Origin of the sequence: Streptomyces pseudovenezuelae (assembly GCF_001513955.1) — a bacterium.
In the GTDB taxonomy this organism is placed as follows: Bacteria; Actinomycetota; Actinomycetes; order Streptomycetales; family Streptomycetaceae; genus Streptomyces; species Streptomyces pseudovenezuelae.
Genome location: NZ_KQ948145.1, coordinates 543670 through 600071, shown reverse-complemented (window position 1 = coordinate 600071; position 56402 = coordinate 543670). Strand labels below are relative to the sequence as shown.

Here is a 56402-nt window from a genome sequence, read left to right as displayed (position 1 = left end):
AGCGCGGCGGCGGATTTCCTCAGGAGTGCCATGGAGCCAGTTTGCAACTGAGGCACCACAAGTCGCAGTTTTCGCAGCGCAGTTGGCCGGATGAGAGCACACTCGGTGTCCCGATCATGTCCTCGATGTGGCTGCATCTCCGCATTCGAACCCTGGGAGCAGTGATGGGCACCGCATCCGACCCGATTTCCCCAAGGGACGATGCGTCCCTGTCGTGTACGTCTGCGAACTCGACCTGGCCATGGAGTCCTGCAGCCGCACCGGAATCCTGCGCGAGCGCCTCAAGGTCATGGAGGGGCGTCCGAGGAGACAGCCGGGGACTGACTCAGTCGGTTGCTGTTCAGTCCATGTCACCGATCCAGTCCTGAAGTCATACTGCTGAGTGTGCAGTGACGCATGTGGCAGGTGAGCAAGTCGGGCCTGAGCGACGAGGAGCGGCTTTGTGCGGCGGGTGTTGATGGTGCACTTCGTGCCGTGTGTGCTGTTCGGCTCCTGTGCATATGCGCTGATCCGCAGCGGCAGCTTCTCGGGTCGCGGGAATTGGAGTGCGGCCTTGCCGTCCGACTGGAGTGCTGTCGTCGGCTCCGCTCTGATCGTCGGGTCCGGTTCGGTCGTACTCGCGATGCTGCTGTACCCGTTTCAGGTGCGCGCGGTGCGTGTCCTGGAAGGGTACTGGGACAGATGGTCGGTAACCGCTCGTTTGTCCGGTGTGCTGATCGAAGTGCAGCGCCGGCGCAGGCATGCTCTCGGCAGTCGGATCGCCGTCGGGTCGGATGCAAGCACTCAGGCCACTCGGGTCGCAGCGGACGCGGCCAGGCGCCTGGCCGCTGTCCCGCCCGAGGAGGTGCTGCTCCCGACGGCACTCGGCAACGCGCTCAGGCTGGGGGAGCTCAGCGCTGGTGAGCGGTACGGTCTGGCGACTCTCGCCTCGTGGCCTCGGATTCACATGCAGGTTTCCGATCGACTTGCCCGCGCGTTGCACTCTGCCAGGACGGCCCTCGACACCGCAGTCAACCTCTGCTGGAGCTTTCTGGCCTCCGCTGTGCTGGCGTCGACTGCGCTGTACGACGAACCGGTCATGCTCTGGCTGCCTCTGATGGCGCTCTTGTTGGCCGCGCTCGCGTACAAGGGAGCGGTAACGGCGGCACAGGCGTACGCGGGTCTCATGCACATCGTCTATGACCTGCATCGATTCGATCTGTTGGATGCGCTGCACCACCCGCTGCCCGATCGGGCCGACGAGGTAGACACCTTCTGGCAGGTCTCGCAGTCGCTCGCAGGCCATCCGACTGTCGATCTGCCCTACGATCACGGACGACGGCCTGGTTCGTTCCGGCGCGGTTTGTCAGACCCGCGCGATGCTCACGGCTCCGCAGACACCTAGGACATGAATCGTGAACTCCTTTTCGGAGTGCGGCTGCTGACCGGCCTCGGCGGAGGGCGGCGGCACTCGGGTGAGAAGGGCTCCCTGTGCGTTGACCCGCACAGCACTCTTGCGGGGAACAGTGAGGCGCACATGGCCGGCAATTGCCGTGACGTTCACTTCGACCTGGCCCTGTACCTCGCGAAGGTCCGCCCGTAGCTCACCGAGCACTGCGCGCAGGGTGAACAGGCGACTCGCAGAGGGGGAAACCACGACATCGCCGGTAGTCAGCAGCCTTGTCCAGCTCGTCCGGTAGCTAGAGCGGGCCGGCGACAGAACCAGTGCCGCCCCGATCGCCATCAGGAGGGCCGGAGTCAGCTGATCGTGCACGAGGTGTCTGTCTGCTCCGTGGATGGCCACCAGACCGATGACGGCGATGGTGGTGAGAGCCAGAGGACCGATGAGTGAACCCGCCGGGAGAGCCGATCTCAACAAGTTCAGACACGCGAGAGCCAGGAGGGCCCAGGGCCACCACCTGCCCGCCAACTCAACCGCTGCTCGGCCACGTTGGGCAGGATCCCCGACCAGCAGGGCCCCGGTCGCTACGGCGAACAGGCCGGCCCATATCCGAACCCGCGAGGCACGGCCACCCCTCTCACCCTGTTCCATCGCTGTGCGCCGCCTCCCGGTTTCGCGGAACCCCGGGTTGCCGCGGCGCTATGTTAGCCGCGAAGATCGCACTAGGGGCCGATGGCGCCAGGGCCCACGCTCGCCGGGTCGATACTGAGGTCAGTGAGCAGCGAGTACACCTCGTCCTTGCTCCTGCACGCCAGCAACAGCGTCGGGTGAAGACACTGGAACGGGCAACGTGACAGGTGGTTCGCGCGTTCGCCGAGCTGAACTGGCTGGATCGCCCCGCTTTGAACGTCGCTCCTGACCTGTTTGTCCTTGAGCGAGTGTGGCATGAGCAGGCCGGAGCATCCGCGCGGAACGTCCTTTCCGCAACCAGGACAGGGATGCGCCGGGATCGCAAATCCAGGCAGTACGACTTCTTGGTACACGTGTCCTCCCCATGTGAGTCAGCCTCTGCGGCGGACTATTTCCTGAGCAAGATCCACACCCAGACGGCATCGAAGATGGTGCACACCAGGACGAGAATGGCCGAGGCGATGCGCCACGCTGCCTGGTCGTGTCCGCCGCAGGGCGGCGGTACCAACGCTGCCGCGATACCGAGTCCGAGCATCAAAGTTCCACAATTGAAAACCACGCCCGCGTACCTGAGATTGTCTTCGTACGCTATCTGGGACTCGCGCAGAATCGTCTTCAGCTCATCCTCGGTGGGCTCAGCCCAATCGCGTACCTTCTGTCGCGCCTTACGCTCTTCTTCGGTGAACTTGAACTGCAATGCGTAATACGACACCTGGATACTGGCGATAAGTGTCATCGACGTCGCTACCAGTAGTAGCAGCGTGATACCAGGCCACCTGAACTCGTCGTCAGCGCCTGCGACCACGCCGGCCAGCGAGAGTGCGGCCGCTGTCAGCAGCGGCGCCGCGATGAAATGCGCTTCCTTTGCAGCGGCGCCGAACCCGTGGCGTTCTGAGCCTTCCCGCACTGCTCCCCCTCCCCCGCTGGAGTCGCGCCCTTCGGAAGTGTGAGGGGGAATCAGTTCGTCGGGAAGCCTGCAGGCAGAAAAAAAGCGAAAGGCTCCATCTCCGGTAACACCGGAAACAGAGCCCTCAGCTGTTACACGCCAATGGCGAAGAAGGGGTCAGAACCGCCGAGTGATCAGCGCCCTCTTCACTTCCTGGATCGCCTTCGTGACCTCGATGCCGCGCGGGCACGCGTCCGTGCAGTTGAAGGTCGTGCGGCAGCGCCACACGCCGTCGCGGTCGTTGAGGATCTCCAGGCGCTGCTCGCCCGCCTCGTCACGCGAGTCGAAGATGAAGCGGTGGGCGTTGACGATGGCCGCCGGGCCGAAGTACTGGCCGTCGTTCCAGAAGACCGGGCACGAGGAGGTGCAGGCGGCGCAGAGGATGCACTTCGTGGTGTCGTCGAAGCGCTCGCGGTCCTCGGCCGTCTGGAGACGCTCACGCGTCGGCTCGTTCGTGTCCTTCGTGATCAGGAAGGGCATCACGTCGCGGTACGCCTGGAAGAACGGCTCCATGTCGACCACGAGGTCCTTGAGGACCGTCAGGCCCTTGATGGGCTCGACCGTGATCGGCTTCGACGGGTTGATGTCCTTGATCAGCGTCTTGCACGCAAGGCGGTTCTTGCCGTTGATCCGCATCGCGTCCGAGCCGCAGATGCCGTGCGCGCAGGAACGGCGGAAGGTCAGCGTGCCGTCCTGCTCCCACTTGATCTTGTGCAGGGCGTCGAGGACACGTTCCTTCGGGTCGATCTCCAGCTGGAAGTCTTCCCAGGTCGCCTCCGCCGAGACCTCTGAGTTGAAGCGGCGGATCCGGAACGTGGCCGTGATGTACGGGGAGTCGGCGAAGCCGGGCTCGGGCGTGCCGGCCGCGTCCGCCTTGTCCAGGGTCGGGGTTGCCATCAGTACTTACGCTCCATCGGCTGGTAGCGGGTCTGGACGACCGGCTTGTAGTCGAGACGGATGGACTCGGTGCCGTCGTCGCCCACCTCGCGGTACGCCATGGTGTGGCGCATGAAGTTGACGTCGTCGCGGTTCGGGTAGTCCTCGCGGTAGTGACCGCCGCGGGACTCCTTGCGGGCCAGGGCCGACACCGCCATGACCTCGGCGAGGTCGAGGAGGTTGCCGAGCTCGATGGCCTCCAGGAGGTCGGTGTTGAACCGCTTGCCCTTGTCCTGGATCGAGACGTTCAGGTAGCGCTCGCGCAGTTCCGCGATCTTCTCGACCGCCGTCTTGATGGTCTGCTCGGTGCGGAACACCATGACGTTCGCGTCCATGGTCTCCTGCAGCTCGCGCCGCAGCACCGACACACGCTCCGTGCCGGTCGCGTTCCGCAGCCGCTCGACCTGCGCGACGACGAGCTCCGCCGGGTTCTCCGGCAGCTCGACGAAGTCGGCCTTCTGGGAGTACTCGGCGGCGGCGATGCCCGCCCGCTTGCCGAACACGTTGATGTCCAGCAGCGAGTTCGTGCCGAGGCGGTTGGCGCCGTGGACGGACACACAGGCGACCTCGCCGGCCGCGTACAGGCCCGGGACGACGGTGGTGTTGTCCGCCAGGACCTCACCCTCGACGTTCGTCGGGATGCCGCCCATCGCGTAGTGCGCGGTGGGCTGGATCGGGATCGGGTCCGTGTACGGCTCGATACCGAGGTACGTCCGCGCGAACTCCGTGATGTCCGGGAGCTTCGCGTCCAGCTGCTCCGGCGGCAGGTGCGTGAGGTCGAGGTAGACGTGGTCGCCCTCGGGACCGCAGCCGCGGCCCTCACGGATCTCGGTGTAGATGGAGCGGGACACGACGTCACGGGACGCGAGGTCCTTCATGACCGGCGCGTACTTCTCCATGAAGCGCTCGCCGTCCTTGTTGCGGAGGATGCCGCCCTCACCGCGGGCGCCCTCCGTCAGCAGGATGCCCATGCGCCAGATGCCGGTCGGGTGGAACTGGAAGAACTCCATGTCCTCCAGCGGCAGTCCCCGGCGGTACACGGCCGCCTGGCCGTCGCCGGTCAGGGTGTGCGCGTTCGAGGTCACCTTGAAGAACTTGCCGCAGCCGCCGGACGCGTAGATCACGGCCTTCGCCTGGAAGACGTGGATCTCGCCGGTGGCGAGTTCGTACGCGATCACGCCCGCCGACCGCTTCACGCCGTCGACCTCGGTGATCAGCTGGTCCAGGACGTAGAACTCGTTGAAGAACTCCACGCCCTCCTTGACGCAGTTCTGGTACAGCGTCTGGAGGATCATGTGGCCGGTGCGGTCCGCCGCGTAGCAGGACCGGCGGACCGGGGCCTCGCCGTGGTTGCGGCTGTGACCGCCGAAGCGGCGCTGGTCGATCGTGCCGTTCGGGGTGCGGTTGAACGGCAGGCCCATCTTCTCCAGGTCGAGGACCGAGTCGATGGCCTCCTTCGCCAGGATCTCGGCGGCGTCCTGGTCGACCAGGTAGTCACCGCCCTTGACCGTGTCGAAGGTGTGCCACTCCCAGTTGTCCTCCTCCACGTTGGCGAGCGCGGCGGCCATGCCGCCCTGCGCGGCGCCCGTGTGGGAGCGGGTGGGGTAGAGCTTGGTCAGCACGGCGGTGCGGCTGCGCTTCGTCGACTCGATGGCCGCGCGCATGCCCGCGCCACCGGCGCCGACGATGACGGTGTCGTACTTGTGGATCTTCATGATTCTCGCAGCCCCGTGCCTAGCGGATGTTCGGGTCGAAGGTGAAGATCACCAGCGTGCCCAGCAGGATGGTGAACACCGTGGCGGTGTAGAGCAGGCCCTTGAGCCACAGCCGGGTGTTCGGGCGCTCCGCGTAGTCGTTGATGATCGTGCGCAGGCCGTTGGCGCCGTGCAGCATCGCGAGCCACAGCATCATCAGGTCCCAGACCTGCCAGAACGGGGACGCCCAGCGGCCGGCCACGAAGGCGAAGCCGATCTTCGAGACGCCGCCGTCCAGCACCAGCTGGATCAGCAGGTGCCCGATGACCAGGACGACCAGCACGACACCCGACAGGCGCATGAACAGCCACGCGGCCATCTCGAAGTTGCCGCGGGTCGAGCGGGGGGTCTTCTTGGTGCGCTTGCGCGGGGCCTCGATCAGGGGCGCCGGGTTGTCGACGCCGTAGCCCGGGTCGCCCTCTACGGGGCCGATGCCGGAAGCGGTGGTTTCAGTGGTCGCCATCGGTATCAGCTCCCGAACAGTTCACGAGCGGCGTGGCCGAGGACGGGGTAGATCGCCCCGATCATGAGCACGACCCACAGGCCGACCACGGACCAGAGCATCTGCTTCTGGTAGCGCGGGCCCTTCGACCAGAAGTCGACGGCGATGACGCGCAGGCCGTTGAGCGCGTGGAAGAGGATGGCGGCCACGAGGCCGTACTCCAGACACGCGACGAGCGGGGTCTTGTACGTGGCCACGACCTTGTCGTAGTCCTCGGGTGAGACACGGACGAGAGCGGTGTCCAGCACGTGAACGAACAGGAAGAAGAAGATGAGGACGCCGGTGACTCGATGAGCCACCCAGGACCACATTCCTTCCCGGCCGCGGTACAGCGTTCCAGCCGGCACGGAAGTCCCTCCGGGAGCGGGGTATCGGGGCCAGCCGGCTTGTGCTGTCGGTCGGGCCCGGCCGGGTACGGTCCACCGGCCCCCAGCATCGTAGCGATGCGCTGCCGCTGGGCTTAGCCGGGGCCTACCTGTGTGATCAAAGTGGCACGCAGATGGCGGAACTCGGCGGCTAATGGGGTGGTCTCGGTTGGTATGTGCCGGGTGCGGCGCCGTGTGCGCTGGTCGCGGGCGTGCGGCGGCGGGCGTACGGCGGCGGGCGTACGGCGGCTACGAACCCGCGCCCCTGAGGTGGGCCACCAGACGGCCTCGCGCCATGCGGCGGAGTTCCTCCGCCGCCACCACCCGTTCTTCCTCCGGATCGTTTGTCAATCGTGACCGGATGCCCGCCAGGACGTGGTTCAGGACCTCGTGCGGGGGCAACCCGTCCAGGCAGATGACGAAGGCGTGGCCGAAGCGGGACTCGTAGGCCGCGTGGGCCGCGTCCATGGCCATGTGGGCCGCCGAGTAGATCCCGTCCGGCAGCGCCGGCAGGGTCTCGGCGGCCAGGGCCTCGGAGAGGTCCGCCACGGTCAGGTCGTACGCCGCCTCGTCCGCGGCCGCGAGCAGTGCGTCCGCGGTCGGGTAGGGGCGGTGGGCCACGACCCGCTCCGCCCAGCGCAGGCTGCGCAGACACTCCAGGAGCAGGGGCCGCGCCTCGTCGGCGGGAGCGCTGTTGAAGGCGTCCAGGACGGTGGGCAGGGACGGTATGGCCAGTCGGCCGGGAGAATGTGTGGGCGTCACGTGTGTTTCGGCAGAGGAAGCTGTGAGCGATGTGATCTCACGTTATCGAGTGTGGACATGACCTGTCCGACGGATGCCCGAATTTCACCCGCACGGGAGAGTTTCGGAACGTGTGGTGGACACGTCCCTCGCTCTCAAGGCCCTAGGTTGACGATGTGAGCCAGCACAGGAAGCGACCGGAGAAGCAGACACGGGGGCTGATCGCGGGGGCGGTCGCCGTCACCGTGGCGGCCGGAGTGGGCCTCGGGCTGTGGGCGGGCGGCGACAGCGACCCGGCGGGATCGGCCCAGTCCCAGGCCCGGTCACCCGCGGGCGGCAGAGCGGAAGGCTCCCGGGTCCCGTCGAAGGCCCCGAGCCCGGCCCCCAGCCCCACCCGGTCCTACCCCCTGTCCACCACTCCCCGCACGATCCCCGCCGTCCGCGCCCACACCCCGGCGCGCGGCCCCGGCTGGCGTCCCGCCTCCGGCCGGCGCGTGGTCGTGAACGACGCCGACCTCGCCGACGAGGGGCGCCTTCTCGCCGGTGAGCTGGGGCTGACGTACGCCGGGCAGAAGGACGACGTACGCGCCGGGGACGTGCGCCTCACCCTCAACGACGACGAGGGCGCGAACCCGGAGTCGTACCGCATGACCGTGCGCGGCGGGCGGGTCGCCATCAGCGCGGCGGACGACGCGGGCGTGTTCTACGGCACCCGCACCCTCAAGCAGGAGGTCCGCGGCGGCGGTACGGCGGCGGAGGGCGTCGTGCGCGACGAGCCCGCCAAGCCGGTGCGCGGGTTCTCGCTGGACATCGCGCGCAAGACCTTCACGGCCGGCTGGATCGAGGACCGGGTCCGGGAGTTGGGCGACCTGAAGTTCAACCAGCTCCAGCTGCACTTCTCCGACGACCAGGCGTTCCGGATCGAGTCCGACTCGCACCCGGAGATCGTGTCCGCGCAGCACCTGAGCAAGGCGCAGGTCAGGAGGATCGTCGCGCTCGCGGCCCAGCGGCACATCACCGTCGTACCGGAGATCGACTCGCCAGGGCATCTGGGCGCGGTCATCGCCGCGCACCCCGACCTGCAGTTGCGCAGCGCGGCGGGGAGCACCCCGCAGGGCACCGTCGACATCTCCAACCCCGCCTCCGCCAAGATCGTCGACGACCTGCTGAACGAGTACGCCGGCCTCTTCCCCGGCGCCTGGTGGCACCTCGGCGGCGACGAGTACCGCGCGCTGATGGTCTCCGACCCGGCGGCGACCTACCCGCAGCTCGCCGCCGCGGCCAGGAAGGCCTACGGGGCCGGGGCCACCGTCGAGGACCTGACCACCGGCTGGCTCAACGACCGCGCCGCCACCGTCCGCAAGCACGGCAGGACCCCGCGCGCGTGGAACGACGGCTTCTTCCGCGGTACGTCCGTCCAGCCGGACAAGGACATCCAGGTCGGGTACTGGACGGGCAAGGAGATCGGCGCCCGGCAGCCGGTGGCGTACCTGAGCACGGGACGCAAGCTCATCAACTACAACGACGAGTTCCTCTACTACGTCCTCGGGCAGCCCAACCAGTTCTTCTATCCGACCGGACAGCGGATCTACGAGCAGTGGACCCCGAGGGTCGTCCGCGGCACGACGGCCGTCCCCGCCAAGTACGACGGCCAGATCCTCGGCGCCTACTTCGCGGTGTGGTGCGACTTCCCGAACGCGCAGACCCAGGACCAGGTCGCCGCGGGCATCCGGATGCCGCTGCGGGCGACCGTGCAGAAGCTGTGGGACCCGGGGAAGCCCGCGCTGACCTGGACGCGGTTCAAGGCGCTGGCGGACCGGCTGGGCTGAGGAACCGGGGATTCACGGTGGACGCGCGGGGCCGGCGAACCGTATGTTCCGCATGCCGCGCGTGAGGCTCTGGGGAGAACCGGCGCGGTCTGCTGATCATCCGCACCTCGGGGGGACCTCCACCATGCTCTGCACGCGCTGCCACCACTTCGAAGCGGCACCGGACGGCGTCCTGTGCACCCAGTGCACCGCCCTGCCCGGGTTCCAGGCCCCGCCGGCCGGCACCCCGAAGGCCTGGCTGCGCTCTCCCGTCGGGCTCGGCCGGGCCACCGCGGTGCTGCTGGGCGTGGCCGCGGCCGTCGACGTCTTCGCCCTCGGTGCGGACGCGTACACGTACGACGTCACGGGCGACCTCGCCGGGAACACCTCCTGGGACTCCGCACTGGACCGGGCCGACCTGGCGGACACGCTCACCGCCGTGGCCGCCTCCGCGCAGGCCGCCGTACTGCTGGTCTGTGCCGTCGTCTTCGTGATCTGGCTCTGGCGGGTACGGGTCAACGCCGAGGTGTTCGCCCCGGACGGGCACGCCAAGGCGCGCGGCTGGGTGATCGCCGGCTGGGTCGTGCCGTTCGTGAGTCTCTGGTACCCGCGCAGGGTCGTGCTGGACGTCTGGAACGCGAGCAGCCCGGAGGCAGAGCCCCGGGGGCATGCGCTGGTCAACGTCTGGTGGGCCTCGTGGCTCCTGACGAACGTCGCCGGGCGGTTCCTGGCCGGTATGGCCGGGGAGGCCGACACCCCCCAGGAGCTCCACGACACGACGGGCCAGATGCTGTTCGCGGACGGCGTCGACCTCGTCGCAGCCCTGCTCGCCGCCGCCGTCGTGCTGCGACTGACGCGGATGCAGGACGAGAAGGCCCACCGCGGCCCCGTGGTACCCGTCGCCGCGTGACGGATTTGGTCCGTCCTGCTGCGAACTGCCGTACGAATGTGGTGTATTCGGGCCCGAACCGTACCGAGCAGCCGGGGGGAACCGGGGATGGGCTACTGGGGTTACTTCGTCGTGGGCCGCGGGGAGCGGCCGCTCGCCGAGACGGACGCGCTGGCCGGCGCCGAGGGCATGGTCCTGCGCGAGTCGGCGCCCGGCGGCTGGCAGGTCTGGGAGTACGCCAACGGCGAGGGCGATGTCGGGAACATGAACGCCCTCGCGCTGGAGACCGGTTCGCCCGCGCTCTTCGGATACGTCATGGACAGCGCCTCGGTGGTCCTGGAGGCGGCGGGACCGGAGAGCGGGGCCTGGACGACCTGTCTGGCCCGCACCGCCATGGCCGGGTACCTCGGGGGCGGCGAGGAGGGTCTGACCCTGGAGGACTACTTCCTCGAACCCCGCGACGCGGCGGCGCGGGCCGTCGCCTGGGCCGCGGAGGCGGGACACGAGGTGGCGGAGGAGCCGCTGCTCGACGTACTGAACGCCGAGCCCGACCTGTTGGCCGAAAACCTCTTCTTCCGTATGCTCGACCGGCTCGGTGTGGTGCCCCTGTGACACTCCCGAGCCATCGCGCGCAGTAAGGGGAAGTGCGGGTTCCGTTAGGGAATGCCGCTCGGCGAGGGAGGCGTGGATGAGTCTGGTGGAGCTGATCGGCCAGGCCGACGAACGCGGCCTGGCCGCCAGCGGGTTGGCTTGTTTGGATCGCTGCGTACCGCTGCTCGGCGGCGACGACGAGATTCTCCGGCCCCTGTGGGCGGGGCTCGCGGACGACGCCGGGGCCGAGGAGTGGGGCGAACGGCTGGAGCAGGTGCGGGGGAAGCTGGGCGGGGACGGGGAGTTCGAGGCGGCCGACGGGGAGCCGGGCCAGGGCTCCGACTCCGGTTCGGGCTCCGGTGAGGACGAGGCCGTGCTGCTGGCCCGCCGGATGCTCGCCGCCGCGCCGGCCGAACGATCCGCCGCCGGGGTACGGGCGTGGGCCGACGCCTGCTCGGTCGCCGCGCTGCAGATCCACCGGCTGCTCGACCCCCTGAAGGACGCCGGCGACTCGGTCGACGCCCGCCGCGAGGGCCGTACGGAGGGCATGTCCCCGCTCGTCGCCGCCGAACTGCGCCGCCAGATCACCGTCCTGGAGCTTCTCGCCGGTCATGGCCCGGCAGGTCTGCGCCCGGCTCTGGAGGTCTCGACGGAGGGCCGCCGGGTACTGCGCGCGGTGGTGTCCCGCAGGAGCCGGCGCCGGGGGTGAGAGCCGCGGCTCAGTGGAGGAGTGGCTCGGTGGAGCAGTGGCTCACTGGATGAGCCACTTGACCACCGCGTCCCCGTACTGCGCCGTCTGTCCGTAGAACGCCGTCAGATCCCGGTGCGCCGCCGCGAACACCCCCCGCGCCTCCCGTTCCGCGGCCGCTCCGCCGTGTCTCGGAAGGACGTCCTCGCGGGCGACCCGCCACAGGGCCTCGAAGTCGGCCGCACCCAGGTACGCCGAGACGCGGTTCGCCCGGGCCGCGGTCAGCAGCAGGAACGGGGGTTTGTCGTGGTCGCCCGGGTAGACCGGGAGGCCGCCGAGGACCACCTCGGCGCCCGCGTACAGGAGTTCGTGGTCCAGGTAGGACTTGTCCAGCACCTCCTCCCGGTGTCGTCCGATGCGTTCGCGTACGGCGTCCCAGTCGTCCTCGAACAGCCGTTGCATCCAGTTCGCGCTGTTGCGCAGGGCCGAGGGCGGCACCGCGCGGAGATGGAAGTAGTCGCTCATCAGAGAGAGGAGCGCAGGGGAGGGGCGAATCGTCACACCGGCGTCAACCTCGCTACCGAGAGGGTCCTGTGACCGTCCGGGGAGGGATACGGCGAAGGTGCGTCGGTCCTGCGCCGGTCCCGCCAAGAGGCCCCGATCCGGGTGACGAAACACCTCTCCCGAACGCTTTCACCCTTGTGATGACTGATGTGACGGCTCAGGCAACTGCCCCTACGACGGCCGATGTGACCACCCGCCGGACCAGCCGCCCCGCCGCCGCGGCCAAACCCGTGCGCTGGGCCGCCGACGCCGTGTCGGCCCTGCGCGAGGGCGCCCGTGTCCGCCTCGACTACTCGGCGCAGAGCCTGTGGCGCGTCGACCGGCTGATCGAGGAGATTCGGCGGGAGGGGGCGCCGTACGCCGCCGTGGAGACCGTGCTGCGCGGGCTCGGTGCCTACGCCGGTGAGGTCGTCGTCCACCAGACCGGTGCCGAGTGGTGGACGAGCGGCGGCGAGCACTGGGTCCGTACGCCCGACGGACGGCTGTGGGACCCGGTGGACGAGGCCCGCCGCTGCTTCGCCGGGGACGGCTCGCTGCGGCTGCTGTGCCGCGACGCGACCGGTGGCGGGCGGCACTGACCGCGGAGGCAAAAACACCGTAATAAGAGACGCTACCGTTCCCAAAGGGCCGATGGCAGGCGCACGATGGGGTCATGGCCGACAACCGTCGTTGGTGGGCGCTGGTCGTCATCGCGCTTGCCCAGTTGATGGTCGTGCTGGACATGACCATCGTGAACATCGCCCTGCCGTCCGCCCAGGCCGACCTGAACATGTCGGACGGGAACCGGCAGTGGGTCATCACCGCCTACACCCTCGCCTTCGGTGGGCTCCTGCTGCTCGGCGGCCGGATCGCCGACCTCGCCGGACGCCGGACCACCTTCATGATCGGGCTCGTCGGTTTCGCCGCCGCCTCCGCACTCGGCGGGGCCGCGACCGGCCAGGGCATGCTGTTCGGGGCCCGCGCCCTGCAGGGTGTGTTCGCCGCGCTGCTCGCGCCGTCCGCGCTGTCCCTGCTCTCGACGACCTTCACCGAACCGAAGGAACGCGCCAAGGCCTTCGGGGTGTTCGGCGCGATCGTCGGGGCCGGCGCCGCGATCGGGCTGCTCGCGGGCGGTCTGCTCACCCAGTATCTGGACTGGCGCTGGTGCCTGTACGTCAACGTCCCCATCGCGCTGGTCGCGTTCGCGGGCGCGTGGGCGATCCTCTCGCCCGGCGGACGGCACCCCGACGCCCATCTCGACGTGCCGGGCGCGCTGCTCGGCTCGGCCGGGATGCTGTCACTGGTGTACGGCTTCTCCGAGGCGGAGTCCCGGGGTTGGGGCGACGCCCTCGTGGTGACCCTGCTGGTCGCCGGGGTCGTCCTGCTCGCCGCGTTCGCGGTGTGGCAGACCCGGGCGCGGGTGCCGCTGCTGCCGATGTCGGTGATCAGGGACCGGCAGCGCGTCGGCGCCTTCCTGACCGTCCTGTTCGTCACCGTCGGGATGTTCGGCGTCTTCCTGTTCCTGACCTACTACCTCCAGGGCGTCCTCGGATGGTCGCCGCTGAAGACCGGGCTCGCGTATCTGCCCATGACCGCCGCGATGATCGTCGGCTCGACGCAGATCGCCGCACGCCTGCTGGGAAAGGTCCCGCCGCGGGTCCTGATCGTGCCCGGACTGCTGCTCGCCGCGGGCGGGTTGTCGGTCATCGCCCAGGTCGGCGTGGAACCGGCGTACGTCTCGCACGTCCTGCCCGGGATGCTGATGCTGGGTCTCGGCATGAGCACGGCGATGATGACCTCCATCTCGCTGGCCACCGGAAGCGTCGCGCCGCGCGACTCGGGGGCGGCCTCGGCGACCTTCAACACCGCCCAGCAGGTGGGCGGTTCGATCGGTACGGCCCTGCTGAACACGATCGCCGCGAGCGTGACCGCGACCTACCTCACCGCGCACGCGGGCCCCGGCGTCGACCGGCGGCAGCTCCAGGCGGAGGCCACCGTGCACGGCTTCAACGTGGCCACCTGGTGGGCGTTCGGCGCGCTGCTGCTCGCCGCGCTGATCGCGGGAGTCGTCGTGAACGCGGAACGGGCGCCCACCCCCCAGGGAGTGGGGGAGCGGACGCCCGAGCCGGTGGACACACTGGGCTGAGGCTGAGGCCCTACTTGATGTAGACCAGGCCGTCCGTCGTGACCGTCGGACGGCCGCTGGTGCCGACCACCACGATCTTCACGGTGTGCTTGGCACTGCTGGACCAGGACTTGGTCCAGATCGCGTCGCGGTACTTCGTGGTCGAGGACTTCAGGTCCACGGTCGCGACCTTGGTGCCGTCCACGTACACGTAGGCCTGCCCGGAGGTGGACGCCCGCGAGACCACCCAGGAGGCGGACCGGCCGGTGAACGTCCAGCTCAGGCTCGCGCCCTTGGAACCGCTGGAGTACGACTTCCCGCCGAGGTAGCTGGTGGACGAACGCGCGGTCCAGCTCCCGGACTTCGTCGCCGAGGTCTCCTGGAGGATCATCGGCGTGTAGGAGGGCGACGAGGTGCGGGTGTTGCCCGCGACGTCGTACGCCTTCATCGACCAGATGCTCGCGGTACCGGACTTGGCGGTACGGCTGGAGCTGGTGGTGGTCGGGCCGAAGGTGGCCGTCGTCGGGGACAGCAGGCTCACCGACTTCAGCGCCTGGGAGTCGGCGGCCTTCCAGCCGAGGGTGACCGGGACGGCGGTGGTGCTGACCGTGCCGGTGCGCAGGGTGAGCTGGGGCGTGGTGGAGAAGGCCGGCGCGGTGGTGTCGGTGGCGACGGTCAGCGCGGTGGTCGCGGGAGTGGTCCTGCCGGACTGGTGCACCGCGCGTACGGCGACCTTGTGGGTGCCCGCGGTCAGCGTGGTGCTCGCCGAGGTGGCCGTACCGGCGGCGGAGGCGACGACCTTGCCGTCGACCAGGAGCTCGAACCGGGAGATCAGCGAACTCGGCGTGGTGGCCGACCACTTCGCCGTGATCGCGCCCTTCGTCCAGTACGTCGAGCCGGACAGGGTCGCGCCGGTCAGCGAGGTGAGCTTCAGGCCCTGCACCGGGCCGGCGGCCCAGGCGCGGATGGTGGGCAGCTGGTCGTAGAGGGAGTTGCCCGGGCACTCGGTGGCGTAGCCGTCGCGGTGACCGGAGATCCGGTCGAAGGTGTAGGCGGTGCCCGCGGTGAAGCTCGTACCGGCGAAGTTCTTCTGGGTGGCGCCCGCGTTCAGCTGGACCGTCGAGTCGGGGGCGACGCCGTACTGGCCGAGCTTCCAGGCCGCGATCCGGGCGACCGAGGTGAGGGCGGCGTTCGAGGCGCCCGCGGCGGTGTAGTCGCCGAGGACGGCGATGCCGGCGGACTCACGGTTCCAGCCGTAGGTGTGCGCGCCGAGGACCGGCAGGTCCACCCCGCCCTTGCGGCCCTCGAAGACCGTGCCGCACTTGTCGACCAGGAAGTTGTAGCCGATGTCGTTCCACTTCTCGGTCTGCGTGTGATACGCGTAGATGCCCCGGATGATCGACGCCGATTCCTCGCACGAGTAGTCGTTGGAGCCCGCCGTGTGGTGCACGAAGACGGCCTTCACGTCGGCGTTGTACTCCGACGGATCGGGGCTGAGCGACTCGTCGGCGCCCCAGCCGGAGCGGGGGACGATCGTGGGCTCGGGGACCGTCGACGGGGGCGCGGTGGGCGTGGTGGCGGTCGGCGTCGGTGTGGGCGTCGCGGTCGGTGACACGGTGGCGGGCGCCGAAGGCGAGGCGGACGTGCTCTCGCTCCCGGTCGGGGCCGGCGTCTCGGTCCCGCCCACGGCGAACGCCGCCGGGTCCGTGTCGTCGCCGGTGTCCCGCTGCTCCGCCGCGGTCGCGATGCCCGGGTCGACGAGGTTGACCTCAAGTCCCTTGGGCAGTCCGGCACTCGTGGTGCCGTCCTCGTGGACGACCTGCACCTGCACGCCGTCCGAGGGGCCCACCCACAGCGGTTCGGACGCGCCACGCGCGCCGCTGCGCTCGTCGGGGTCCTCCGGCGGGTCGATGGTCGTCTCCAGGTCCTGCCAGGCGGTCCACTCGCCCGTCTCGCTCCCGCGGGTCCTGACCTGCGCCCTGCCCTCCAGCTGCTTGGCCGTCCCCGTCCACGAGACACCGAGCAGCGAGAACTGCCTGGTCTCGGTGCGCGGCAGCTCCCGCTTGCCGGCCGCGGTGCCCTTCAGCGCCAAGTCGTAGACCTTCACCGGCCGCTTGGGCTGCACGTCCCCCGCGGCGTCGGCCGACGGACTGGCGACGGCGTAGGTCGCGATGCCGCCGCCTCCCAGAACCACCGCCCCGAGCGTCAGCCACGCACGCCGCTTCATACTGAGCGGTCTGTACGCACGGCTATTACGACGACTCACTACCCCACCCCTGAATTTGGTCACACAAAAACCACCTGTCACACAGGTGGCATCTACACAGCGTACGAAGCCTGCCAGGTGTCACACGTGTGCGATGCGGGGTGCCCGGGATGTCCGGCCCGCTGTGACACTTCTGTGAAGTCCGGCGCTGTTGACCGTGGGGGACATGGGCAAGGGCGACCGTGCCGGAGGGTGCGGAACCGCCACGAACCGGTACGGACAGGAAAGTTCTTGGGCCAGGGAGGGGAACCCCGCCGCGCGCAGGCACACGACGGGGAACTGGGTGCGGCTGTCGCGCGGGCCCAGGAGGGCGACGAGACCGCCTTCGCGGTCGCCTACCGGCTGGTGCAGCCCGGACTGCTCGGGTATCTGCGCGGGCTGGTCGGGGAGGACGCGGAGGACGTGGCGTCGGACGCCTGGCTGGAGATCGCCCGGGACCTGCGCCGGTTCCGGGGGGACGGGGCGGGCTTCAGGGGCTGGACCGCGACCATCGCCCGGCACCGGGCCCTGGACCATCTGCGCCGGCAGAAGGTGCGGCCCCGGTCGGCGGCGCTGGAACAGGACATGCTGGACCTGCCCGGCCCGTACAGCACCCACGACCAGGCGCTGGAGTCACTCTCCACCGAGTACGCCCTGGAACTGGTCCGGGGGCTGCCGCGGGACCAGGCCGAGGCGGTGCTGCTGCGGGTGGTGGTCGGACTGGACGGCCCCGCCGCGGCCCGCGTCCTCGGCAAGCGCCCCGGCGCGGTGCGCACCGCCGCGTACCGGGGTCTGAAGCGGCTGGCGCATCAGCTGGGCGTCGAGAGTGTGACGGATGACGGCTCCCGGACGCTGGGGGAGTCGACATGACAGGGCAGGACGCCACGTCGGACAGGGACGGACACGGCATGGGTGACGAGCGGAGCGGCGATGCCTTCGGCCGCCGGCATGCGCGCCCGGCGAAGGCCGTGCGGGGACGGGCGCGGGGCGAGGGCGCGACGCCCGGCCGGGAGCAGGCGTACGACGGGAGGCCCCGGTCCGAGGACAGCCCCCTGGAAGCGCTGCTCGCCGCGGCCATCCGTGACGAGAAGTGCGAGGACGAGGGGGAGCGGCGGGCCGTGGCGGCCTTTCGGGCGGCGAGGGACGCCGGGGAGCATCGGGCGCGCACGCGCCGGCGCGACGACTGGCGCGCCCGCCCGCGGCGGAGCAGGGCGCGTTCGCTGAAGGCAACGCTCTCCGTGCTCCTGGCGAGCCTCACCCTCGGCGGGGTCGCGTACGCGGCGATCGGTTCGGCGGGCGGCGGTCATGACCGGGGCGCGGCAGGGGAACCGGACGCCCGCCCGAGCGTCCCGGTGAGCACCTCGGCCCCGTCGCGCGTCGGCACCCGGCCCTCCGCGTCCGCTCCGTCGGACCGTCCGCCCACCGCGAAGGACACCCTGGCCCACTGTCGTGCGTACGAGAAGCTGCGGGGCCGCGGCAAGGCGCTGGACTCCACGGCGTTCCAGCGGCTCGTGACGGCGGCCGGCGGCGAGGCGAACGTGAGCGCTTACTGCACCGCGCTGACGGACGCGGCCGACGCGCAGAGCGCGAACGCGGCCAAGGGCGCGGCGAACGCGAACGGCGGGGGCGGTGACGCGCAGAACTCCGACGACGCGGGCGGCGCGATTCAGGGCAACCAGAAGGACAAGGCGGGCGGCGGGCAGAACGCGGACGGGAACAAGTCCGGCAAGCAGTGACCCGGGGCGGCCGAGGCGACGGCCGGGGCCGCCACCCCCCACAGGAGAGGCCCCGGCCGTCGCGCGGCACGGGCCGCGCGGCGGCCCGTACTTTCTTCAGCGTCATGAGTGCGGTTTCTGTCACACCCCACCGGACCAGCTCCGGATCACGAGGTCGTTGCATTTTGTACTGACATGGACGAGCAGCGGTTTCAGGTCGTAACGTGCCTTTCGCGCCGGGCGCGGAAGTTGAATGATCAACGCGACTCTCGAACGATCACCACAACCCCTCGACGGCTCGAAGCGGCGACCATCGATCGCGACCACGTATTGAGGATTCACGGGTGCTGGGGGACGACGCGGAGTTGACTGCCGCGGTGCTTGCGGCACAGGACGGGGACGAGACCGCGTTCCGGACTGTGTACCGCGCGGTGCACCCGCGGCTGCTCGGATACGTCCGGACACTGGTCGGAGATCCGGACGCCGAGGACGTGGCCTCCGAGGCCTGGCTCCAGATAGCCCGTGACCTGGACCGCTTCGACGGGGACGCGGACCGTTTCCGAGGCTGGGCCGCCCGGATAGCCCGCAACCGCGCCCTCGACCACATCCGGATGCGCGGCCGCCGCCCCGCCATCGGCGGCGACGAGACCGAGCTGACCGGGAAGCCCGCCGCGTCGGACACCGCGGGCGAGGCCATCGAGGCGCTGGCCACCGACACCACCCTCTCGCTCATCGCCCGGCTGCCCCAGGACCAGGCCGAGGCCGTGGTGCTGCGCGTGGTGGTCGGCCTGGACGCCAAGACCGCGGCCGAGACCCTCGGCAAGCGTCCCGGCGCGGTACGGACGGCCGCGCACCGGGGTCTGAAACGGCTCGCCGAGCTCCTCGGCGAGGATCCGGAATCGGCCGGCGTGCTCGACGCCCTGCCCCCGCAGCGAGAACCGCAGGACGGTGCGGTGACGTCCGCGAGTGTGACGCATATGCGTCCGCGGACGCAGAAGGACATGTGATGGCCGACGAGCGCTACAGGTGGCTGGACCTCGAGACAGCGGAGCGGTTGCTGCGCGGCGAGTCACTGGAAGCTGTCGACGAGGCCGCCCGCGACCAGGCCGAGCGGCTAGCGAAAACGCTGGACGCGCTGACCGTGGAACCCGCCCCGACCAGCGACGGACTCCCCGGTGAGGAGGCCGCGCTGGCCGCGTTCCGCAAGGTGCGCGCGGAGCGTGCGGACGACTGGGTGAGCCCGCCCGCCCGGGGCCGGCACCGGACCGGAACCGGTTCCGCCGACGCCGGTCTCGTGCGCATCGGCGCCCCGGACGCGGCGCCCGGACGTCCCCGCCGACGGCGTCCCGCGCACCTCGCACTGGCCGCCGTACTGACCGTCGGGATGGTGGGCGGAGTGGCCGTCGCGGCCGGAATCGGCGTGCTTCCGCACCTCGGGGACGGCGAACCGGAACCCGCGGCGACGGTGTCGGCCGCCGCCACCCCGGACCGCACGTTCGACTCGCCGTCGGCCCCGGCTCCTGAGGTCGTGCCCTCGCCCGAGGGCTCCCCCTCCGCAGGGGCCGGCTCCCGGGACACGGCACGCGGCGACACCGGGACGACGCCCGACAAGGGCTCCGAGGGGCTGGGCGTACGGCCCCGGCGCGACGGGAACGGAGCCGCCTCGGCCTGCCGGGACGTGCGCGCCGGCAAGAAGCTCGACTCGCACCGCGAGCGCTCCCTGGAGAGCGCGGCGGGCGGTGCCTCCCAGGTCTGGAAGTACTGCAAGGGCGTCCTGTCCGGCACCGGCACCCGGGGCGACGCCCAGTCCGCCCCCGACGACCGCAAGGGCGACGGCAAGGGCGAGGACACCGGCGACCACGAGGACAGCGACAAGGGCGGCCCCGGCGACGGGCACGGCCGGGGCGACGGGCACGGTCACCACGGCAACCAGTTCACGTCCCCCCGCAAGAACCACCACGCCCCCGAGGGCGACACCGCGTCCGGCGCCCCGCTCGCCACATCCGGGGCAACGATGTCACCGGAGCCGGCCCCGAGCCCGTCGTACAGCGCACTCTGACCGCGCGCCAAGCCGCTGAACTGCACTTTTCTCACCCGCCCCGAAATCTTTCGCGGTGGGTGTGACGTTTTCGGGGGCCGGAGCGCAGTACTGAGTGAGCCGACTGGTCATCGGCCGTCGCACAGAGCCGGGGTTCCCCCCGTACCTACGGCTCGTGCACCTGGCGCGGGCGGGACACGTTCCCCCGGTCCCGTCCGCGCCCCTGATTCCCTCGCGCGGACGTCACCAGTGGACGACGACCTTGTCGCCGCTCCTCACCTGGGCGAACAGGTCCGCGATCGCCGCCTCGTCGCGGACGTTGACGCAGCCGTGGGAGCCGCCCGCGTAACCGTGGGCCGCGAAGTCGGCCGAGTAGTGCACCGCCTGGCCGCCGCTGAAGAACATGGCGTACGGCATGGGGGAGTCGTAGAGCGTCGACACATGGTGCCGTGACTTCCAGTAGACGCTGAACACGCCCTCGCGGGTCGGTGTGCCCACCGAGCCGAAGCGGACCGGCACGGTCATGACCGTCCGCCCGTCGATCATCCAGCGCAGGGTCCGGCTCGTCTTGCTGATGCACAGCACCCGCCCGGTCAGACAGCGGGCGTCCGGCGCGTCGGCCGGCTGGCCGCCCATCAGATACAGCTCCCACTTGCCCGGCTCGTGCGTCATGCCCTTCAGCCGCTTCCAGGTGACCGTGTCGGTCCTCCCGGTCCTCGGCAGCCCGCGCTTGCCCTGGAAGCCCTTCACCGCTCGCTCGGTGAGATCGTCGTACGACCCGGTCGGCCCGTCGTGGAGCCAGGCGACCTCACGCAGCCGGGCCTGCAACTCCCGTACGTCCCGCCCGGAGTCGCCCCGCGACCACAGCACGGCGGGCGCGGCGGCCCCGGCGGACGGTGTCGTCGCACCCGGCTTCGCGTCGTCGTCCGCCGGCGGTGTGCTGTGCCGCGGCGGTGTGCTGTGCTCCGGGACCTCGATCCGCACGGGCAGGTGCCGCCCGCCGTCCTTGTCCCCGCCGGCGGTCACCGTGCAGCCGCAGGCCAGCGCCAGGACCAGCAGCGTGGCGAACGATCTCCCCATGCCCGTACTACGCATCCGGACCCCCAGTCGTCTCACCGGCATCCCCTGATGTCTCCCCCCGGAGGGCCGGTCGCGAACGACCCGGCGGCGCTTCGCCCGAGACCGCAATACCGTGGTGGGCATGACGCGTGAGTCGGAGTCCGGACTGCCCATCGAACCCGTCTACGGCCCCGAGGCCCTCCAGGGCTGGGACCCCGAGGAGAAGCTCGGCGAGCCGGGCGGGTACCCCTTCACGCGCGGCGTGTACCCGTCGATGTACACGGGCCGCCCCTGGACCATGCGTCAGTACGCCGGTTTCGGCACGGCGACGGAGTCCAACGCCCGCTACCGGCAGCTGATCGCGCACGGCACGACGGGACTGTCGGTCGCCTTCGACCTGCCCACCCAGATGGGCCACGACTCCGACGCCCCGATCGCCCACGGCGAGGTCGGCAAGGTCGGAGTGGCGATCGACTCGGTCGACGACATGCGGGTGCTGTTCGGCGGGATCCCGCTGGACCAGGTCTCCACCTCGATGACGATCAACGCCCCGGCCGCTCTCCTGCTCCTGCTGTACCAACTGGTCGCCGAGGAGCAGGGAGCCGGCGCCGACCGCCTCACCGGCACGATCCAGAACGACGTGCTGAAGGAGTACATCGCGCGCGGGACGTACATCTTCCCGCCCAAGCCCTCGCTGCGGCTGACCGCCGACATCTTCAAGTACTGCAGGGCCGAGATCCCGCGGTGGAACACGATCTCGATCTCCGGCTACCACATGGCGGAGGCGGGTGCCTCGCCCGCGCAGGAGATCGCCTTCACCCTCGCCGACGGCATCGAGTACGTGCGCACGGCGGTCGCGGCCGGCATGGACGTCGACGACTTCGCCCCCCGGCTGTCGTTCTTCTTCGTCGCGCGGACGACGATCCTGGAGGAGGTCGCCAAGTTCCGCGCGGCCAGGCGGATCTGGGCGAAGGTGATGCGCGACGAGTTCGGCGCGCGGAACCCGAAGTCGCTGATGCTGCGCTTCCACACGCAGACGGCCGGGGTGCAGCTGACGGCCCAGCAGCCGGAGGTGAACCTGGTCCGGGTCGCCGTCCAGGGTCTGGCGGCCGTCCTCGGCGGCACGCAGTCGCTGCACACCAACTCCTTCGACGAGGCCATCGCCCTGCCGACCGACAGGTCCGCCCGGCTGGCCCTGCGCACCCAGCAGGTGCTGGCCCACGAGACGGACGTGACGGCGACGGTCGACCCGTTCGCGGGCTCGTACGTCGTCGAGACGATGACCGACGACGTCGAGGCGGCCGCGCTGGACCTGATGCGCCGGGTCGAGGACCTCGGTGGCGCGGTCGCCGCCATCGAGCACGGCTTCCAGAAGGACGAGATCGAGCGCAACGCCTACCGGATCGCCCAGGAGACCGACTCCGGTGAGCGGGTGGTCGTGGGCGTCAACCGCTTCCGGCTCGACGAGGAGGAGCCGTACGAGCCGCTCCGCGTCGACCCGGCCATCGAGGCCCGGCAGGCCGAACGCCTCGCGAGGCTCCGCGCCGAACGCGACCGGGCCGCGGTGGACGCGGCCCTCGCCGCCCTCAAGAAGGCGGCCGAGGGCGAGGACAACGTCCTGTACCCGATGAAGGACGCGCTGAAGGCCCGGGCGACGGTGGGCGAGGTGTGCAACGCGCTGCGCGAGGTGTGGGGGACCTACGTCCCCTCGGACGCGTTCTGAGTGCGACACTCGTCTGCATGTTCGGTGTCATAGACCTCCCCACCTACCTCGCGGGCCTCGTCCTGATCGTCCTGCTGCCCGGCCCCAACTCGCTGTACGTCGTCTCCGTCGCCGCGCGGCGGGGAGTGCGGGCCGGGTACACCGCCGCCGCCGGGGTGTGGTGCGGGGACGCGGTGCTGATGACCCTGTCGGCGGCCGGGGTCGCCTCGCTGCTCCAGGCCAACGCCGTGCTCTTCGGGATCGTGAAGTACGTGGGAGCCGGGTACCTGACCTGGCTCGCGGCGGGCATGCTGCGCGCCGCGTGGGGGATGTGGCGGTCCCGGCGGTCGCCCGTGGCCGAGGCGGAGCTCTCCGACGCCGGTCCGGGTGAGCGGCCGTATCGCAAGGCTCTGGTGATCAGCCTCTTCAACCCCAAGGCGATCCTGTTCTTCGTCGCCTTCTTCGTGCAGTTCGTGGATCCGGGATACGCGTATCCGGCGCTGTCCTTCGTCGTCCTCGGGGCGTTCGCGCAGGCGGCCAGCTTCCTGTACCTCACCGCGCTGATCTTCGGCGGGACGAGGCTGGCGGCCGCGTTCCGCAGGCGGCGCCGGCTGTCCGCGGGGGCGACCTCGGCGGCCGGGGCGCTGTTCCTCGGGTTCGCCGTGAAGCTGTCGCTCGCTAGCGCGTGATTCCCCGGCCGACGTAACCCGCCAGCCGCGCGGCGTCCTCGCCCGCCCAGCCCACATAGCCGTCCGGACGCACCAGGAACAGTCCCTTCCCGTACGACGGCTGGTCCTCACCGGTGACCACCCGCACCGGCTCCGGCAGCCGCGGTGCCTCGACGCCGACCGCCACCAGCGTCCAGTGCGGGCCCCGGAAGGCGTCGAAGAGGCGCACGCCGCCCAGCCTGCCGTCGGGGGCGCGGTCGCCGGCGCGCAGTCCGCTCGGTGCCGTGCGGGTCTCCTCCGTCAGGGACGACTCCCGGTAGCCGAGGCCCAGTTGGCGGGTCGCCTCGCCCCGGCGGACCTCTCCCCGGTGCACGCCCGTCGAGATGCCGAGCATCTGCGCGGCGATGGGGCGGCGCTCCTCCTCGTAGGTGTCCAGCAGGGCGGCCGGGGCCCCGGCGCGCAGCACCGCCCCCAGCTTCCAGCCCAGGTTGTACGCGTCCTGGACGCTGGTGTTCAGGCCCTGGCCGCCCGCGGGGGAGTGGACGTGGGCCGCGTCACCGGCGAGGAAGACCCGGCCGGAGCGGAAGCTGTCCGCGAGGGCCGCGCGGGGCCGGAAGTCGGAGGCCCAGCGGATCTCCGTCACCGACTCGGGGGCGAGGTGGGAGCGGGCCGCGACGACCTCGCGGACGGCGTCCGGGGACAGGTCCACCCGGGTGCCCTCCGGGAACTGGGCCACGATCTGGAAGTCCTCCGTGCCGGCGAGCGGGCAGATCGAGAGGTAGCCGGTGTCCTCGCCGCGGGGCGGGAAGATGTGCCAGTTGTCCCGGTCGAGGCCGGTGACGCGGGCGTCGGCGACGAGCAGCGGATTGGGGTCGACTGTCTCGCCGGTCATGCCGATGCCGAGCGTGCGGCGGACGGCCGAACGCCCGCCGTCGGCGGCGACCACGTACCGGGCGCGGACGTCCTCGCCCGCCGTGAAGCGCACGGTCACCCCGTCCGCGTCCGGTTCCAGCCCGACGGCCTCCCGGCCGAAGGACACCCGCCCGCCCAGCTCCTCCAGCCGTGCGGACAGCACCTCCTGGGTGCGCCACTGCGGCACCATCCACGGCGCGTTGTACGGCGAGTCCTCCGTCGGCTCGACCGGGTCGAACATCCGGTGCTCGCCGACCCGCTCGCCGTCCTGCCAGACCATGCCGACCGGGTAGGTCCCGCCGGCCGCGAGGATCGCGTCGAGCACGCCGAGGTCGTCGAAGACCTCCATGGTGCGCGGCTGGATGCCCTTGCCGCGGGAGCCCGGGAACAGCCGGTCCGCCTTCTCCACGACCAGCGCGTCCACGCCTCGCCGGGCGAGGTCGATGCCGAGCGCGAGGCCGGTCGGCCCGGCGCCGACGATCAGTACGTCCGTGTTCATGCCCATCTCCTTAACGCTGTTAAGTGCTGTCGGGTCCGAGCGTGCCCTTAACGCTGTTAAGCTGTCAAGCGTGAGTACGGAGAAACGCCCGCCCCTCGACCGCGCGAGGGTCGCCGACACCGCCCTGAAGCTCCTGAATGAGGCCGGCCTCGACGGCCTCACCCTGCGGGCCATCGCCAGGGAACTCGACGTCAAGGCGCCCGCCCTGTACTGGCACTTCAAGGACAAGCAGGCACTGCTCGACGAGATGGCGACGGAGATGTACCGGCGTATGGTCGCCGGGACCGCGCTCGACCCGTCCGACACCTGGCGCGAGCGACTGCTCAAGGCCAACCGGGGACTGCGCACCGCCCTGCTCGGCTACCGCGACGGCGCCAAGGTCTACAGCGGCTCACGCTTCACGGGCCTGGTCCACGTCGAGCAGATGGAGGAGACCCTGCGCCTCTTCACGGCCGCCGGATTCACCCTCGCCCAGGCGGCCCGGGCCCAGTCGACGACGTACCACTACACCCTCGGCTTCGTCACGGAGGAGCAGGGCGTGGAGCCGCTGCCGGGTGAGCGCCGGGAAGGCTTCGACGTGGCGGAACGCGCCCGCCTGATGGCCGACTTCCCCTTGTCGGCGGCGGCGGGCGCGGAGATCTTCCAGGACTTCGACCAGCACTACGAGGAGGGGCTGGAGCTGGTGCTGGCGGGGATCGAGCGGCAGTACCGGCCTACCGGGCCCTGACCTTGCGCACCGCGCGCGTGACCACCGGCGGCAGCAGGTCCACGGCGATCCGGCGGGCCGGGGAGCGCCGCGGCCGCGGAGCGGGGCTCGGGGCGGCCACGGGCGCCACATAGTGCCGGGAGCGCGGGAAGGGCGGCGCCTGCATCTTCTGCGCCCGCGCCCGCACCAGCCGGTGACCGGCCACGTCCTGCACGCTCAGCCCGACGTCCGTGCGCTCCCGGAGCATCGCCAGCAGCTCCTCCTGCACCGGCTCCGGGTCACCCCAGGTGCCGTACAGCTTCTGCGTGCTGATGCAGATCGGCCGCAGCTCGCGGTTGAGCACGGCCTCCCACACGGCGACCGAGACGCCCGGGGTGTGCTCGGAGCGGAAGTCGTCCAGGACGACGATCCCGTCGGGCAGCAGGATCTCGCGGGCGGCGCCGATGTCGCCGTACACGTGCTCGTACAGGTGCGAGGCGTCGATGTGGACGAACCGGCAGGTGCCCGGCGCCACTTCGCCGGGGACGACCGAGGTGGGACCCTCGATCACCCTCGGCAGGACGTCGTGGAAGGAGAGGTAGTTCCGCTCGAAGGCCTGCCGGGTGAGGGAGGCGTACGACTTCGTGGTCTCGGCGCGGTTGGCACCGTCCGGTGCCTCGCCCCCGAACAGGTCGCACACCGTGAAGCTCTCGCCGTCCCGCAGGTGCTGCCCGAGCAGGATCGCGCTCTTGCCCATGTACGCGCCCAGTTCCAGCAGGTCACCCGGTTTCTCCTGGCGTTCCAGGAACCAGCTGAACAGCATCTGGTCGAGCGGCGGGAACCACCCGGGTACGTCACGGAGTTCGCCGGGGTGCCTGTACGTCTGCTGTGCGTCGCCCATGGGAACAGTGTGCTCATCCAGCGGCGGCTGAGCGGTCGGCGAAACGAACGTCAGGTGAACAGCTCAGCGCGTGTTGTTGAGCGCGGTCCGCAGCCGCGGGGTCAGCCGGTCCTCGACGAAGCGGTTCAGCAGCCAGGCGAGGGTCAGCATCGAGGCGAGGGTCAGGGCGAAGGTCACCGCCGAGGGCAGGCCCAGGTCGCGGTGGAGGACCTTGATCACCACCCAGCCCAGGTGCTCGTGCACCAGGTAGAAGGGGTAGGTCAGCGCCCCGGCCACCGTCAGCCAGCGCCAGTTGGCCCACCTCAGCCAGCCCACCGCGATCGCCGCGACCGCGACGAAGCCGAAGGCGACCACCAGCACGATGCCCAGCGAGGTGCGGTGGGCGAAGGCGTGGGGGTCGGACGCGTTCCACAGCGACTGGACCGCGTAGTGCTGCCCGATCAGGAAGCTGACCACCACGATGCCCCAGGCGTACACGTCCCGCCGGTCGCGGTGGACGAGGTAGAGACCGACACCGCCGATGAAGAAGGAGGCGTACTCGGGCATGAACACCACGTCGAGCAGCGGCTGGTGCGCGGCCTGGGTGATCGCCGCCGCCAGCGTCCAGCCGGCGCAGAACATGATCACCCGGCGCCGGGAGGCCCCGGGCAGGACCACGCACAGCGCGAACAGGACGTAGAAGCGGACCTCCGCCCACAGGGTCCAGCAGACACCGAGCACCCGGTCGACGCCCAGCGGCATCTGCAGCATCGTCATGTTCACCAGGACGTCGCTGGGCGACAGCGCCTTGTACGCGACCGCGGGCAGCGCGAACACCGCGGTGACCAGGAGTACCGCCGCCCAATAAGCCGGCAGCAGCCGGGAGGCGCGGGACGCGAAGAACGACTTCAGGGGCCGGCCCCAGCCGCTCATGCAGATCACGAATCCGCTGATGACGAAAAAGACCTGGACGCCGAGGCAGCCATACGAGAAATAGGTGTGCAGCATCGGGAACTGGCGTTGTGCGGAGCTTCCCCAGGACTGGGTGATCTCGCCGCCGCGGCCGCCGTAGTGGTACGCGGCCACCATCAGCGCGGCCACCAGCCGCAGTCCGTCCAGGGCCCGCAGCCGGTTCTCCCGCGGGCGCGGTGCGGGCTGTGGCCCTTCCGGCCGCCGGGGCAGGTCGGGTGCCGGCCGGACGGTCATGCTGGTCACGGAAATCCCCTTCGCGAGCTCTGAAGAGCCTATGTCACTCCTGTGGATGCGCCTCAGCACGTTAGTCCGAATCACGGCGATGTCTTACTCACCGGCTCAACGATTGGCCTTCTGGTCCCGGTGAGTTCACCTGAATGTCGTTTTGACTTCCTAAGTTCGCCCAGAATCCCCCCACGTCGCAGTAAACCCAAGAACTTGCCTTTGCATTGGCAAGAAAACAACAGGAGTGCCATGACGACGGTCCAGAAGAGGCGTGCACGCGCGCGTGGAGGGGAGCTGGACGACTGCCTGCGCGCCTGCGCGGCGCACAGCGGCAAGGTGGTCGGCAGCGTCGACCGCCGCCGCGTCGAACTCGGCGAACAGCTGCGCAAGCTGCTCGTCGTCTGGGGCACCACCGCCACGGCCACCCCGTCCGCGCCCGCCCCGTCGGGTGCGACCGCCCTGCTGAAGCGGGCCGTCAAGGGTGCCGCGACCCCCGCGGCGAACATCCCGGCCGAACTGCTCGACGCCCTCCTGGCCGTCGGCAACAAGGCCCTGGAGTGCGGCTACGACGACGAGCTGAACCTCGCCCTGGTCATCAGCGACACCGTCCTCGCCCAGCGCAGGAACTCCCGCGCGGGCTGGCGGCTGCGCGCCCGCCTCCTGGAGGCCCTGGGCGAGGAGGCCGAGGCCCTGGAGGCGTACGAGAAGTACCTGAGCCTCACCGACGACGACGGCTTCGGCGTCCGCGCCCGGATCGCGGGCCTGCGCATCGCGGGCGAGAAGGAGCGCGAACTCCTCGACCTCCTGGGGCGCCAGGTTTCCGGCGCCCGCGCCTTCGCCGGCCGCCCCGCCACCGACGTGTGGGCCGAGGGTCTCGCCGCGCACGCCGTCGGCGACTGGACCGAGGCCGAGCCGCGGCTCGTGGGAGCGCTCCTCTCGCTGGCCGGCGAGAACGCCCCCGTGCAGGAGCGGCAGGAACTGCTCAGCCAGTACCTCGACCTGCGCTCCACCGAGGACACCGACGGTCCCGCGCTCACCCGGGCGGTCGAGCTCTACGCCGAACAGCGCCGCAACCGCATGCGCGGCCCGGTCGACGACCCCTCCATCGGGGGCGTGCAGTGGATCACCCTGGGCGAGTTCCGCAACCAGATCGCCGGAAAGTCGATCTGCCTCATCGCCAACTCCGGACGCGTGGGCGCGAGTTCGATGGGCGCCGAGATCGACGCGTACGACCTCGTGGTCCGCTTCAACTCCTACCGGATCGACCCGAGGCACACCGGCGCCAGGACCGACATCCACGTCACCATCCACAAACACGGCTTCAACTGGGACCAACAGGTCACCACCCGCCTCGTCTTCGGCGGTGTCTCCGGCGACTGGAAGTACTCGCTGCGCAACCGCCTGGTGCCCGGCGCCCAGACCTACCTCGGCGACGAGTCGCTGCGCTGGCCCCTGCGCAACATCGGCAAGGTCGGAACCGACGTCTGGTCCGGCATCCCGACCTCGGGCTTCAACATGCTGTGGCTGCTGGACTTCCTCGACGTGAGCCCGAAGCTCGACCTGATCGGCTTCGACTTCTACGAGAGCGGCGCCTACCGGCTCCAGGACGCGATGAAGCTCGCCATCACCTCCGTGCACGAGTACACCAGCGAGAAGGCATGGGTCATGGAGCGGGCCCAGAGCGTGACCGACATGAGGATATCCCTGCGATGACCAGCAACTCCCTGATCGGGACCGCCGCCCCTCTGGCCCCGGTGACCGACGCGCACGCCCTCACCGGCAAGCGGAAGATCGCCTTCGCCAGCTTCGTGGACGAGAACTACCTGCCCGGCTTCCTCGCCCTGCTGCGCAGCCTCGCCCTGTCCAACCCGGGGGTGTGCGAGGACTTCGTCGTCCTCTACGACGACCTGCGCCCCGGCTCGATCGCCCGGATCCGCGCCCTGCACCCGCGGATCGTCCTGAGGCGTGTCGACGCCGACCGCTACGACACGTACAAGAAGGGCGACCAGGACAACTACCTGGTCCGCAAGGCGTACTTCATCCTGGACGTCTTCAGGATCCGCGAGTACGACACCGTCATCACCCTCGACACCGACATGGTCGTCCTCGGCGACCTCGGTGAACTCCTCCAGTTGCGCGAAGGCCTCGCTGCCGTCCCGCAGTTCTTCTACGGGCAGCACAAGCTCAACTCCGGTCTGCTGGTCATCCAGCGCGAGTACCTGAGCGACTCCTTCTGCGCGAAGCTCGACAAGTGCGGCCGCTCCGGCGACTACGAGCTCGACAAGCACGACCAGGGCATCCTCAACGCCGTCCTGGACGGCGACTTCGTGCGCCTCGACGCCCGCTACAACTTCGTCAAGCGGCGGCTGTCCGGCGACCTCCCCGTCCCCGACGACACCGCGATCCTCCACTTCACAGGCCGCCACAAGCCCTGGCAGGGCGGCGAGGCGGGGTACAGCCGGGCCGAGGAGCGCTGGCGCGAGTTCGAGCTGTCCGACGCCGAGTTCCAGGCCGCCTACATGGAGCAGCAGGGCGGCCTGCACCACGACCTGATCGTGCACTACGGCACCCCGCACGTCGCCCGCACCGGGGACGTCGAGGCCGCCCGCAAGGTGGCCGCCGCCCACATCTCCTCCGGCGACTACCAGGACGCCGTCGACGTCCTCGGCAGCGTCCGCATCCCGCTCGACGAGGCCTGGCCGCACGAGGTCCTCGGCCACGCCCTGATGAGCGTCTCCCGCTACGAGGAGGCGAAGACCCAGCTCCTGCTGGCCTCCGCCGCCCCCAACCGGGCCGCCACCGCCTACGCCCGCCTCGCCCAGATGGCCTGGGTGCACGGCGACAACAGCGAGGCCCTGCGGTACGCCACGGCCGGTATGTCCGTCGACCCCACCCACCGCTCCAGCCGCCTGTGGGCACAGCGCGCCTCCGCCGTGCCGCCCCAGGAACTGGGCGCCCCCGAGGACCAGTTGGCGCACGTCGCCTTCTACATGGACCGGCAGGGCAACGCGGGCGACAAGCTCCTCCCGGAGAGCGTCCGCTCCGCCTTCGGCCCGGACACCACCTCCCGCCGCTGGCACTCGGTGCACGCCCACCGCCTCTTCGACGAGGGCGCCCTCCAGCGCGTCAACCGCCGTCGCGGCCTGGTCATCGGCGGCGGCGGACTGTTCATCCCGGACACCATGCCCAACGGCAACAGCGCCTGGCAGTGGAACGTCCCCGACGAGCTCCTCAAGGGCATCGACGTGCCGATCGCGGTCTTCGCCGTCGGCTTCAACGCCTTCGACGGCCAGTCCTACCGCGCCAACCGCTTCCGCGACTCGCTCCGGCTCCTCGTCGAGCAGTCGTCCTTCTTCGGGCTGCGCAACCACGGCTCGATCGAGAAGGTCCGGGCCATGGTCCCATCCCACCTGCACGACAAGATCCGCTTCCAGCCCTGCCCGACCACGGTCACCCGCCAACTGGTCCCCGGCTGGCAGGACCCGGCCAGGCGCGACGACACCATCCTCATCAACGCCGCCTACGACCGGGCCGGTCTGCGCTTCGGCCACGACTACGGCTACTTCCTGGCCCAGATGGCCAAGGCCGTCCGCGAGCTGGGCGAGCTGGCCGAGGTCCAGTGCGTGGCACACTCCCTGGACGACGAGAAGATCGTCTTCGACCTGCGGCGCGAGCACGGCATCTCCCTGCCGGTCATCCCGATGTACGACTTCGAGAACAAGGAGATCCTCGACCTCTACGCCCGCACCAAGCTGGTCATCGGCATGCGCGGCCACGCCGGCATGATCCCCTTCGGCTGCGGCACCCCGATCATCAGCCTCATCTCGCACCCGAAGATGGCGTACTTCCTGCGGGACATCGAGCGGCCCGAGTGGGGCGTCTCGGTCCACGACCGCCACCTCGCCGACCGGCTGGTGGAGCGGTCGAGGGAACTGCTCGCCGACCACGACCGGACGGTGGCCGACGTCCACGGCCGCCAGCAGGAGCTGTGGAAGGTCACCGAGGCCAACGCGGCCGACCTGCGGGCCCTCCTGGGCGGCTGAGCACACCATGACGACGACCCTGGCCGACGGCACCTCCGTACGGCCCACCGCACACAGCGGCCGCCGCTCACCCCTCAGGTGGGCGGCGGTCGCCGTGCCGTCCGCGGCCGCCGTGGTGTACACCGTGCTCACCCGCGGACTCACCGGCGACCTCCACTACGTCCTGGCCGCCCTGCGCACCGGCCGCGCGGCCGGCTGGTCTCCGTCGGAGGTCTTCACCCACCGCCCGTTCTTCTACCGGTGGTTCGTCGCCCTCCTCGACCGGCTCGCCTTCTTCGGCGGCACGGCGGTGCGCGAGGCCGTGATGAACGCGGCGGGCGTCCTGCTCGCCGCCGCCGCGGCCTACGCCCTCCACACGGCACTTCTGCGCCGGACCACGCCTCGTGAGGCCGCGCTGACAGCCGGCGCCACCGGGCTCGCCCTGGCCCTCGCTCCCCGCAACGACTTCCTCCAGCCGGAGTGGACGGCCGTCGTCCTCACGGTGTTCGCCGTCGCCGCCGCCCTCGGCCCCCGACGGCCCTGGCCCGCGGCCCTGCTCGCGGCCCTCCCGCTCGGCCTCGCGGTGATGATGAAGTACTCCACCGCCGCGACCGCCGCGATCGGGGTGCTCCTCGTCTACGCGGTCGACCGGAGCCGGGCCGTACGCATCACCCTCGTCGGCATCCCGGCCGCACTGGCCCTCTTCGGGCTGAGCACCCTCGCGGGCACCCGCGAGTGGCAGTGGACCGAGGACATGCCGCAGATCAACCAGTCCGCACTCAGCAGGACCGGCATCCACCCGCACTTCATCCTCGACCGCACGGTGGACTTCCTCGCCGACCGCGCGGTCACCAGCCCGGTGCTGCTGCTCGCGCCGGGCGCGCTGCTGCTCGTCCTGACCCGGGTGCGGGGCCGGCTGCGCCGCACCGAACTCCTCGTGATCGCCGCGCTCATCGGCCTCGCCGCACAGGCGGTCGTGGTCGTGCAGGGCAACTGGTTCCTCTACCACGGAGCACAGATGCCGGTGGTGGCGGCGGTCGTCTGGGGGGTCGCGGTGGGCGGCGCGCGCAGGTCCCCGCCGTGGTGCTTCGGGGCCGTGTCCCTGCTGTACGGCGTGCTGCCCGTGGTCTACGCCCAGCTGCCCGGCAGGTTCCAGCGGCCGTGGGAGGTCTGGGTCGCCGGGCTGGTCGCCCTGCTCGCGGCCGGTGTGGACGTCCTGCGGGAGAAGCGGCTGCGGAACCGCTCGGCCGTCCTGGTCGCCCTGTCCGGTGCCGTCCTGCTGGCCGCGAGCATCTGGCCCGGCTCCCCGCACCTGGTGCTGCACGGCAAGGTCACCGTCACCGGCGCCGGATACCTGGAGCAGCAGCGGCGCACGGCCGAGGAGGTCGACCGGATCGCCGCCCAACTGCCCCCGGGCGCCCCGGTGCTGTACCTGGCCTTCGGGGAGACGGCGTACGACCTCGACCACCCGGCCCGGTGCCGGTACCCGATCGCCACCTTCCTCCAGCGCACCCGCTATCTGCCGGACGTGGCCGAGCTGAAGTCGTTCAAGGAGAACGCCGACTGCGTCGACCACGACCCGGCCCCGTACGCGGTGCTGGAGCGGCCCTGGTTCCAGCCGGGCCACGTCGACCCGGAACTGTGGCGCCGGGTCACCGCCGTGTACGACTGCCCGCCCGGGAGCCCGGGGGAGCGGCTGGTGCTGTGCGTCAGGCGTTGAGCCCGAGCGCCGCGGTGACCTCGCGGGCCATCGCCACCGAGTAGCTCTGCCCCCGGTCCTGGGGGTAGATCTGCGCCATCGTGGCCAGCGTGACCCGGCTCATAGGCGTCTCGTGGGCCGGGATCAGCGCCCGGTACCCGGGCGTCACGACCGGCTGGGCGAACCCGGCCTTCGAGAAGTGCCAGGTCTGGATCCAGGACCTGTCGAAGGCCGGGTTGATCCGCTTCAGGTACGGCACGAACTCGTCGAGCAGCTGACCCGGGTCCGTGGTGAACCGCCGGTCCTCGCGCTCCACGTAGTTGCCGACGTAGAGGATGTGCCGGCCGCCGTACACGGACGGGTCGATCATCTTCGTGTGCTCGACCACCGCGAGGAACGGGAAGTCCGGCTCGTTGATGTTGAGCCAGTAGTACGGGATCGCGCTGCGGTCCAGCTCCAGCACGAAGCAGGTGGCGCCCAGGTACTGGTTCTTCCACAACGCGCTGTCGTCGGGCAGCCCGGCCGCCTTCGCGAAGGCCGGCTGCGGGGTGGTGACGATCAGCCGCTCGAAGGCGTACGACGAGCCGTCCGCGCAGGTCACGACCGCCTCGTCGGCCCCGTCCTGCCGGATCGACCCGACCGCCTTGCCGAACTCCACCTTCCCGCCGCGCTCCTCGATCCCGTCCCTCAGCGCCGCGTACACCCGCTCGAACCCGCCGTCCACATAGCCGAGTTCGAAGGTCCGGCAGTGGATCCGCGCCCACAGCCACGCCATCGAGACCTGCTCGGCGCGGTCGCCGAACTTGCCGCGCAGCAGCGGCTCCCAGACCGCGGCGGTGGCCTTCCTCCCGGCCCACTTGCGCAGCCAGGCCAGCGCGGTGAGGTCGTTGTAGCGGTCGCCCTTGCGGACCGCCTTCAGTACCGCCGACGAACCGGCGAAGCGCACGGCGTCGAGCGGTCCGAACTCCGGGTGGCGCAGCATGTCGAGGGGCGTGGTGAAGTCGATCAGTCTGCCGCCCCGGTAGATGCCGGTGGTCGGCTTGTGGAACCGCAGGGCGTCGCCGAGCCCCAGCTCCTCGATGAGCGCGATCATCGCCTTGTCGCTGCGGAAGATGTGGTGGTAGTAGCGCTCCAGGGGAACCCCGCCGACCTCCAACGAGGCGGCCAGACCGCCGAGTTCGTCGGCCGCCTCCAGGACGGTGACCTGGTGGCCGGCGCGTACGGCGTCCCAGGCGGCGGTGAGGCCGGTGGCACCCGCGCCGATGATGCCGAGGTTCATGCGAAACTCCACTTTCTGTTGAGCACGAACTGGAGCGCCAGGACCAGCGGCAGCGAACCCGCCTTGATCAGGTTGGCGTCGATCCCCAGGCCGTCGGTGAAGGCGAGGAAGAGCAGGTTCGTCAGGGCGATGCCGGTCAGGCCGACGGCGTAGAACCGCAGGAAGCGCACGACGAGACGGTCGCGGCGCTCGAAGGTGAACCGTGCGTTCAGCACGAAGTTGTTGGCGATGCCGAGCGTGGTGCTGATCGCGTTGGCGAACTGCTCGTTCATCCCGGCCGCGTTGTGCAGCAGCAGGAAGACGAGGAGGTCGAGGGCGACCCCGCTGCCGCCGATCAGGGTGTAGCTGAGCAACTGCCGGGAGAGCCGCCGCCGGGGCGGAGCGGCCGTGGTCCCGGGCGCCGAGGTGTCAGCGCTCACCGTCGCCGCCGATCACGTCACGCACCAGATACAGCGGCCGGCCCTGTGCCTCGCTGTAGATGCGCCCCACGTACGCGCCGATGACACCCAGCGACAGCATCTGCGTGCCGCCCAGGAACAGCACGACGCACATCATCATCGTCCAGCCGGAGACGGTGATGTCGGGGCGGAAGAACTTCATCGCGAGCGCGTAGAGGATGCCGAGCAGCGACAGCGCGAGCACCACGAAGCCGAGCCGGGTGATCATCTTCAGCGGGGCGGTGGAGAAGCTGGTCATGCCGTCGATCGCGAGGCGGGCCATCTTGCGCAGCGGGTACTTCGTCTCGCCCGCGAACCGTTCGTCGCGGTCGAAGGCCACCTCGGTCTGCCGGTAGCCCATCGAGGCGACGATCCCGCGCACGAAGCGGCTGCGCTCCCGGTACTTGCGCAGCTCGTCCGCGACCCGCCGGTCGAGGAGGCGGAAGTCCCCGGTGTCCAGCGGGATGTCCACGTCGGTCGAGGAGCGCAGCACCCGGTAGTAGGCGTGGGCGGTGGCCCGCTTGAACGCGGTGTCCTGCCGGGAGCGCCGCCGCGCGTGCACGATCTCGGCGCCCTCCCGCCAGGCGTCCACCAACTCCAGGCTGACCCGCGGCGGATCCTGCAGATCGGTGTCCATCACGATCACGGCGTCGCCCCGGGCGACGTCGAGACCGGCCGTGATGGCGATCTGGTGCCCGAAGTTGCGGGCGAAGTCGACGACCCGCACCCGCTCGTCGTTCTCGGCGAGGTCCTTCAGGATCGCCAGGGAGCCGTCGCCGGAGCCGTCGTTGACGTAGACCAGCTCGAAGTCGAGTTCGGGGCGTTCGCCGAGTGCCGCGGTCAGCTCGGTGTGGAACGCCTTGATGCCGTCCTCCTCGTTGTAGACGGGGAGGACGTACGAGACGAGGGAGCGGCGCACGGGCTCCGGTCCCGGCGGCGCGAGCAGTGCCGGGACGACATCGGGTATGCGCGGTCGGATGTCCTGCTGGGGCATTCGGAGAAGCTATGGAAGGTCTGTGAACTTCCGCCGAACTGGCCGTGGCCACAAGCCGTCCGCCCTGTCTCGCTTACCTTTCGCCCCAGCCGTCCGGTGTGTCAGTCGTGCGGTGAGAACAGCAGGTTCCGCGTCTTGGCCGGCCGGGGCGCGTACCACGGGACGAGCGTGCCGTCGTGCTCGGTGACCCAGTGGCAGTCGTAGCCGAGGGGATCGAACTCGGCGAGCAGGATCTGCATGTCCGCGTCCCGCAGCGCTTCGAGCAGTACGGTCGGCCGGTCGCGCTTGAGGACCTGGCGGGCCCCCTGGAGGACCGACAGCTCATGGCCCTCGACGTCGATCTTCAGGAGGTCCAGCCTGGTCTCGGCGAACACCTCGTCGAGGCACACCAGCCGGATCCGCTTCCGCTCGGCGTCGGCCGCGCCGCCCTCCAGGGTCGAGCCCGTGGACAGGAGGTTGCCCGCGAAGCGGACGCTGATCTCCGCCCAGCCCGCCTCGCCGGACACGCCCGCCTGGTACAGCTTCACGTTCTGGGCGGCGTTCGAGCGGACGTTCACCGAGAGCCGCGCGTGGATCTGGTCCACGGGCTCGAAGGAGTGCACCTTCGCCTTCGGGTTGGCGAGCGCGGCGATCATCGAGAAGTAGCCGACGTGTGCCCCGACATCGGCGATCGTCGTGTTCTTCGCGGCGAGCCGGGACCAGGTGGCGAGGCTGGCGGGCTCGTAACCGAACCGGCCGTTCCACAACGTGTCCAGCGCGACCGCGTCGTCATTCACGCAGAACATCACGAAAGGCGGGCAATAAGGGGAGTCGATCTCCGCATAGCCGCGAAAAGGGAACTTCTTCCGGTGGGTGCGGATGATGTCGCTGGTGGCGACCGGCCGGACGGATGGTGCGTGCGCCAGCATGCGGGCATTGGCTTCTTCGAGCTGGGGGATACGCATCCCGCGATGGTAGGGGCGCCGTGCGGACTTGTCACAGGTTCCACACCTCGTGAAAAGGCCAGGTCATGAGCGTATGACCTGGCCTTTTCGCAAAGGGTCGCACACGGGTTTCCCGTGGTTCACCCGGTGTTCCGCCTAGCGTTTCACAGCCTTCTTCAGCGCCCTCGCCCGGCGCACCACTCGGCGCGCGGTGGAACTGCGCGGCAGGAAGGCCAGCCGCTCCGGGATCCCGCCCGGCAGTCCCAGCGCCGTCAGGCGCTTCTTCCGGAAATAGCGGCGGGTGCGCGGGCCGAAGTGCTGGGAGAGATAGCGTTCCGCGGCCGGGCGCAGCGACGGGTGGATCTGCGGCTGCAGGGTGAAGCCGAGCGCGGTGACCAGGTCGTCGAGCAGGTCCGCGGGCACGGCCTCCTGCCCCTGACGGCCCTCCAGATCCGGCAGTACCGCGTCCGCCAGCACCACCGGGACCCGGTTGCTGTTCTGGTACGGCGTCAGCCGCTCCAGGAGAAGCTCGGTGCCCACGCGGGCGGCCGGCAGGTCGTACAGGGCGGAGGCCGTGAACAGCGCGGTGGAGAAGCAGCCGACGACCAGAGCGGGCCGGGCCTTGGCGAACACCACCTCGGCGAGCACCGGGGTGTCCAGGACGGTGAGGTCCACGCCGAGCCGCGCCGCCTCGGTCTCCAGCGCCCGGCTGTAGCGGGCCGGCGCACTGGGGTGCGGCTTGAAGACGACCGCGCGGTGCCCCTGTTCGACCACGCCCTTCAGCATCCGTACGTGCAGGTCCTCCTCCTCCGCGGGGGAGAGGATGTCCAGCGCGGAGAGGTACTGGCCGAGCAGCAGCGCCGCGTTGTCCGGCAGCGGCGGCAACTCCTCGACCGCGGCGGTCAGTTCGCCCATCGCCTTCAGGAACGCGGACGTCGGCACCACGACCGGCGGCACGGCGAACTCGGTCAGCAGCATCGGGGTGAGGCCCGCGACCAGGTCCAGGTGGAGCAGGCGGCGCACCCGGGTGCCGACCAGCGGGTCGAGCTTGTTGCGGGTGGGGCCGTAGCTCATCAGGCCGTCGGCGTAGACGTCGACGGGGGCGCCGGTGAAGATCTGGGCGACCGTGAGGGCGGGGGTGACCTGGATGGACTCCAGGACCAGTTCGACCCGGTCCTCGCCGAGGCCCCACAGCAGCCGCAGATAGCGCTCGAAGAGGGGGATGTCGTCCGGGCGGGGCGTCCAGGAACCCGGGTGGAAGGGCCGGATCGCCTCGTTCCAGGAGAGCACCTCGTCGAAGTGGTCGCGCAGCGGGGCGAAGCCCGGCATCTCGTCCAGCGGCACCGAGGTCTCCGGTGTCGCGGTGTTGTTGAACACCAGCAGCACCCGGCGCTCGGGCTCCTCGAAGAGGTCGGAGTCGATCGCGGCGGCCAGCGTGACCGCGCCGTACAGCGTGGAGGCGCAGAAGATCTGGGTCGTACGGGAACCGGTCGGGGACATCACGCGGCCGCCTTCGCAGTCGTGGCCCGCCGTCGCAGCCGCCGCAGCTTGGCGGCGCGGCGCAGGTCCATGGTGTCGAGCACGTCACCGAGCGCGTCCTGCGGCATCCGCCGTACGGCCGCCGCGCTCATCGCCCGCAGTTGCCTGGCCACGGCCGGCTCCCACTTGGACTCGTCGGACAGATGGTGGGCGATGATCGCGCAGTAGGTGCGCACCGCCTTGGGGAGCAGCTTGTCGGCGTCCCGGTCCGCCGCCGTCTCCTCGATGACCTGGTCGAAGGCGCGGATGAAGTCGAGCTGGCGGGCGTCGCCGATCTGGGTGAGGGAGGAGGCCACCCCGCGCCGGTAGAACACGCCCAGCAGGCTCACCACGGCGAACGACTCGGCCTCGCGGTGCAGCTTCCAGATCCACGGCCGGTCCTCGGCCGTGCGCAGCCCGTCGGTGAAGTGCAGCAGGCCCCGGTCGAGCAGGCGGCGGTGGTAGGCGCCGGCCCACGCGTACGCGTAGTCCACGGACGTCGAGCGGTCGGCGGGCAGGATCGCGTCCCGGGGGTTCAGCACCTCGTTCCGCCGCCCGATCGGGACCCGGTGCACGGTCCGGGCGCGCGCCACGGTCTGCACGTGGTCGGTGCGGACGAAGTCGCAGCCCAACCCCTCGATGGCGGCGACCAGTTCCGAGAGGTAGCCCGGCGCGAGCCAGTCGTCGCCGTCCAGGAAGGTCAGGTACTCGCCGCGCGCCGCGTCCAGGCCGGTGTTGCGCGCGGTGGCGAGCCCTCCGTTCGTCTCGTGGTGGAGGACCTGCACCTGGGCGACGTCCGAGAGCTGCTCGGCCGCACGGTCGAGAATCGCCGGAGTTTCGTCCTTGGATTTGTCGTTCACCAGCACGAACTCGAAATCTCGCCGCGCATTCATGCGAAGACTTCGGAGGGTGTCCGGGGCGTATTGCTGCACGTTGTAGAACGGCACGATGACGGAGAGCTTAGGCACCCGCGAAACGCTAGAAGGCGGTCCGGCAGCGGAAATTTCCGGCAAGGGGACTGCGGGTGAACTCGATGTGTCGGAACGGTGCATCCCGTGTACTTCCCGGTCTTCGGCGGGCCAGTTCGGCTCTCGGTGGGCTGTTGTTAACTTTTCGTTGATTCGCGGTTGGGCCGCACCTAGAAATTGCTTCCTAGCGTCGTCGTCGTGCCGCCAAGTACAACGAAGTCCCTTCGAATCGCCGTCCTCGCGGACTCCGACACCCGCTGGAAATGGGGTGCGCTGACCGCCGACCGCATAGCCCCGGCTCCGTCCATGGAAGCCGTACCGCGAGTCGGCGCGCAAGTCGGCCTCGCGCTGGACGGATACCTGCTGCGCGGCAGGGCCACGCCCACCGCACGCCAGCTCGAAGAGGTCGGCGTGCGCGCGGACTCCCTGCGCGAGGTCACCGCCGTCGAGTTCCTGCGCGCCATGGCCGAGACGACGTACGACATCGTCGTGCTGGCCCTCGTCGGCGGCGGCGTCCAGGCCCTGCTGCACGGCCTGGCGCGGGTCTGGGAAGGGCTGGAGAAGCGTCCCGTCGTCGTCACCGGCTATGTCGGCGTCGTCTACGAGAAGCTCGCCGACGGCCTGCTCCTGCGGCACGGGGCCGACCTGGTCCTCGCCAACTCCCGCCAGGACGCCGAGCGTTTCCGCGCGGTGTACGAGGGGGTCGGCGCGGACGCCTCCTCGGTCACGGAGGTGGCGCTGCCGTTCCTCGGCGGGGCCGCCTACGAAGGCGAACACGACCCGTACACCGTGGTGTTCGCGGTCCAGCCCTCGGTGCCGGACAACCGCAGGGACCGCGTGTACCTGCTGGACCGCCTCGTCCGGCACGCCCGGCTGCACCCCGGGCGCGAGGTGCTGCTCAAGCTGCGCTCCCGGCCCGGCGAACACACCACCCACATCGAGGAGTTGCCGTACCAGAAGCTGATCCAGCGGCTCGATCCGCCGGCCAACTTCCGGCTGGTCTACGGCAACATGGGCGAGGTCCTCGACCGGACCGACCTGCTGGTCACCATCAGCTCCACGGCGGCCCTGGAATCGCTGCACCGGCGCATCCCCACCGCGGTCCTCACCGACCTGGGCATCCGCGAGGTGCTCGGCAACCACCACTTCGTGGGCTCCGGCTGCCTCGCCTCCTGGGACCAGCTCGACGCGGGCCACCGGCCGGTGCCCGACGAGGAGTGGGTGGCCCGGCAGGGCGTCGCCGCCGGGGGGGATTCGTACGCGACCGCCTTCGACGCGGCCCGCGAGCGCATCACCAAGCTGCTGGCCGCGCCCGAACGGCCCCCGCTCACCCCGTACTACACACCTGTCACCGCCCCCGGCTACCTCCCCGGCATCCTCGCCCGCCACCACCTCGGCCCCGACGGCACCCCGCTCCCCGGAGCCCCGGCCCACGACAAGGAACCGGGCCCGGTCCGGCAGATCGTGCGCCGGGCGGCGAGAGGTGCGTACCGGCACGGGGTGCAGCGGGTGGCCCCGGTGATCCGCCGGATGGGGGAGCTGTGAACACGGCTGAACACCAACCCACCCAGGGGCGCGGGGCTGTATCGATCAGCGGCTCCGCCGCGGGGCGCGACCAGCCCCCACAGACCCGCACCCGACGCACGACCTCCCCCTCCCGACTCCTCCCGCACGCAGCCCAAGGAGCGCACCCCATGTCCCACCCGCAAACCGGCCAACACGCCTCCGTGCGCCGGGTACTCGCGGTGATCCCCGCGCGCGGCGGCTCCAAGGGCGTGCCCGCGAAGAACCTCGCCCCCGTCGGCGGTGTCCCGCTGGTGGCGCGAGCCGTCCGCGAGTGCCGGGCCTCCCGCCTGGTGACCGACGTCGTGGTCTCCACCGACGACCAGGCCATCGCCGCGGCGGCCCGTTCCGCAGGCGCCGAGGTCGTGCTGCGGCCGGCCGCCATCGCGGGTGACACCGCCACCTCCGAGGCCGCGGTCCTGCACGCCATGGACGCCCACGAGGCGCTGCACGGGGCCACCGTCGACGTGGTGCTCCTCGTGCAGTGCACCAGCCCCTTCATCATCCGCGAGGACGTGGACGGGGTGGTCGGCGCCCTCGTCGACAACGGCGCGGACTCCGCGATGACCGTGGCCCCCTTCCACGGCTTCGTATGGCGCGACGCGGACGACGAGGCCCGCGCGGGCACCGTCGAGGAGGCCGACGCGGCCGTCGGCGGCGGCTACGGCGTCAACCACGACAAGTCCTTCCGCCCGCGCCGCCAGGACCGCCCCCAGGACTTCCTGGAGACCGGTGCCGTCTACGGCATGCACGCGCCCGGCTTCCGCAAGCACCAGCACCGCTTCTTCGGCCGCACCGAACTCGTGCGCACCGACCCCGCGCGCGTGCTGGAGATCGACGACCACCACGAGCTGGCCCGCGCCCGCGCGCTGGCCCCCCTCTTCGACGCGGACCGCCCCGGTTCGCTGCCCACCTTCGAGGACGTGGACGCGGTCGTCCTGGACTTCGACGGCACCCAGACCGACGACCGGGTGCTGATCGACGCCGATGGAAAGGAGTTCGTCTCCGTGCACCGCGGCGACGGACTCGGCATCGCCGCCCTGCGCAACAGCGGCCTGAAGATGCTGATCCTCTCCACGGAGCAGAACCCGGTCGTCGCCGCCCGCGCACGGAAGCTGAAGATCCCCGTGCTGCACGGCATCGACCGGAAGGACCTCGCGCTGAAGCAGTGGTGCGAGGAGCAGGGCATCGCGCCCGAGCGCGTGCTCTACGTCGGCAACGACGTCAACGACCTCCCGTGCTTCGCCCTCGCGGGCTGGCCCGTGGCGGTCGCGAGCGCCCACGACGTGGTACGCGGCGCCGCCCGTGCGGTCACCACCCTCCCCGGTGGCGACGGCGCGATCCGAGAGATCGCCAGCTGGATCCTCGGCCCCTCTCTCGACTCCCTCGACAAGTAAGGAACCGTCCCGTCATGTCTGACAACTCCCGCCTCCGCACCTTCGGAACCGAGCGCATCGCCGGCCCCGGCCAGCCCGTCTACATCTGCGGCGAGATCGGCATCAACCACAACGGCGAGCTGGAGAACGCGTTCAAGCTCATCGACGTGGCCGCCGAGGCCGGCTGTGACGCCGTGAAGTTCCAGAAGCGCACCCCCGAGATCTGCACCCCGCGCGACCAGTGGGACATCGAGCGCGACACCCCCTGGGGCCGGATGACCTACATCGACTACCGCCACCGCGTGGAGTTCGGCGAGGACGAGTACCGCCAGATCGACGCGTACTGCAAGGAGAAGGGGATCGCCTGGTTCGCCTCCCCGTGGGACACCGAGGCCGTCGCCTTCCTGGAGAAGTTCGACGTCCCCGCCCACAAGGTGGCCTCCGCCTCCCTGACCGACGACGAGCTGCTGCGCGCCCTGCGCGCCACCGGCCGCACGATCATCCTGTCCTCCGGCATGTCCACCCCGAAGCAGATCCGTCACGCGGTCGAGGTCCTCGGCTCGGACAACATCCTGCTCTGCCACGCCACTTCGACCTACCCGGCCAAGGCCGAGGAGCTCAACCTGCGCGTGATCAACACGCTCCAGGAGGAGTACCCGAACGTCCCGATCGGCTACTCCGGCCACGAGACGGGCCTGCAGACCACCCTCGCGGCGGTCGCCCTCGGCGCCACCTTCGTCGAGCGCCACATCACCCTGGACCGCGCGATGTGGGGCTCCGACCAGGCCGCGTCGGTGGAGCCGCAGGGCCTCCAGCGCCTCGTGCGCGACATCCGCACCATCGAGGCCTCCCTCGGCGACGGCGTCAAGAAGGTCTACGACTCCGAGCTCGGCCCCATGAAGAAGCTGCGCCGCGTCACGGGCGTCGTCGCCGAGGCGGAGATCGCCGCGGCGGCGGGCGAGCCGGTCTCGGTCTGAGCCACCAGGTGCCGGGTCCTCAGGTGTCGTATGCCTGAGGACCCGGCGCGTCTACTGCCTACGAGCGCCATATGAGCGCCCTACGACGGGACGGTCGTACGTCGATGAGCCCCCGCGCCGGGAACACCGGCACCTCCACTCTCGCGTTCGTCGAGAGCCCGGTCCAGCTGCTGAACGTGCTGGAGTGGGCGCACGCCCACGCGCCCGGCGCGGAGCTCACCCTGGTCGTGCTGTCCCCGACCGACCCCATGACCCGTGGTCAGCTGCGCCGGATGGCCGAACTCGCCCGCGAGGAGGGCCACGAGGTCCGCTGGGAGGAGGCGAGGGGCGGCCCCGCGGCTCCCTTCCAGACCATCGGGGGCCTCGCGGGCATGCTCCGCAGGGCGGACCGGGTGGTCCTGGGCGACCCGTTCTCGCGCTATGTACAACTCCTGCTGACCATCACCCGCGCCACCGACCTGGTCGTGGTCGACGACGGCACGGCGACGATGGAGTTCGTCGGCCAACTGGCCCGCGGCGAACGCCTGGTGCGCTGGCACCGCAAGGGCGGCCGCCCGAGCCCCCGCGACCTCGCCTTCGCCCCGATCTCGGCGGCGGCCCGCAAGCGCCTGACGCCGGGGGAGGGCCGGGGGGTCGAGATCTTCTCCTCGATGCCGATGGAGGAGGCGCCGGCCGGAGTGACGATGTCGGTGAACTCCTTCGCCTGGACCCGCGGCCGCTTCGGCCCGCCGCGCATCACCAAGGGCGCGGACATGGTGGGCACCTCGCTCGTCGAGACCGGCGTGGTGGACACCGACCGCTATCTGGAGGCCGTGACCCGCCTGGCCAAAACCCACGGCGCCACCCGCTACTTCGCCCACCGCCGCGAGGCGACGGAGAAGCTCCACCGGCTGGCCGTGGAGACGGGGCTGGAGATCGTCCGCCCGGACCTTCCCCTGGAGCTGATCGCCCGCCGCGGCCCGATCGGCCGCACGATCCTGAGCTTCCCGTCGACGGTCGTCCACACGCTGCCGCTCGCCCTCGCCGGCACGGAGGTCCGTGTGGCGGTCTGCGACATCGACCCGGACTGGCTGACGGAGACGGCCTCACCGCGGGCCCAGGGCTTCCTGTCGGGGGTCACGGGGACGGCTCGGGATGTGCACCGGCTGTCGGCGGTGACGGCGGTACCGGCTGTCTGAAACACCGAGGGCGGCTCTCAGCCGAATCGTCTAGCATCGGCGTTCACTTGTGCGACGTTCGATGAGGTCTACGACGGGGGCGGCAGGCGTGAGTGCCGAGGCGTTGCGGGAACGACGGGCGCAGATCGGGGAGTTCCGGCGCAGGGAGGTCCTGGTGCCGGTGGTCGACGGCTCGCTGCTGTCGGCGGAGGCGGGCGGCATTCGCTGGCTGTTTGCGTTCACGGACGTCCCCGCGCTGGAACGGTTCGCCGAGGCGCGGGGCGAGGCCGTGCCCGACCGGGTGCCGGTGTACGGGGCGCGGCTGCTGGACCAGGTGGTCCCGGCCGTGGACGGCCCGGTCGGCATCGCGGTGGACGCGGGCAGCCCGGCGGGCCTGGTCCTGCCCCCGGTGACGGGGATCGTGCCGGACGCGGTGGCTCTGGACCCCGAGGGGGCCGGGGCATGAGCGACGGCTACCAGGTCGATCCGGAGGCGATGGCACGGATCACCCGGGGCATCAACCAGGCGATGGCCGAACTGAAGGACTTCGGCTTCGACATCGAGGCGAACCTGGGCCGCGGCTTCGACGACCTCTCCATGACCGGCCTGGAGGCGGGCGACGACGCCCTCCAGCAGGTGTTCGCCGACTTCTGCGACCGCTGGGGCTGGGGCGTGCGCTCCCTGATGCAGGACGCGAACGAGTTCGCGGGCCGCTTGGGGCTGTCGGCGGGGATCTACCACGAGCAGGAGCAGTACGTCTCCGACACCCTGAAGTCGGTGTGGACGGCCGGCACAGGCAACCCCTACCTCTCCCCGGACGAGGTGAAGGAACGTTCCTGGTCGGAGACGCTGAAGGACAACCCTGTCTCGCAGGTGGCGAACGCGGACTACAGCGCGCAGTCCTTCACGTCCGGCCAGGACGAGGTGAAGGCGGCCTGGTCGCAGGCGGCGGAGGACGTCTCGACCTCGACGGTGACGCCGGACGCGTTCCTCGACCCGCGCACGGACTGGCAGTGGAGCGGGCCTCCCGCCGCGGACTCCCCGGAGGACGAGGGCTGATGGGCTTCGGGGACCTGGTCGACGACTTCGGCGACGGTCTGGAGAGCGCGGCCGACGGCCTGAACAAGGGTGTCGGCGAGGCGGTCAACTGGGGCACGGACAAGACGGCCGGCCTGCTGTCGGACGTCGGCGCGGACGGCGCGGCCGAGAAGGTCCGCGACTTCGGCGAGAGCGTCAACAACCGCCTGGGCGGCACGGTGGCGGAACGCGCCCTTGGCGAGAGCGAGGACCCGAAGGAACTGGTCCACGGCAGCCCGGGGGCGCTCCACGAACGCGCGGGCCATCTGCGCAGGTTCGCTGCGGCCTTCGAGAACGTCGGCCAGGGCATGCGCTCGCTGGACCCGGGCGAGTGGCGGGGCAGGGCCGCGGACGAGTTCCGCGCGAAGTTCGACGTCCAGCCCAAGCAGTGGCTCACGGCGGCGGACGCCTGCACCTCGGCGGCGGCCGCGCTGGAGTCGTACGCGGACATGGTGCGCTGGGCACAGGAACAGGCGCGGCTGGCGATCGACAAGTACCGGGCCGGGCAGGACGCCTCCCGTCGGGCGGCGGACGCGTACGAGGCACAGGTGTCGGCGTACAACGAGGCGGCCGACCGCTACAACGCGACCGCCGAGGCGGGCGGCGACCCGGGCGCGAAGCCGACGAAGCCCGGCGACTACGTCGACCCCGGCACGGCGGCCCGCGAGGAGGCGGAGGAGATCCTGTCCGTCGCCCGCCGCCAGCGCACGGACATGGCGCAGGACGCCGCCCGCAAGATAGCCGCGGCCCTGGAAAAGGCCCCGCCCAAGCCGGAGTTCACCGACCGGCTGGGCGCGGGCGCGGCGGACCTGTTCGTCGGCACTCAGCTCAACTCGGTCCACGTCCTGGGCGGCCTCCTGCGCGGCGGCACGGACGTCCTGAAACTGGCCCGCACGGTCAACCCCCTGGACCCGTACAACCTCACCCACCCCGGCGACTGGTCGAAGAACTCCCAACTCCTCCTTGCGGGCCTGGTAGGCACGGCGGCCCACCCGGAGCGCCTGCCGATGTCCCTGCTGGGGACGGGGTGGTCGAGCGACCCGGGGGACGCGGCGGGGTACCTCATGTCGAACCTGATCGGGGGCAAGGGCGCGGGCGGTGCGGGCCGGGCCGCGCTGAAGGACGCCCTGCGGGGAGCGGCCAAGGACGCGGCGACGGGAGCGGCGCGCAACGGCACGCGCCGGGGGCTCATGGACGTCGCCCGGGAACTGAAGTGCAAGCTGTTCGGCAGCGACCCGATCGACATGGCCACCGGCCGTATGTCGCTGCCGCAGACGGACGTGTCGCTCCCCGCCCGGCTCCCGCTGGTGTTCTCCCGCCAGTTCGAGTCGTCGTACCGGGCAGGCCGCTGGTTCGGCCCCTGCTGGACGTCGACGGCCGACCAGCGCCTGGAGATCGACGCGGAGGGGGTCGTCTTCGTCCGCGAGGACGGTTCGTTGCTGGCGTACCCGCACCCGGCCCCAGGCGTCCCGACCCTTCCCCTCGCGGGCGAGGGGTACCCCCTGACGGTCGACGAGTACGGCGACTACACGGTCACCGACCCTGCCACCGGCCGTGTGTGGGACTTCGCCGGACCGGGCGGCGACGGCAACGGCATCGCCCTGCTGTCCCAGCTCATCGACCGCTCGGGCAGCCAGTGGCTGACCTTCGAGTACGACGAGGAGGGCGCCCCGACCGGGATCGTGCACTCGGCCGGCCACGACCTGCGGATCGAGCGGTCCGGGAACCGGATCACGGCCCTGCGCCTGGCCTCCGGCGAGGACATCGAGTTGGTCCGCTTCGGCTACGACGCCGAAGGCCACCTGGCGACGGTCACGAAGTCCTCCGGCCTGCCGACGAGCTTCACCAACGACATGCTCGGCCGCATCACCGCCTGGACGGACACCAACAACTCCTCGTACCACTACGTCTACGACGACGAGGACCGCTGCGTCTCCCAGGGCGGCGAGGCGGGCCACCTGCGCTACACGTACACCTACGGCGCCCCGGACCCGACGACCGGCGACCGGACCGTCACGGCGGTCGACTCCCTGGGCCACAGCACCCTGTACGAGATCAACAGCGACGTACAGGTCACGGCGGTGACCACCCCGGACGGCGCCACGACCCGCACCACCCACGACCGCGCCCACCGCCCCCTCACGGTCACCGACCCCCTGGGCCGCACGGTGAGCTACGCCTACGACGAGGCGGGCCGCACGGTCCTGGCCGTCCGCCCGGACGGCCGTTACACCAGCGTCGCGTACAACGACCAGGGACTACCGGTCGCGGTGGCCGGCGCGGACGGCACGCATGTCGTGCAGGAGTTCGACGGGTTCGGCAACCGCACGACGGTGACCGACGCCTCGGGGACGACGACCCGCTTCACCTACGACGACCGGGGCCACCTGGAGTCCGTCACCAACGCCCTCGGGGACGTGTCGCGCGTGCACTGCGACGCGGCCGGCCTCCCCCTGGAGATCACCGACCCCCTGGGCGCGGTGACCCGCTACTCGCGCGACGCCTTCGGCCGCCCAGTACGGATCACCGACCCCACGGGAGCGGTGACGACCCTGGACTGGACGGTGGAGGGCCGCCTGTCCCGCCGCACGGCGGCGGACGGCACGACGGAATCCTGGACCTACGACGGCGAGGGCAACTGCACCACCCACACGGACGCCTCGGGCGCGGTCTCCCGCTTCGAGTACACCCACTTCGACCTCCTCGCGGCCCGTACGGGCCCGGACGGCGTGCGCTACGAGTTCGCCCACGACACGGAACTGCGCCTGACGAAGGTCACCAACCCGCAGGGCCTGACCTGGTCCTACGAGTACGACCCAGCGGGCCGCCTCGTCTCGGAAACGGACTTCGACGACCGCACGCTGACCTACGAGCACGACCCGGCAGGCCAGCTGACCACCAGCACCACGGCATCCGGCGCCCCGATCACCTTCTCCCGTGACGTCCTGGGCCGGGTGATCCGCAAGGAGGCGGCCGGGTCGGTCACCACCTACGCCTACGACCTGTCGGGCGCCCTGGCGGAGGCGAGTGGCCCGGACGCGGTCCTGCGACTGCACCGGGACGAGGCGGGCCGGGTGCGGTCGGAGGCGGTGAACGACCGCACGCTCACCTACACCTACGACGAGCTGGGCCGCAGAACGAGCCGCACGACCCCCACCGGCGCGACGACGACCTGGTCGTACGACGCGTCGGGCAACCGCACCGGCATGGTGGTGTCGGGCCGCACCCTCAACTTCACCCACGACGAGGCGGGCCGCGAACTGACCCGCCACATAGGCGAGTCGGTGACCCTGACCCAGTCCTTCGACCCGTTGGGCCGCCTGACGAAACAGGACCTGGTAGGCCCCACCGGCAACCGCCTCCAGCACCGCGCGTACACCTACCGCCCCGACGGCAACCTCACGGCCATCGACGACCACCTGAACGGCGCGCGGGAGTTCACCCTGGACGGGGCGGGCCGTGTGACGGCGGTCCACGCGGCGAACTGGACGGAGACGTACGCGTACGACGAGGCGGGCAACCAGACTTCAGCCTCCTGGCCGGCCGACCACCCGAGCAGCGAATCGACCGGGTCTCGGGACTACGTGGGCACCCGCATCACCCGAGCCGGCTCCGTCCGCTACGAACACGACGAAGCGGGCCGCGTCACCCTCCGCCAGAAGACCCGCCTCTCCCGCAAGCCGGACACATGGCGCTACGAATGGGACGCGGAGGACCGCCTGACGTCGGTGACGACCCCCGACGGCACCCGCTGGCGCTACCGCTACGACCCGCTGGGCCGAAGAATCGCGAAGCAGCGCCTGGCCCCGGACGGCGAATCGGTCCTGGAACAGGTGGACTTCACCTGGGACGGCACAACGCTCTGCGAACAGACGACGAGGTCCCCGTCCGTCCCCAACCCGGTCACCCTGACCTGGGACCACCAGGGCCTGCACCCGATCGCCCAGACGGAACGCATCACGGCGCCCGACGCCCCCCAGGACGAAATCGACTCCCGCTTCTTCGCCATAGTCACGGACCTGGTCGGCACCCCCACGGAACTCATCGACGAGTCCGGCGACATAGCCTGGCGCACCCGAAGCACCCTGTGGGGCACGACGGCCTGGGCCGCGGACAGCACGGCGTACACCCCGCTGCGCTTCCCGGGGCAGTACTTCGACCCTGAGACGGGGCTGCATTACAACTACTTCCGCTACTACGACCCCGGGACGGCCCGCTACCTCACGCCAGACCCGCTAGGCCTTACTCCGGCCCCCAACCCGGCCGCTTACGTCGACAACCCCCTGTCTTGGACCGACCCCCTCGGGCTCACCCCCTGCGAAGACGCCGCGAGAAAGGCGGCCGAGAAGAAGGAGACCGTTCTCGGCGAGACTGTGCCAACCCGCGCTGAAGCTTCCGTGGGCAGCGCTCCGGACTACAACTACAAACGGACTTTCTTTCAGGCCAATCCGAAACTCATAGGCGAGGTGGTCGTGCATCATGCTATCGAGCAGCAAATAATCAAACGTTACCCCGGATTGTTCTCGGCTGGAGAGATACACTCGCTGGAAAATCTTCGAGGGATACCGAAAGGTGACATAAATAGTCGCGTGCACCTCAGCGAGATACGCGTTTCATGGAATCGATTCTACGATGCACATCCCAACCCGACCCGCCAGCAAGTACTCGATCACGTTACTCATGTCGATGATATGCTTGGCCATTGGTTCAGTCCGCGCATCAGGTAGTACGGTACCGTTAGAGGATTCGTATGTGGCGTGAAGTAGCCCTTGGGTTTGTGAACGTAGAGTTGCATGATCCGGCCGCTGAAGAGGCGCTCCTTCTGATTGAAGAACGGCTTGGTCAGGCGATTCCGCCGCCCCTTCGGTCTCTTCTTGCGGAGACTGACGGAATTAATGCCGAGTATGGGGTCGAGATTGTCTGGGCAGCCGAGCGGATACTCTCAGAGAATACCTCGCTCCGTAATGATGAGCAGTTCAGGAAGCTCTACATGCCATTCGATCCGCTTTTCTTTTTCGGTGATAACGGTGGCGGAGATCAGTTCGCCTTCGTTCGAACGCCCGAAAGGGAAGATGTATTCGTCTGGGATCACGAAACAGACAGCAGGAACTGGATCTCTCCCTCTCTTGAGAGCTTCGTGCGGAGAGCTCTGGGGAGCAGTGGTGAAGACTGGTATCGCTGACGCGGTTCTGGTCTAAAGAGATTCGAGTGTCGATGAAAATGTTGGGTTAACCATGTCCTTCGGGCCTCCTCTCGCCGGCTTCAGGCATCCCGTTCCACCTGCCTGGACCCCTCCCTCAGACGTCGAGCAGGCGCTGCTAAGCGCCAAGTCCCTCGGGGACTGGCCTGCTTACTTCGAAACCCTTGCGCGGAACCGGCTGTACTTCGAGGTCGGGCAAAAGGAGGAGGATGCCAGGTTCACTCGTGGTCTTGTGCCGTTCAGGCGGGATCCCCGGATCGCCGGAGGGTGGGTCTGGCCGGTGTACACCGAGGGTGTGCTGCCCGCCCCCGAACCGGACCGCGTCTTCGACTGGAAGAAGCTCAAGTGGATAGCCCAGGACATGAATTCCAGCTATCCGACGACGATCGTCGTGAACCCGGACACTCCATGCGAGGCATTCCTGCCGACCGCGCCCCCGCACTCGTGGGCGTGGGCCAAGTACGCAAAGCAGAGCGACGGCCCCTCGGACGCGGCGGCGCTGCGGACCCTGCGGGTGGGCGGCCCCTTGCAGGGACCCGTTGCGCACGGACTGGCCTGCGGCGCCCATCTCATCGTCAACCAGGGCCGGTTCTGGAACGCCTTGGCCTACCACGGCCACGGATACCGCGCTGACCGTCGGACACTGCGCACCTGGTGGGGCATCACCAGCCGCCAGCAATGGCAGTCCCAGCAGCGCGCCCTGCTCGCCACCGACGGCGCCCGCCCGGTCTGGGAATTCACCCTTGGCCTGCGCCGCGCCCTCGCTCGCGACACCGGCGGCCGCGTCGAGAACGGCGCCTGGTGGGACACGGCCGCCAACGTCCTGCATCGCCGTGAAGGCGCCCCTACCTCCACCGCCGAGACCGAGGCACATATCAAGGACGTTCAGCACCTCATCGGCCGTATCACCCGCTACGAGGCCCGTATGCGTGCTGACGGCATCCTCGGAGAGGGGCAGTTCGTCGGCTCCGTCGACGCCTGGGACCTCGGCCGGGCCTCCTGTATGGCCCGCTGGGGCGTCAGTACCCGCTACGGCGACCTGGCGGAGGCGGAGGCGGCCGTCGTCGAGGCCGGGTACCGCGCGGCGCACTGTTACGGGTCCTGGGAGGACTTCTCAGCGGGCTTCATCCTCGGCCGCTGTCTGCACTTCGACGACGAGAAGTTCGGAAGTTGGTATCAGGAAATGGTCACGGTCCACAAAATCCTCACCTCGGACCCGGGCAGCCCCTGGCTCAACATTCCCTTCCGGTAGCGCCTCACCGGTGCTGCCGTGGCTTACTAGATCGTCCGGTCAAGGTAGATCCGTTCTTACGTAGATTGCGTCTCACGTAGATCGAGTCTTGCTTCAGCGCTTGCCGTTTGCGCACGGCCGATGCGTCCTACATCGGTTTGCGTGCCACCAAGTACGCGCGGGCCAGCTTCTCCTCGCCGAGGGGTTCCCTGAGTACCCGCAGGATCACCTGGAAGCCCGCCTTGGTCAGGGGCTCGGCCACCGCTTCCGGGGTGCGGAGGTAGTAGTCCAGGGAGATCTTGTGGCCGAAGCGTTCGTCGAGGTGCATGTGGGTGCCGCCGGGCTCGTACTGGAAGCCGATCAGGGCGTGGGCGCCGGGGGCGAGGACGCGGTGGAACTCCGCGAAGGCCGTCAGGAGGTGGTCGTCCGGGACGTGGATGATCGAGTAGAGGGCCGTGATGCCGCCCAACGTCTCTGACGGTAGGTCCAGCGACGTCATCGAGCCCACATGGAAGCGGAGCTCCGGGTGGGCCCTGCGGGCCAGTTCCACCATCTTCGGGGAGACGTCCACACCGAAGACCCGAATGCCGAGGTCGTGGAGCGCCGCGGTCACGTGGCCCGGGCCGCTGCCGATGTCGGCCACCGGGCCGGCGTTCTGCTCCCTCACCAGCTCCGCGAAGCCCGTGATCTGGGCTCTGTCCAGCGTCGGGATGCCGGCCCAGTCGGAGAACTGCTGGGTGTAGGGCTCGGCGATCGTGTCGTACGCGGTTCGGGTGGCCCGTATGAAGTCGGGGATGTCGGCGTTCACGGGCTGCACCCTAGTGGGGCGTCACGGGGTGGCGGGTGGTGTTTCCCTGACGGTCATCTGGGGGCGTGGTACGGGGACTTCAAGCCTTCGAGGAAGGCGATGAAGGGTCTGGGTGGGAAGGTGAGAGTGGCTCTGGCCGGGGCCTTTGAGTCGCGGACGGCTATGTGGGAGTGCAGGTTCGCGATCTCCACGCAGGCGTTGCCGTCGCCGCCGCCGGTGTAGCTCGACTTCTGCCATGGGGGGGTGTGAGGGGCATGGGGGTCATCGGAGGGAGTCATGCCGGGACTTCAGCGATTCGAGGAACGGGGCGAAGGCTTCGGTCGGGAAGCTGAGAGTGGCTCTGGTCGGGGCCTTGGAGTCGCGGATTGCTATGTGAGTGGTTCGGTTCGCGATCTCCACGCAGGCGTTGCCCTCGCCGCCGCCGGAGTAGCTCGACTTCTGCCAGTAGTCAGGGGTGGTCATGGTGCTCCTCACAGCTCCTTGATCAGGGTGTGGATGAAGTCGCGCGACCGGTCGGGGTCGAGTGACACGCTCTCCAGCCTACGGAAGAGTGCTCGGAAGCGGGCGAGTTGGGCCTCGGCGTCAACGAAGGCCGTGCCGTGGGGTCCGTCGCGGACGACCGTGTCCAGCTTGGGGACGGCGCCACCCGCGTACACCATGGCGCTCCCGGCTCCGGCGAAGGCGTCCAGGTCGAAGGGGATGATGCGGACGACCACGTGATCCGCTTCCGAGAGCGCCTGGATGCGGGCGAGTTGAGCTCGCGCGCCGGAACGGTCGCCGACTCTGATGCGCAGTGCCGCTTCGTGGATCACGGCTTCGTACGGGATCGGGTCGGGGCGCTCGATGATGACCCGTCGCTTCATCCGGTGCTCCACTCGAAGGTCCACCTCACTCGGAGGGAACTCCGCGTTCACGTAGGAGAAGAGCGCTCTGGCGTAGTCCTCGGTCTGCAACAGTCCCGGGATGTGGAGGAAGTCCACGTCCCACCGATGACTGGCGTGGTACTCCAGCTCGGCGAGATCCAGATAGGGGGTGGGGAGCCGCTCCTGGTACTCCTCCCACCAGCCGTGTGTCCGGTCGGTGGCCATGGTTACGAGAGCGTCGATCAACTCGCCGTCCGAGCAGGCGTAGTTGGCGGCCATGGCCCGCAGTCGTTTCTCGCTGACGCCCGCGAGTGCCTTCTCGATCTGACTGATCTGGGCCGAGCTCACCCCTAGCGATGCCGCTGCCTCGCGGCCCGTGATGCCGGCTGCGTCGCGAAGCCTGCGCAGCTCGGTTGCCAGCCGTAGTTGACGTGCTGTCGGCTCGCCCCTCAGCGCCACCGTGGCTCCTCTCGACGCACCTTCAGGAGTGACTCGTTCGGGGTCAGATTACGCGACCTGCTTGCAGGACTTAGAAATCTATACCTACTCTCGGTGATGTAACGCACACTCTGCGGAAGTGCACCGCTTCGTCCTGTCGTGACGCTTGCGGCGATGCCACCGCCCCGAACTCCCGCCACCGAACTGGAGCTGGCGCATGCCAGAGACCGAGCTCTGGGAGTACACCCTCTACATCCCGAACGACCTCCGAGCCGTCACCGTCGCCCGCCGCACCCTCCGGCTCATCCTGACGATGCACGGCCTGATCCGCCTCGTCGACACCGCGGAGCTGCTCGCCGCGGAGCTGGTCTCCAATGCCGTACGGCATAGCAAGGGGCCCGCCGCTCTGCGGGTGCGATGGGCGGCGGGAGTGCTGCGGATCGGGGCGTGGGACGCCGATCCCGGGCCTCCGGAGCCGCCCGGTGAGTTCGGGCTGTCGGGGGAGGAGAGGAGGGGGCTGGCGTTGGTCAAGGCCTGCGCTGACTTGTGGGGGTGGCAGCCGCTGGCCAGGCACGGCAACCGGGGGAAGTTCGTGTGGTGTGAGCTGGCCGCCGCCTAGGCGTGGCCGTGGGCTGCCCGCTTCTCGGTGAGCGTCGTCCTTCCGTGAGCCAAGTCAAGGGCGCTTCGCGTCGGCTGCGCCGATGGCCCTGGCCACCCCTGGCACGGCTCACTCCAGCACGGGGAAGAGGCGAGCGGGCGGCGTGGGGGCGAGGTCGGCTGTACGTCGAGGCAGGCGGGGTGCTTCACGGGGCGGGCTGAAGTGCCCCGAGTGCAGGCAAGGGCGGACAGGGCCGACTCGGAGTGAATCTCTTCCATGGGTCCGGTCGCAGGCGGCCCGCCCGGCACAGCTCCATGCGGCCTCACCCCGTCGGCCCCAGGACGCACCCGCCCACCACCCCGGATCACTCCACGTGACTGCCGAGTAATCGACCGTGACGAACCCGCTCCCGTCCCCACCGTGTCCCAATGCCGTTTCGACAGATGAACAGAGCCGCCGGGCGCAAGCCCAGCGTGGTATGTGTGGGAAAAGAGGTTCCTACCCACCTCAAATAACGTCCATGCGTCGAGCGGCCAGATTTTCTTCCCACGGCGGGTTGAAGTTTTGTTGATCGCGGGTCGGTTGGTCGCCCCGGCGTCCTACCCTTTAGAGGGTGAAGCAACTGATGTCACTGGAGTCCGAGGTCGATCTGCCCGGGGAAGCCGTGCTTCCCGGCGTGCTGAGCGAGGAACTGCACGCCGAACTCGTACTGTTCCGACGCGACTTGCACATGCACCCGGAGCTCGGCAACCAGGAGTTCCGCACCACCGCGGCGATCAAGGAGCGACTGGAGCGGGCCGGGCTGAAGCCGCGGGTGCTCGCCGTCGGGACCGGGCTCGTGTGTGACATCGGGGAGTGGGACGGCGGGCGGCCCATGCTCGCCCTGCGCGCCGACATCGACGGTCTGCCCATCCCGGACATGAAGACCGAGTGCGCGTACCGCTCGACCGTGCCCGATCGGGCGCATGCCTGTGGGCACGATGTGCACACCGCCGTCGTGCTCGGTGCCGGGCTCGTGCTGGCCGAACTCGAAAAGAAGGGCCTGCTGCCGCGGCCCGTGCGGCTGATCTTCCAGCCCGCCGAGGAGGTGCTGCCCGGCGGTGCCGCCGACGCCATCGACTGCGGGGTGCTGGAGGGGGTCGGCAAGATGCTCGCCGTGCACTGCGACCCGCGGGTCGACGCCGGAAGGATCGGGCTGCGGACCGGGGCCATCACCTCCGCCTGCGACCGGCTGGAGATCGCGCTCGACGGACCCGGCGGACACACCGCCCGGCCGCACCTCACCACCGACCTCGTCACCGCCGCCGCCCGCGTGGTCACCGACGTGCCCGCGATCGTCGGCCGGCGGGTCGACACCCGTGCCGGGCTCGCCGTGACCTGGGGGCGGATCGAGTCGGGGCACGCCCCGAACGTCATCCCGCAGCACGCCGAGCTCTCCGGGACCGTGCGCTGCCTCGACATCGACGCCTGGCGGCAGGCGCCGGACATCGTCGTGGCCGCGATCGACGAGGTCGCCAATCTGCACGGGGCCAAATCCGAGATCAACTACGTGCGGGGTGTGCCCCCCGTCGTCAACGACGCGGACGTCACCGAGCTGATCCGCGAGGCCATGACCACGCGGCGCGGCACCGACTCGGTCGAGAGCACCGAGCAGAGCCTGGGCGGCGAGGACTTCTCCTGGTACCTCCAGCACGTCCCCGGCGCCATGGCCCGCC

52 protein-coding genes (2 of these 52 only partly in view) are annotated in these 56402 nt (G+C 70.1%); 28 read left to right on the top strand and 24 right to left on the bottom strand.

The genetic code is table 11. The features are described from left to right. Positions 1 to 32, bottom strand: the 5' end (the start) of a protein-coding gene (locus tag AQI94_RS10100; protein WP_031042770.1) for a hypothetical protein. It extends 754 nt beyond the left edge of the window; only the first 32 of its 786 coding nucleotides appear in the window; the start codon lies at positions 30 to 32; its stop codon lies off the left edge, out of view. A 410-nt stretch (positions 33 to 442) separates the two neighbouring features. Between AQI94_RS10100 and AQI94_RS10095 the strand changes: the two genes are divergently transcribed. Further along, positions 443 to 1384 (top strand): hypothetical protein, encoded by a 942-nt coding sequence (locus tag AQI94_RS10095; protein ID WP_051832065.1) that lies wholly within the window; start codon positions 443 to 445, stop codon positions 1382 to 1384. Here the strand turns inward: AQI94_RS10095 and AQI94_RS44565 are convergent. The 7 genes from AQI94_RS44565 to AQI94_RS10055 form a co-directional block, all read right to left on the bottom strand. After that, the gene (locus tag AQI94_RS44565) at positions 1346 to 1753 is read right to left on the bottom strand and encodes a hypothetical protein (RefSeq protein ID WP_158806226.1); all 408 of its coding nucleotides are present in this window, start codon (positions 1751 to 1753) and stop codon (positions 1346 to 1348) included. The two genes, AQI94_RS10095 and AQI94_RS44565, sit on opposite strands and share 39 nt — an antisense overlap. Before the next feature lie 706 nt (positions 1754 to 2459). After that, the gene (locus AQI94_RS10080; RefSeq protein ID WP_031042759.1) at positions 2460 to 2978 is read right to left on the bottom strand and encodes a hypothetical protein; all 519 of its coding nucleotides are present in this window, start codon (positions 2976 to 2978) and stop codon (positions 2460 to 2462) included. 156 nt (positions 2979 to 3134) lie between these two features. Continuing rightward, positions 3135 to 3914, bottom strand: a complete 780-nt coding sequence (locus AQI94_RS10075) for a succinate dehydrogenase iron-sulfur subunit (protein WP_007384238.1) — start codon at positions 3912 to 3914, stop codon at positions 3135 to 3137. Next, the gene (gene sdhA / locus AQI94_RS10070) at positions 3914 to 5668 is read right to left on the bottom strand and encodes a succinate dehydrogenase flavoprotein subunit (RefSeq protein WP_031042756.1); all 1755 of its coding nucleotides are present in this window, start codon (positions 5666 to 5668) and stop codon (positions 3914 to 3916) included. The genes AQI94_RS10075 and sdhA overlap by 1 nt, the downstream gene beginning before the upstream one ends. 19 nt (positions 5669 to 5687) lie before the next feature. Next, complete coding sequence (locus AQI94_RS10065) at positions 5688 to 6170, bottom strand: succinate dehydrogenase hydrophobic membrane anchor subunit (protein WP_031042753.1); 483 nt, start codon at positions 6168 to 6170, stop codon at positions 5688 to 5690. 5 nt (positions 6171 to 6175) lie between these two features. Further along, a complete protein-coding gene (gene sdhC / locus AQI94_RS10060; RefSeq protein WP_007384241.1) occupies positions 6176 to 6556 on the bottom strand; it encodes a succinate dehydrogenase, cytochrome b556 subunit in 381 nt (126 codons plus the stop codon). A 267-nt stretch (positions 6557 to 6823) separates the two neighbouring features. Further along, entirely contained in the window at positions 6824 to 7336 is a 513-nt protein-coding gene (locus tag AQI94_RS10055) for a 2-oxo-4-hydroxy-4-carboxy-5-ureidoimidazoline decarboxylase (RefSeq protein ID WP_031042750.1), read from the bottom strand. Between the two features lie 155 nt (positions 7337 to 7491). On the opposite strand from AQI94_RS10055, the gene AQI94_RS10050 reads away from it, so the two are divergent. The 4 genes from AQI94_RS10050 (at position 7492) to AQI94_RS10035 (ending at position 11312) form a co-directional block, all read left to right on the top strand. Then, positions 7492 to 9144, top strand: a complete 1653-nt coding sequence (locus tag AQI94_RS10050) for a beta-N-acetylhexosaminidase (protein WP_062229688.1) — start codon at positions 7492 to 7494, stop codon at positions 9142 to 9144. 124 nt (positions 9145 to 9268) lie between these two features. Next, positions 9269 to 10033 carry a DUF4328 domain-containing protein gene (locus AQI94_RS10045; protein WP_031045761.1) on the top strand — a complete coding sequence of 255 codons (765 nt, stop codon included), beginning with the start codon at positions 9269 to 9271 and terminating at the stop codon, positions 10031 to 10033. An 87-nt stretch (positions 10034 to 10120) separates the two neighbouring features. Continuing rightward, a complete protein-coding gene (locus tag AQI94_RS10040) occupies positions 10121 to 10624 on the top strand; it encodes a hypothetical protein (RefSeq protein ID WP_031045764.1) in 504 nt (167 codons plus the stop codon). Positions 10625 to 10700: 76 nt separating this feature from the next. After that, positions 10701 to 11312 (top strand): hypothetical protein, encoded by a 612-nt coding sequence (locus AQI94_RS10035; protein ID WP_031045766.1) that lies wholly within the window; start codon positions 10701 to 10703, stop codon positions 11310 to 11312. 42 nt (positions 11313 to 11354) lie between these two features. Here the strand turns inward: AQI94_RS10035 and AQI94_RS10030 are convergent, their stop codons facing one another. Continuing rightward, positions 11355 to 11816: a DUF1877 family protein gene (locus tag AQI94_RS10030; protein WP_031045768.1), complete on the bottom strand. Its 462-nt coding sequence runs from the start codon at positions 11814 to 11816 to the stop codon at positions 11355 to 11357. Between the two features lie 224 nt (positions 11817 to 12040). Between AQI94_RS10030 and AQI94_RS10025 the strand changes: the two genes are divergently transcribed. Next, positions 12041 to 12433, top strand: coding sequence for a hypothetical protein (locus tag AQI94_RS10025; protein ID WP_031045770.1), 393 nt, complete (start codon positions 12041 to 12043; stop codon positions 12431 to 12433). A gap of 74 nt (positions 12434 to 12507) precedes the next feature. Next, a complete protein-coding gene (locus AQI94_RS10020; RefSeq protein WP_031045773.1) occupies positions 12508 to 13980 on the top strand; it encodes an MFS transporter in 1473 nt (490 codons plus the stop codon). A gap of 10 nt (positions 13981 to 13990) precedes the next feature. On the opposite strand, the gene AQI94_RS10015 is transcribed toward AQI94_RS10020, so the two are convergent. After that, positions 13991 to 16186: a peptidoglycan recognition protein family protein gene (locus tag AQI94_RS10015; RefSeq protein WP_031045777.1), complete on the bottom strand. Its 2196-nt coding sequence runs from the start codon at positions 16184 to 16186 to the stop codon at positions 13991 to 13993. Between the two features lie 270 nt (positions 16187 to 16456). Between AQI94_RS10015 and AQI94_RS10010 the strand changes: the two genes are divergently transcribed. The 4 genes from AQI94_RS10010 (at position 16457) to AQI94_RS09995 (ending at position 19978) form a co-directional block, all read left to right on the top strand. Then, the gene (locus AQI94_RS10010) at positions 16457 to 17074 is read left to right on the top strand and encodes an RNA polymerase sigma factor (protein WP_031045781.1); all 618 of its coding nucleotides are present in this window, start codon (positions 16457 to 16459) and stop codon (positions 17072 to 17074) included. Continuing rightward, entirely contained in the window at positions 17071 to 17940 is an 870-nt protein-coding gene (locus AQI94_RS10005; RefSeq protein ID WP_031045784.1) for a hypothetical protein, read from the top strand. Before AQI94_RS10010 ends, AQI94_RS10005 begins: the two co-directional genes overlap by 4 nt. A 323-nt stretch (positions 17941 to 18263) precedes the next feature. Then, entirely contained in the window at positions 18264 to 18926 is a 663-nt protein-coding gene (locus AQI94_RS10000; RefSeq protein WP_031045787.1) for an RNA polymerase sigma factor, read from the top strand. Next, positions 18926 to 19978, top strand: a complete 1053-nt coding sequence (locus AQI94_RS09995) for a hypothetical protein (protein ID WP_037942452.1) — start codon at positions 18926 to 18928, stop codon at positions 19976 to 19978. Before AQI94_RS10000 ends, AQI94_RS09995 begins: the two co-directional genes overlap by 1 nt. Positions 19979 to 20200: 222 nt before the next feature. Here the strand turns inward: AQI94_RS09995 and AQI94_RS09990 are convergent, their stop codons facing one another. Next, positions 20201 to 21037 carry a L,D-transpeptidase family protein gene (locus tag AQI94_RS09990; protein WP_031045793.1) on the bottom strand — a complete coding sequence of 279 codons (837 nt, stop codon included), beginning with the start codon at positions 21035 to 21037 and terminating at the stop codon, positions 20201 to 20203. Positions 21038 to 21158: 121 nt separating this feature from the next. On the opposite strand from AQI94_RS09990, the gene AQI94_RS09985 reads away from it, so the two are divergent. Continuing rightward, positions 21159 to 22739, top strand: a complete 1581-nt coding sequence (locus tag AQI94_RS09985) for an acyl-CoA mutase large subunit family protein (RefSeq protein ID WP_031045797.1) — start codon at positions 21159 to 21161, stop codon at positions 22737 to 22739. 17 nt (positions 22740 to 22756) lie between these two features. After that, positions 22757 to 23407 carry a leucine efflux protein LeuE gene (gene leuE, locus AQI94_RS09980; protein ID WP_031045800.1) on the top strand — a complete coding sequence of 217 codons (651 nt, stop codon included), beginning with the start codon at positions 22757 to 22759 and terminating at the stop codon, positions 23405 to 23407. Here leuE and AQI94_RS09975 read toward each other — a convergent pair. After that, positions 23397 to 24797: an FAD-dependent oxidoreductase gene (locus AQI94_RS09975; RefSeq protein WP_031045801.1), complete on the bottom strand. Its 1401-nt coding sequence runs from the start codon at positions 24795 to 24797 to the stop codon at positions 23397 to 23399. The two genes, leuE and AQI94_RS09975, sit on opposite strands and share 11 nt — an antisense overlap. 70 nt (positions 24798 to 24867) lie before the next feature. On the opposite strand from AQI94_RS09975, the gene AQI94_RS09970 reads away from it, so the two are divergent. Continuing rightward, positions 24868 to 25524, top strand: coding sequence for a TetR/AcrR family transcriptional regulator (locus AQI94_RS09970; RefSeq protein ID WP_031045804.1), 657 nt, complete (start codon positions 24868 to 24870; stop codon positions 25522 to 25524). Here the strand turns inward: AQI94_RS09970 and AQI94_RS09965 are convergent. Together AQI94_RS09965 and AQI94_RS09960 are read right to left on the bottom strand one after the other, a co-directional pair. After that, positions 25511 to 26383, bottom strand: a complete 873-nt coding sequence (locus AQI94_RS09965) for a class I SAM-dependent methyltransferase (protein ID WP_062229687.1) — start codon at positions 26381 to 26383, stop codon at positions 25511 to 25513. The genes AQI94_RS09970 and AQI94_RS09965 overlap by 14 nt on opposite strands. Before the next feature lie 63 nt (positions 26384 to 26446). Further along, on the bottom strand, positions 26447 to 27568 hold the full coding sequence (locus tag AQI94_RS09960) for an acyltransferase family protein (RefSeq protein ID WP_031059051.1): 1122 nt from the start codon (positions 27566 to 27568) through the stop codon (positions 26447 to 26449). A 240-nt stretch (positions 27569 to 27808) separates the two neighbouring features. Here AQI94_RS09960 and AQI94_RS09955 point away from each other — a divergent pair, with 240 nt between their 5' ends. From AQI94_RS09955 to AQI94_RS09945, 3 genes are read left to right on the top strand one after another with little or no spacing between them, the layout of a single operon-like run. After that, positions 27809 to 29272, top strand: a complete 1464-nt coding sequence (locus AQI94_RS09955; RefSeq protein WP_031059049.1) for a glycosyltransferase family 29 protein — start codon at positions 27809 to 27811, stop codon at positions 29270 to 29272. After that, a complete protein-coding gene (locus AQI94_RS09950; RefSeq protein ID WP_031059048.1) occupies positions 29269 to 31602 on the top strand; it encodes a glycosyltransferase in 2334 nt (777 codons plus the stop codon). Before AQI94_RS09955 ends, AQI94_RS09950 begins: the two co-directional genes overlap by 4 nt. A gap of 7 nt (positions 31603 to 31609) precedes the next feature. Further along, entirely contained in the window at positions 31610 to 33301 is a 1692-nt protein-coding gene (locus tag AQI94_RS09945; RefSeq protein ID WP_031059045.1) for a hypothetical protein, read from the top strand. On the opposite strand, the gene AQI94_RS09940 is transcribed toward AQI94_RS09945, so the two are convergent. From AQI94_RS09940 to AQI94_RS09915, 6 genes are all read right to left on the bottom strand, one after another. Further along, on the bottom strand, positions 33291 to 34559 hold the full coding sequence (locus AQI94_RS09940) for an NAD(P)/FAD-dependent oxidoreductase (RefSeq protein WP_031059043.1): 1269 nt from the start codon (positions 34557 to 34559) through the stop codon (positions 33291 to 33293). The two genes, AQI94_RS09945 and AQI94_RS09940, sit on opposite strands and share 11 nt — an antisense overlap. After that, positions 34556 to 34978 (bottom strand): GtrA family protein, encoded by a 423-nt coding sequence (locus AQI94_RS09935; protein WP_031059042.1) that lies wholly within the window; start codon positions 34976 to 34978, stop codon positions 34556 to 34558. Before AQI94_RS09935 ends, AQI94_RS09940 begins: the two co-directional genes overlap by 4 nt. Continuing rightward, positions 34968 to 35990: a glycosyltransferase family 2 protein gene (locus AQI94_RS09930; RefSeq protein WP_078902968.1), complete on the bottom strand. Its 1023-nt coding sequence runs from the start codon at positions 35988 to 35990 to the stop codon at positions 34968 to 34970. The genes AQI94_RS09935 and AQI94_RS09930 overlap by 11 nt, the downstream gene beginning before the upstream one ends. Positions 35991 to 36091: 101 nt before the next feature. Then, positions 36092 to 36934 (bottom strand): FkbM family methyltransferase, encoded by an 843-nt coding sequence (locus AQI94_RS09925; protein ID WP_078902967.1) that lies wholly within the window; start codon positions 36932 to 36934, stop codon positions 36092 to 36094. A 135-nt stretch (positions 36935 to 37069) separates the two neighbouring features. Continuing rightward, positions 37070 to 38413: an alpha-2,8-polysialyltransferase family protein gene (locus AQI94_RS09920; RefSeq protein ID WP_031059037.1), complete on the bottom strand. Its 1344-nt coding sequence runs from the start codon at positions 38411 to 38413 to the stop codon at positions 37070 to 37072. Next, entirely contained in the window at positions 38413 to 39399 is a 987-nt protein-coding gene (locus tag AQI94_RS09915; RefSeq protein WP_031059035.1) for a glycosyltransferase family 2 protein, read from the bottom strand. The genes AQI94_RS09920 and AQI94_RS09915 overlap by 1 nt, the downstream gene beginning before the upstream one ends. 198 nt (positions 39400 to 39597) lie before the next feature. Here AQI94_RS09915 and AQI94_RS09910 point away from each other — a divergent pair, with 198 nt between their 5' ends. The 9 genes from AQI94_RS09910 to AQI94_RS09875 all read left to right on the top strand — a co-directional run bounded on the left by AQI94_RS09910 (position 39598) and on the right by AQI94_RS09875 (position 52001). Further along, positions 39598 to 40944: a DUF6716 putative glycosyltransferase gene (locus AQI94_RS09910; RefSeq protein WP_031059034.1), complete on the top strand. Its 1347-nt coding sequence runs from the start codon at positions 39598 to 39600 to the stop codon at positions 40942 to 40944. 149 nt (positions 40945 to 41093) lie between these two features. Next, positions 41094 to 42359 carry an N-acylneuraminate cytidylyltransferase gene (locus AQI94_RS09905; protein ID WP_031059031.1) on the top strand — a complete coding sequence of 422 codons (1266 nt, stop codon included), beginning with the start codon at positions 41094 to 41096 and terminating at the stop codon, positions 42357 to 42359. Positions 42360 to 42373: 14 nt separating this feature from the next. Further along, positions 42374 to 43315: an N-acetylneuraminate synthase family protein gene (locus tag AQI94_RS09900; protein ID WP_031059029.1), complete on the top strand. Its 942-nt coding sequence runs from the start codon at positions 42374 to 42376 to the stop codon at positions 43313 to 43315. Between the two features lie 104 nt (positions 43316 to 43419). Next, on the top strand, positions 43420 to 44493 hold the full coding sequence (locus AQI94_RS09895; protein ID WP_031059026.1) for a hypothetical protein: 1074 nt from the start codon (positions 43420 to 43422) through the stop codon (positions 44491 to 44493). Between the two features lie 88 nt (positions 44494 to 44581). Next, positions 44582 to 44938: an SseB family protein gene (locus tag AQI94_RS09890; RefSeq protein WP_031059023.1), complete on the top strand. Its 357-nt coding sequence runs from the start codon at positions 44582 to 44584 to the stop codon at positions 44936 to 44938. After that, complete coding sequence (locus AQI94_RS09885) at positions 44935 to 45531, top strand: hypothetical protein (protein ID WP_051832936.1); 597 nt, start codon at positions 44935 to 44937, stop codon at positions 45529 to 45531. The genes AQI94_RS09890 and AQI94_RS09885 overlap by 4 nt, the downstream gene beginning before the upstream one ends. Continuing rightward, entirely contained in the window at positions 45531 to 50276 is a 4746-nt protein-coding gene (locus AQI94_RS09880; protein ID WP_225890170.1) for a putative T7SS-secreted protein, read from the top strand. Before AQI94_RS09885 ends, AQI94_RS09880 begins: the two co-directional genes overlap by 1 nt. Positions 50277 to 50299: 23 nt before the next feature. Then, on the top strand, positions 50300 to 50731 hold the full coding sequence (locus AQI94_RS42660; RefSeq protein ID WP_078902966.1) for an SMI1/KNR4 family protein: 432 nt from the start codon (positions 50300 to 50302) through the stop codon (positions 50729 to 50731). Between the two features lie 298 nt (positions 50732 to 51029). Next, complete coding sequence (locus tag AQI94_RS09875) at positions 51030 to 52001, top strand: DUF1266 domain-containing protein (protein ID WP_225890169.1); 972 nt, start codon at positions 51030 to 51032, stop codon at positions 51999 to 52001. 127 nt (positions 52002 to 52128) lie between these two features. Here the strand turns inward: AQI94_RS09875 and AQI94_RS09870 are convergent, their stop codons facing one another. The 4 genes from AQI94_RS09870 to AQI94_RS09860 are packed head-to-tail and all read right to left on the bottom strand — an operon-like array spanning position 52129 to position 54110. Further along, positions 52129 to 52788 (bottom strand): class I SAM-dependent methyltransferase, encoded by a 660-nt coding sequence (locus AQI94_RS09870; RefSeq protein ID WP_031059010.1) that lies wholly within the window; start codon positions 52786 to 52788, stop codon positions 52129 to 52131. 53 nt (positions 52789 to 52841) lie between these two features. Further along, complete coding sequence (locus tag AQI94_RS42655) at positions 52842 to 53066, bottom strand: DUF397 domain-containing protein (RefSeq protein WP_078902964.1); 225 nt, start codon at positions 53064 to 53066, stop codon at positions 52842 to 52844. Continuing rightward, positions 53050 to 53250 (bottom strand): DUF397 domain-containing protein, encoded by a 201-nt coding sequence (locus AQI94_RS09865; protein WP_031059008.1) that lies wholly within the window; start codon positions 53248 to 53250, stop codon positions 53050 to 53052. Before AQI94_RS09865 ends, AQI94_RS42655 begins: the two co-directional genes overlap by 17 nt. A gap of 8 nt (positions 53251 to 53258) precedes the next feature. Next, complete coding sequence (locus tag AQI94_RS09860) at positions 53259 to 54110, bottom strand: helix-turn-helix domain-containing protein (protein ID WP_031059005.1); 852 nt, start codon at positions 54108 to 54110, stop codon at positions 53259 to 53261. 196 nt (positions 54111 to 54306) lie between these two features. Between AQI94_RS09860 and AQI94_RS09855 the strand changes: the two genes are divergently transcribed. Further along, the gene (locus AQI94_RS09855) at positions 54307 to 54708 is read left to right on the top strand and encodes an ATP-binding protein (RefSeq protein WP_031059001.1); all 402 of its coding nucleotides are present in this window, start codon (positions 54307 to 54309) and stop codon (positions 54706 to 54708) included. Between the two features lie 604 nt (positions 54709 to 55312). After that, a protein-coding gene (locus AQI94_RS09850) for a M20 family metallopeptidase (RefSeq protein ID WP_031058999.1) crosses the window boundary here: on the top strand, positions 55313 to 56402 show its 5' portion. Its footprint extends 131 nt past the window's final position; the window shows 1090 of its 1221 coding nt (coding positions 1–1090); its start codon is at positions 55313 to 55315; its stop codon lies beyond the right edge, outside the window.

What these genes read in the sequence shown, in the direction of transcription:
- AQI94_RS09975 (WP_031045801.1), bottom strand. Translation starts at nt 24,797, where the DNA reads ATGAACACGGACGTACTGATCGTCGGCGCCGGGCCGACCGGCCTCGCG.
- AQI94_RS42655 (WP_078902964.1), bottom strand. Translation starts at nt 53,066, where the DNA reads ATGACTCCCTCCGATGACCCCCATGCCCCTCACACCCCCCCATGGCAG.
- AQI94_RS09945 (WP_031059045.1), top strand. Translation starts at nt 31,610, where the DNA reads ATGACGACGACCCTGGCCGACGGCACCTCCGTACGGCCCACCGCACAC.
- AQI94_RS42660 (WP_078902966.1), top strand. Translation starts at nt 50,300, where the DNA reads ATGTGGCGTGAAGTAGCCCTTGGGTTTGTGAACGTAGAGTTGCATGAT.
- AQI94_RS09900 (WP_031059029.1), top strand. Translation starts at nt 42,374, where the DNA reads ATGTCTGACAACTCCCGCCTCCGCACCTTCGGAACCGAGCGCATCGCC.
- AQI94_RS09955 (WP_031059049.1), top strand. Translation starts at nt 27,809, where the DNA reads ATGACGACGGTCCAGAAGAGGCGTGCACGCGCGCGTGGAGGGGAGCTG.
- leuE (WP_031045800.1), top strand. Translation starts at nt 22,757, where the DNA reads ATGTTCGGTGTCATAGACCTCCCCACCTACCTCGCGGGCCTCGTCCTG.
- AQI94_RS09925 (WP_078902967.1), bottom strand. Translation starts at nt 36,934, where the DNA reads ATGCGTATCCCCCAGCTCGAAGAAGCCAATGCCCGCATGCTGGCGCAC.
- AQI94_RS09885 (WP_051832936.1), top strand. Translation starts at nt 44,935, where the DNA reads ATGAGCGACGGCTACCAGGTCGATCCGGAGGCGATGGCACGGATCACC.
- AQI94_RS09905 (WP_031059031.1), top strand. Translation starts at nt 41,094, where the DNA reads ATGTCCCACCCGCAAACCGGCCAACACGCCTCCGTGCGCCGGGTACTC.
- AQI94_RS09865 (WP_031059008.1), bottom strand. Translation starts at nt 53,250, where the DNA reads ATGACCACCCCTGACTACTGGCAGAAGTCGAGCTACTCCGGCGGCGGC.
- AQI94_RS10065 (WP_031042753.1), bottom strand. Translation starts at nt 6,170, where the DNA reads ATGGCGACCACTGAAACCACCGCTTCCGGCATCGGCCCCGTAGAGGGC.
- sdhA (WP_031042756.1), bottom strand. Translation starts at nt 5,668, where the DNA reads ATGAAGATCCACAAGTACGACACCGTCATCGTCGGCGCCGGTGGCGCG.
- AQI94_RS09990 (WP_031045793.1), bottom strand. Translation starts at nt 21,037, where the DNA reads ATGGGGAGATCGTTCGCCACGCTGCTGGTCCTGGCGCTGGCCTGCGGC.
- AQI94_RS09930 (WP_078902968.1), bottom strand. Translation starts at nt 35,990, where the DNA reads ATGCCCCAGCAGGACATCCGACCGCGCATACCCGATGTCGTCCCGGCA.
- AQI94_RS09985 (WP_031045797.1), top strand. Translation starts at nt 21,159, where the DNA reads ATGACGCGTGAGTCGGAGTCCGGACTGCCCATCGAACCCGTCTACGGC.
- AQI94_RS10020 (WP_031045773.1), top strand. Translation starts at nt 12,508, where the DNA reads ATGGCCGACAACCGTCGTTGGTGGGCGCTGGTCGTCATCGCGCTTGCC.
- AQI94_RS10075 (WP_007384238.1), bottom strand. Translation starts at nt 3,914, where the DNA reads ATGGCAACCCCGACCCTGGACAAGGCGGACGCGGCCGGCACGCCCGAG.
- AQI94_RS09965 (WP_062229687.1), bottom strand. Translation starts at nt 26,383, where the DNA reads ATGGGCGACGCACAGCAGACGTACAGGCACCCCGGCGAACTCCGTGAC.
- AQI94_RS10045 (WP_031045761.1), top strand. Translation starts at nt 9,269, where the DNA reads ATGCTCTGCACGCGCTGCCACCACTTCGAAGCGGCACCGGACGGCGTC.
- AQI94_RS09880 (WP_225890170.1), top strand. Translation starts at nt 45,531, where the DNA reads ATGGGCTTCGGGGACCTGGTCGACGACTTCGGCGACGGTCTGGAGAGC.
- AQI94_RS10005 (WP_031045784.1), top strand. Translation starts at nt 17,071, where the DNA reads ATGACAGGGCAGGACGCCACGTCGGACAGGGACGGACACGGCATGGGT.
- AQI94_RS09920 (WP_031059037.1), bottom strand. Translation starts at nt 38,413, where the DNA reads ATGTCCCCGACCGGTTCCCGTACGACCCAGATCTTCTGCGCCTCCACG.
- AQI94_RS09960 (WP_031059051.1), bottom strand. Translation starts at nt 27,568, where the DNA reads ATGACCGTCCGGCCGGCACCCGACCTGCCCCGGCGGCCGGAAGGGCCA.
- AQI94_RS10015 (WP_031045777.1), bottom strand. Translation starts at nt 16,186, where the DNA reads ATGAAGCGGCGTGCGTGGCTGACGCTCGGGGCGGTGGTTCTGGGAGGC.
- AQI94_RS09950 (WP_031059048.1), top strand. Translation starts at nt 29,269, where the DNA reads ATGACCAGCAACTCCCTGATCGGGACCGCCGCCCCTCTGGCCCCGGTG.
- AQI94_RS09940 (WP_031059043.1), bottom strand. Translation starts at nt 34,559, where the DNA reads ATGAACCTCGGCATCATCGGCGCGGGTGCCACCGGCCTCACCGCCGCC.
- AQI94_RS09995 (WP_037942452.1), top strand. Translation starts at nt 18,926, where the DNA reads ATGGCCGACGAGCGCTACAGGTGGCTGGACCTCGAGACAGCGGAGCGG.
- AQI94_RS10035 (WP_031045766.1), top strand. Translation starts at nt 10,701, where the DNA reads ATGAGTCTGGTGGAGCTGATCGGCCAGGCCGACGAACGCGGCCTGGCC.
- AQI94_RS09855 (WP_031059001.1), top strand. Translation starts at nt 54,307, where the DNA reads ATGCCAGAGACCGAGCTCTGGGAGTACACCCTCTACATCCCGAACGAC.
- AQI94_RS10040 (WP_031045764.1), top strand. Translation starts at nt 10,121, where the DNA reads ATGGGCTACTGGGGTTACTTCGTCGTGGGCCGCGGGGAGCGGCCGCTC.
- AQI94_RS10030 (WP_031045768.1), bottom strand. Translation starts at nt 11,816, where the DNA reads ATGAGCGACTACTTCCATCTCCGCGCGGTGCCGCCCTCGGCCCTGCGC.
- AQI94_RS09895 (WP_031059026.1), top strand. Translation starts at nt 43,420, where the DNA reads ATGAGCCCCCGCGCCGGGAACACCGGCACCTCCACTCTCGCGTTCGTC.